Consider the following 55,353-nt stretch of genomic DNA (forward strand, 5'->3'; position numbering starts at 1 on the left):
GGGGGGGCGACCGGCCACTGCCGGTCGCCCCGCGGTTCGGTCATCGCGTATCAGACCCATTCGGGCATCTGGGCGTAGCGGGCGCCGAAGCCGCCGGTCGGGAGGATCTCCTTGACTGCGGTCAGGTCGGCGTCGGTGAGTTGGACGCCGGCCGCGGCGGTGTTCTCCTCGACCCGGGTCCGGCTGCGGGAGCCGGGGATCGGGACGATGTAGTCCTTCTGGTGGAGGAGCCAGGCCAGGGCCAGCTGCGGGACCGTAATTCCCTTACTCCGGGCGAGCTCGCCGAGCCGGTCGACGGCTTCGACGTTCCGCTCGAAGTTGCCGGCCTGCCAACGCGGGTCGACGCGGCGCAGGTCGGTCTCGTCGTACTGATCGGCGGGCTTGGCGGTGCCGGTGATGAACCCGCGGCCCAGCGGCGAGTAGGCGACGAACCCGATGCCGAGTTCTTCCAGGACGGGAAAGAGCTCCTCGACGTCGCGTTCGAACAGGGAGTACTCGGTCTGGAGGACCGAGACGGGCTGGACGGCGTGCGCGCGGCGAATGGTCTCGGGTCCGGCTTCGGAGAGCCCGAAGTGCGTGACCTTCCCGGCGTCGATGAGCTCTTTCACGGTGCCGGCGACGTCCTCGATGGGGACGTCGGGGTCGACGCGGTGCTGGTAGAACACGTCGAGGCGGTCGGTTCCGAGGTAGCGGAGGCTGTTGTCGGCGACCTTGCGGATGTTCTCGGGGCGGCTGTTGAGCCCGAAGCCGTTCTGGAGGTCGGTCATGTCGAAGCCGAACTTGGTGGCGATGGTGATCTCGTCGCGGAAGTCCTTGACGGCCTCGCCGAGCAGGATCTCGTTGGAGCCGGTGCCCCAGCCGTAGAGTTCGGCGGTGTCGAAGAAGTCCACGCCGAGTTCGTGGGCGCGGCGGACGGTCGCGCGGCCTTCGGTCTCGTCGCCGGGGCCGTAGGCCATGGTCAGGCCCATGGTCCCGTAGCCGATCGCGGAGACGTTGAGTCCTTGGGTGCCGAGTGCGCGGTGCTGCATGAGAGTTCCCTTCATCAAACCAAACGGTTCGGTTTGAACCATACGCCGGAGAAGCGCAATCGTCAAACCGTTCGGTTCGGGCAGGTACGCTGGACCGATGCCGCCCGCCTCCAGTCCCGAAGCCACCCGTGACCGCATCCTGGCCGCAGGCCGTGCCGAGTTCGCGCGCTACGGAATCGCCGGCGCCCGCATCGACCGCATAGCGAAAGCGGCGAAGACCAGCAAGGAACGCGTCTACGCCTACTTCGCCAGCAAGGAGGCCCTCTACCGGCTGGTCTCGGCCGAGGAGCTGGCCGCGATCGTGGAGGCGACCGGCCTGGACCCGGCCGACCTGCCCGGCTATGCCGGGCGGGTCCACGACTACTTCGCGGCGCACCCCGAGCGGTACCGGCTCATGCAGTGGGGCCGCCTCGAACTCGACCCCGCCGGAACCGATGCCGACGACCCGGTCCGCGCGACCATGGCCGGCAAGCTCGAACGCCTCCGCCAGGCGCAGCAGGACGGCATCCTCGACCCGTCATGGGACCCGATCGACATCCTGGTCCTGCTCACGCAGATCGCCGCCTCATGGGCAAGCTATCTCGACCTCGCCCCGACCGACCCCGCCGAGCGCGAGCAGTTCCTCCGAGACCGCCGCACCGCCATCGTCACCGCCGTCGAACGACTATTCCCGGCAGCCCACCGCCCCTGACCCACAGCGGTTTCCGCTGTGACCCAAACCAACTGGGACAAGTTCTCTACCTCAGTTGCTCTGCGGCTCGACGTCCTTGATGGAACCCGATGACGGATGACGGGCGGGGCCTGACGGAGGGGGGCTCGCCGGGGCGCGGTCAGACCTGTGCTTGGCCCCCATCGACGAACCAGTCGGCGCCGTTGACGAAGCTGGACGCGTCCGAGGCCAGGAATGTCGCCACGGAGGCGATCTCGTCCGGGCGGCCGATTCTGCCGAGCGGCACCTGCGAGGCGAGCCGGTGGTCCGGGCCCACGGCGCCGATCAGACCCGGGGTCTCGGTCGGGCCGGGGCTCAGCGCGTTCACCCGGAACTTCCGTTCCTGCGCGCTGAGCGCCCAGCTGCGCACCAGGTTTCGCACCGCCGCCTTCGACGCGCCGTAGATTTCCAGGCCCGATTCGGGGCGGCGGGTGCTGGTCGATCCCGTCACGATGATCGAGGCGCCGTCCGACAGCAGGGGCAGGGCTTTCTGCACGGTGAAGATCGTGCCCTTCACGTTGGTACCGAACGTGGCGTCGATGGCGTCCTCGGTGATCTCGCCGAGGCTCTGGGGGATAGCGCCGCCGGCGTTGGCAACGAGCACGTCGAGGCGGCCCGCCTCCTCGCGCACGACCGAGTACAGGTGATCGAGGTCCGTCTGCACCGAAACGTCGGTCCTCACGCCGGTGGCCGCCGGCCCGATCTCGGCGACGGCCGCGTCGAGCGGCTCCTGGCGGCGACCGGCCAGGAACACCCGTGCTCCTTCTGCGGCGAACCGCTTGGCGATGGCGAGTCCAATGCCGCTGTTCGCTCCGGTGATCACCGCTACCTTGCCTGCGAGTTCTTCGGTCATGACACTCTCACTCCTCATTTCTGGACTCGTTCGTCCATAACGCTAGCAGTTGTGGACGAACGAGTCCATTATTGGTAACCTGTGTCTCATGGCGCGGCCTAGGAAGTTCGACGAGCAACGGGTGCTGGACACCGCCCGGGAGCGGTTCTGGTCGGGCGGGTACGCCGCCACGCGAATGGACGACATCGCCGAGGCGACGGGGCTCGGCAAGGGCAGCCTCTATGGCGCGTTCGGTGGAAAGCGGGAACTGTTCCACCGCGTGTTCGACGACTACTGCGGTTCCGTCGTCGATGCGGTGAGCCGGCAGCTGGACGGCAACGACGCGGACGCGTACGCGCGGCTGTCCGCACACGTATACGCGGTGGCGGCGGCGACCGCCGCGGACACCGACCGCCGCGGATGCCTGCTGGCCAAGGGCGCCGCCGAGCTGGCCGAACACGACGAAGCGGTGGCCGAGCGGGCGCGCGCGGCCATCGAAGCGCTACAGGCGCTACTGGAGGACGACATCGCCGCCTGCCAGCGCCATGGCGACATCGGCGCGGACGTGGAGCCGGGAAGACTGGCCGCGCTGGTGCTCGCCGTACTGCGCGGCATCGAAGCGCTGGGCAAGGCCGGAGTGAGCGAGGAGACGCTGACCGACATAGCCCGGACGGCCCTCGCCGTACTGCCCCGCCCCGCTGACTGAGCTTCTTCAGCGCGTACGTTCCACCCTGCGCCGTTTCGACATCGAGCACACTTTCCGGTTCCTCAAGCAGACCCTGGGCTGGACCGTCCCCTAGGTCCGCGATCCCGAGGCCGCCGACCGCTGGACATGGCCGACCGTCGCCACCTGAACCGTGGATGGCTCTTGACGTGAGAGGTCAGAGGCGTTTTCCGAATCGGAGTCCTGTGGCCTTGTAGCCTCGGCCTTCGTAGAACCGATGGGCCTTCGTTCGCTCCGCGCCTGAACTGATGCCCACGCGGGTTGCGCCCTGCTGCTGGGCCCACTGTTCGAAGACGGCGACCAGAGCCGCCCCGGCACCAGAGCCTCGACGCTGCTCATCGACGATCAGGATCATCAGTTGCGCGGCAGGGGCATCGTCCTCGTACGGATGCAGGATGTGGCCTCCGGCAAACCCGATGATGCTCGAGCGATCGTCGGCCTCGAACACCCACGCCTGGTACTCCGAGGTCGCGTTGCGTTCAAGACGAGCCGTGAGCCTGCCAGGTGTAGTGGGGTAGCCGAGTTGTTCGAAGAGGTCTATAAGACTCGGGACGTCACTGGTCCCGGCAACTCGCACTGGCATGCACCGACTGTAGCGAGCCATCGAGGTCCAAGACTCGTTCCAGCTCCGCGATGGTGTGAGGGGCCTGGATGGAACGGGTTGGGGCGCATAGTGAGGCAGGCGCAGGGCTCGTGATCATTGTGGTGCCGAACCCTTCAGGAACTTGAACAAGCCCTGGGGGCGGGGACGGCTGCTCCGTCCCCGCCCGGTCGCTCCGAACTGCGTCAGGCGTTGGTCTTTCCTTGGATGCGGAAGGCGGCGACGCGACTGTTGGTGTAGTCGTTGTGGTAACCGACGTCCACCCCGGGTTGCTGCGCGTCGAAGATCACCCCGTTGCCTGTGTAGAAGGCGACGTGGTCGATGTAGCGATCGTTGCCGGGAACGGTGTTGTAGAAGATCAGGTCACCTCTCTTCAGTTCGGAGAACGGTATTTGTCTGGTGTAGACTTTCCCGATACTTCCCTGGTTGTTCACCGCCCAGTTGTACATGTCGTTCGCGGTCCGAACCGGCCAGTCGGTGAAGTGCCCGATCCGGTTGTAGGAGTTGAAGACCAGTCCCGAGCAGTCGAAGGCATCGGGCCCTTCGGCCCCGAGCCTGTACGGGTCCCCCTCCTGCTGCAACGCGTTCGCGTAGGCGATGCGGGTCCAGTTGAACAGTTTCCTCGCGGCCCTGCACTCGGTTCCCTCGGACTCCGACCCATCCTTGATCTTGAGCTTGATGTGGTTGACGCGACCGACGCCGCTGGGGTTCCATTCGGACACTCCTCCGGTCGTGGAGTTCCCGGCGCCGCCGCCGAACTTGAAGTAGGGCTTGCCCGTGCGGAACTGAAAGGAGGTGTATGTGTAGTCGCTCTGGAAGGCGACGATTCGGAGGACCGGGGAGCGGCCGTTCCTGTCGGTGTCCCAGACCTTCCAGTAGATCCGGGCCTTGTCAGCGCCTCGCCAGGCGATCTGGAGGTGAACCTTGGCCCCGCCGCAGCTCAAGGTCGTCGAGACGCTCGGGTTCGGAAGCGGGGTCGCCGCGTTCGCCGGCGCGGCCATCGATAGGCTCGTGACGAGCAGAGCGGCTATCGCGGTGACCAGCGTCACCAATCGTCTTATCTTCATCTGAGGACCCTCATTTCGGTTCGAACGCAGTAGTTGGAGCCGGTTGCCTGGGGGTATTGACCGGAACGCATACAATCTTGCGGAAAGTCCGCATGGCTTTTGCATGGATTTGGCATGGATCGGGCACGGCTCTGGCATGGTTGATCATCGCGTCGAAGCCCGGCAACTCGGTCCGCCTGCTGGATGGTTTCCAGTTCCTGTTGCGACTGTCCGGAATATTCGCCCTATGGGCTTGATCGATCCGGTCGGAGTCGATGCCGGTCTCGACGGCTCCTGAGGCCATCGGCGCTGGCTGCCATTCGACGCTAGACGGGCGCTCACCGACTGTCTCCAGGAATTCCTTCACAGCAATGACGGGGCATGGGATTTCGTCGACGAGTTGGGCGGAGCCGAGCCGCGCCAAGTCGTTGCGCAGGTGACCGGGGCGATGTCGGCAGTCGTTGACGTCGACGGGCGCATCGATAGTCGTGAAGCGGACGCGGCGGTGGCCGCGGCGGCTTCGGCCGCCGCTCGCGTCGGGGTCGCGGTTGTTGATCAAGAGGTCGTCGAAGCGCTCGCGGCTTGTTCATTCGAGGCGACCGTGGAACTGCGGACGCTGGCGCGGCGCGCGCTCGATCGGGTCTGCGTGCCGGAGGACAACGAGTGGTACGAATTGTGGTGTCAATCGAGCGCCATCGACGAGGTGCTCGAACAGTTGCGCCCGTACCGAAGCATCCTTTCGGGAGCCGACGACGGTAGTGCGGCGTGAGCGCCGCGCTGTGACTGCTGACTTGTTGGGCGTATAGGACCACAGGCTGGAGCGGGTGGGGCGACGGCCAGCTCGATAGCATTCGCGTGTGACAGCTCAAAGCAGGCCATCAGATGAGGTCTTTTCCGCATTCGGCGGTGGGGAGGCGCGGCCCGAGCGGCTCAATGGTGGTCGCGGGCTGACGTGGAAAGCGGGAACCGTGGTCGTGCGCCCGGCCGGTGATCCGGACGAGGCGAACTGGCGGGCAGGAGTGCTGGAGCGTCTCGCGCACACGGAGGAGTTCCGGACTCCGCGGCCGATCAGGGCCGCATCGGGGCGGTGGGTCGTCGATGGATGGGAAGCGCTGGAGTGGGTGCCCGGCACCGCTGACGAGTCGCGCCTCCTCGACGTCGTCAGGGTGGGAACCGCGTTCCATCAGGCGATCTCGGCGTTGGCTCGTCCGGCGTTCATCGACACCACCGACGACCCTTGGTCTCGCGCCGATCGCATCGTATGGGGAGAGGCGCCGATGCCTTCCGATCCGATGCTCGAACGTCTTGCGGCGCAGTTCCGTCTGGTGGAGTCGCCGTCGCAGCTCATCCACGGTGACTTGCTCGGCAATGTCCTCTTCGCCGAAGGCGAGCCGCCGACGATCATCGACTGGGCGCCGTATTGGCGGCCGGTTGGTCTCGGTGCCGCGATCGCTGCGGTGGACGCGGTGTGCTGGCACGGCGCTCCGATCGAGCTGCTGCCCGTGGCGGGGCGGAGCATCGCGGAGTGGGAGCAGTTGTTGTTGCGCGCCTTGGCCTTCCGTATTACGACGCTTCACTTGGTCAACGCATGGGACTCGTCGCAAGCGGATCGTCATGCTCCCGTTGTGGACGCTGTTCTGGCGCTCGACCGGTGACCCTCCGGGATCCCGATCCGGATGCTCACCCCGCATGCCTGGACCGTTGAATTCGGTGTTCTAGAGGTCGAGGAGGAACTTCTCCAGGGCGACAGCGATCGCCGGTCGGTCGGATTCCGGGATGCCGTTGGTGAAGACCAGGTTGCCGTAGCGTTTGACGGCCACGGTGATCTCGGGGCCGTCGTCGATGCGGCGCAGCCAGAGGGCGGTCACGCCGCTGTCTGGCGAGCGGGTGCGCTGGACTTCGATCCTGCCGTGGCCGAAAGGGAAGCTTCCGATTGTGCTCACAGCGGGTGCTCCGCGTGCCACGTCGCCACGTTGGCGGCGATGGTGTGGCGCAGGACGGCGCGCCAGGAGGCGGGCTGGTCGCAGGCGAAGCCGCACCAGACGACGCCGCGCAGGACTCCTCCGGCGTGGTAGATCGAGCCGATGGCCTCTGCCGGGGCCCGGCGGGGGATATGGAGCAGGCAGCCGTCGCCCCCGGTGCTGTCCGCGTACAGCTCGAACGCTTCATCGTCCTCAGTGGTCCATTCTCCGATGAGGTCGAAGCGGTCGGCGAGCGGCTCCGGTTCGGGTTCGGGCGGCTCGCCGTAACTGAACAAGGTCTCCATCGCGCCTCCTGGGTCGGTGTGAGCGGCCTGCCGGTGGGTCAGTGAACGATCGAGAAACCGGCAGGCCGCCATCTGTGGAGGGTGGACGGCGCCCGACGAGGTTAAACGGCAGCCGTGCGTCGTCCGCCTTCGACGCTAGTGGCACGTCAAGCCTCTGAACAGGAGAAACATGGTGCGCGAAAAAGAGTGCGCATAAAAAGGCGCTGAAAATGCGCACCCAGGTTGGAGGTCCAAAATGTCGGAAGATCATGCGACACTCGCTGGATGAGCGATGCGCAACCCACACTGGCTCGAAGAGCGTTCGGTGCACGTATCCGCAGGCTCCGTGAGGAGCGGGGCCTGGTCCACAGGGAGGTGGCGGAGGCCCTCGGATACAAGCGGGACGCTATACGCCGCATGGAGAACGGGGAGCAGGGGATCAAGCTTGTCGTGGCCAAGGGGCTCTGCGAGTTCTTCAGCATCGAGGGGGCGGAGAAGAGCCACCTGTGCGAGCTGGCGGTCAAGAGCAACGAGCGCGGTTGGTGGGAACCGTTCTTCGACACGGTGACCGGAAAGGGTCTTCGGCCGAAGATCCCGCTGTTCCTTGAAACTGAGCAGGCTTCCAAGAGGATTCGAGTGCTGGAGCTCGCGCTGATCCCGGGCCTGGCGCAGACCCGGGAGTACCTTCTCGAACTCGACGCGGCCCAACCTCCGACTGAGGAAGACCTTGCCGAGCCGAAACTCGGGCTCAGGAGCGTTCGACAAGAGCGCCTGTTCAGCCTTCGTCGACCTCCCAAGCTGGAGTTCCTTATCTCGACCGCGGCAATCGACTTCCTTGAGGCGATGCCACGCAAGGTCCGCGACGGCCAGATCGCGAGACTCCGCGAGATCAACGCGATGCCCTTTGCTGATGTCCGGGTACTGACCAGGATAAATGCAGGTGTACTGGGAGCCTTCAATCTCCTCGATCCCAGTGATGGCCTGCCGCCCATCGTGTTCATGGACCACCCGGACGGTTCCCGCTACGTGGAGCAGCCCGCTGTAGTGTCTAGGTTCGAGCAGAATTTCATTTCTGCTCACGACAGGGCAGCAGAACCGCTAGAGGGGTACCTGAGATGACTACCGAGTGGCGCAAGTCCACCCGCTCAAGTAGTGGGTCCAACGGTGATTGCGTTGAGGTTCGCGTTGCGGAGGGCCAGTTCGAGGTGCGTGATTCCAAGCTCGGCGACGACTCGCCGATCCTCCAGATGGACACGGCCGAGTTCTTCTCCCTCCTGCATCCCGCGAAGCGCTGAGGCCCCAGAACGCAACCGCCCCCGGCGATCCGCCGGGGGACTTCTGCTTTCAGCTCAAGCCTTTCTCGGCGGGGCCACCGAGTCTCTGACCACGATGTGGGTGCCCAGCACCACCCGATCCGCGGCGTCGTCCTCGTCCCGGTGGAGGGCCATCCTCACCGCCGTGCGCCCCAGTTCCTCGTGCGGGACGTGCACGGTCGTCAGCGCCGGGGTCAGGTCCGAGGCCAGCGGGATGTCGTCGAAGCCGACCACCGTCATGTCCTCCGGTACTCGCATGCCGAGTTCGCGTAGTGCCCGCAGGACACCGGCCGCCACCATGTCGGTGGCCGCGAAGATCGCGGTCACGTCGTCGCGTTCGGCCAGCAGGTCAAGGGTGAGGGACTTGCCGCTCTCCTTGGTGAACTCGCCCGGGAGAATCAGCGAATCGTCCAGGTCGACCCCGTAGTCCGCGTGGGCCCGCCGGTAACCGGCCACGCGCTCGTCGGTGGTCGACAGCCCCACCGCTCGTCCCACGTACGCGATCGTGCGGTGCCCGGCCGACAGCATGTGCGCCGTCATCGCGTACGCGCCGCCCTCGTTGTCGTACTCGACGTTGATCGCCGGGACGCCCTCGCCCAGTGACGGGCGCCCGCAGAGCACCAGCTGTGAGCCCGACTTGTCCAGGGCACGGGCGAAATAGGTCATCCGCTCGATGTGGTGCACGTTGTCCCTGGCCCCGCCGACGACGATGACGGCCTCGGCGTTCTGCTCGCGCATCAGCTCGACCACCGCCAGTTCCCGCTCGGGGTCGCCGTGGGTGGTGCACAGCAGGCACAGCCGCCCCTCGGAGGACGCCTGCTGCTCCACGCCCCGGGCGATGTAGGCGTAGAACGGTCCGGTCACGTCGTCCACGACGAACGCGACGGTCTTGGTCGTCGCGCCCGCCAGGGCCCGCGCGTGCGCGTTGACCACGTAGTCGAGCTCGCGCATGGCGCGCAGCACCTTGGCGCGGGTGGCGGGTGCGACCGGGTAGTTCCCGGCCAGCACCCGCGAGACGGTGGGGACCGATACGCCGGCGCGAGCGGCCACGTCCCGGATGGTGGGCCGCTTGCCGCCGTCGGATCTCTTGGGCACGAGAGGCCCTCCCTCCACGATCGATCCCCGCCAGCGTAATTCACCGCGACTCGGAGTCACTCACTGAGCACTTCGAACCCCACGGTGAACGAGGCCGGTCCGGCCAGCAGCCGGTGCTCGGGCAGCACGCCCGGTCCGCAAGAGGCCGTGCCCAGGCCCTGAAGGGCGGCGTCGACGTTGACATAGAGCCGGTCGCGCTCGACCAGGTCGGTCGGGTGCTTCGCCGCGTCCAGGTCCTCGCTGGTCCACGGCCGGACCGTGAACGCGAAGTGCGGAGTGCCCAGGATCTTCAGGCTCCGGCCACCACCGGACAGGGACGCCCAGCGCACGTCGGCTCGGCTGCCGTTCTCCTGCGGGTGGACGTACGGGGTCTGGAGCCCGGCCACGTCCGAGGTGTAGCGGCCCACACGGGCGGCCGCGCGCGAGTCCGGGTACGCCTCGCCGGGCCCGAGACCGAACCAGGACACCTGGTCCAGCTCCTTCGGGACCGAGAGCCGCAGCCCGAGCCTCGGGATCGGTCCGACCCAGTCGCCCTCGGTGGTGACCTCGACGGTCACCCAGGCGCGACCGCCCTCGAAGCGCCAGCGGTAGACCGCCTCCATCGCCAGGTCGGTCGCGGCCGGGGCGACGCGGGTGCGCACCACGGTCTGCCCGTTCTCCTCGGACAGGTCGAGCAGCTTGTGCCGCAACCGGTGCAGGCCGGTCTTCCGCCACGGCTCGGCGACCGAGCCGCTCCAGCCGAGCAGGTCGTTGTCGGTCGGGGCGCGCCACAGGTCCAGGCGCGGTCCCTCGATGCCGATGCCGCCCAGGGAGGTGAGCCGCCCGTAGTCGTCGAAGACCGCCTCGGCGGCAGTCGCGGCCGGAGCCTGTCGCGCCACCGGGGTCTCGATCTGCGCCTGGCCCCAGGCGATCTCCAGGCCCGCCTCGGCCCAGTCGGTGTCGGCCGCGAGGTGCACGCTCACGGTCGCCCAGCGCTCGCCGTCGGACCCGGACTCGGCGGCCTTGACCAGTTCCTCCGGCCAGGCGACGAAACGCGACTCACCGGCGGCCAGGACCTGGACGTCCAAGTTTCCGGCGGCGACCGGCTCGCCGCCGTCCTCGACCTTCCAGGTGAAGGCCAGGTGGGCGGTGTCGGCGAAGTCGTAGCCGTTGGCGACCGAGACGGTCCTGCCGTCCGGGTCGATCACGATCTTGACCGGCTCGATGACCTTCTTGTACTCGACCAGTCCCGGCGAGGGGGTCCGGTCGGGGAAGATCAGGCCGTCGGTGATGAAGTTGCCGTCGTGCAGCGGCTCACCGAAGTCGCCGCCGTAGGCGAAGAACGGGCGGCCGTCCTCGGTGCGCTGGGCGACCCCGTGGTCGATCCACTCCCACACGAAACCGCCCTGGCAGCGCGGGTGCTGCTCGAACAGCCGCTGGTACTCGGACAGCCCGCCCGGACCGTTGCCCATGGCGTGCGAGTACTCGCACAGGACGAACGGGATGTTCCGGCGGTGCTCGTCGAGCGCGGGGTCCTCGGTGCGAGCCTCGGTCCGCTGCCCGATCCGGTCGGTCTCGGTGTGATCGGCGTACATGCGCGAGTACACGTCGACATAGCCGGAGTCCCAGTCGCCCTCGTAGTGGATGAGCCGGTCGGGGTCGCGGTCCTTGGCCCACTCGGACATGGCCCGCAGGTTCTCGCCCTTGCCGGACTCGTTGCCCAGGGACCAGATGATGACGCTGGCGTGGTTCTTGTCGCGCTCGACGGTGCGGCGCATCCGGTCGATGTACGCCTCGCGCCACTCTGGCAGGTCGCTGGGGTTGCCCTTCCAGTCGATGTGGACGAACCCGTGGGTCTCCAGGTCGCACTCGTCGATGACCCACATGCCCAGCTCGTCGCACAGGTCCAGGAAGCGCCGGTCGGGCGGGTAGTGGCTGGTGCGGACGGCGTTGACGTTGTGCCGCTTCATGATCTCCAGGTCGCGGCGCATGGTCTCGAGGTCGAGGGTGCGTCCGGTCTCAGGGTGCCACTCGTGCCGGTTGACGCCCCGGAAGAGGACGGCCTTGCCGTTGACCTTGAGCAGGCCGTCCTCGAGTGCCACGGTCCGGAAGCCGATCCGCAGGCTCACCCGCTCGGCGTCGGTGGCGACTTCGGCCTCGTACAGGCGCGGCGTCTCGGCCGTCCACGGCTCGACCTCGGTGCTGATCTCTTCCCCGGCGGCGATGTCGATGCCCAGCTCGGGGACGGTCACTCGGGCCCCGGCGGGGGCCTCGACGCGGAGCGTCCCCCGGCCGGTGCGGTGATCGTATCCGGCGTGCGCGAACACGTCGTCGATGCCGCCTGCGGGCCGGTGCCGCAGGGACACCGAGCGGAAGATCCCCGAGAGCCACCACATGTCCTGGTCCTCCAGGTAGGAGGCGGCCGACCACTGGTGGACGCGGACCGCGAGGGTGTTCTCGCCGGCCTTGATCGCCTCGGTGGCGTCGAACTCGGTCGACAGGCGCGATCCCTTGCCGTCGCCCAGGCGGACTCCGTTGAGCCACACCGCGAAGGCCGAGTCGACCCCTTCGAAGCGCAGCACGGTCCGGCCGGACTCGGGCCACTCGGCCGGGAGGGTGAAGGTCCGCCGGTACTCGCCGGTCGGGTTCTCGTCGGGGACGCGCGGCGCGTCGATCGGGAAGGGGTAGACGGTGTTGGTGTAGGCCGGGGCGCCGTACTTCGGGGTGCCCGGTACGCCCTCCATCTGCCACATCGAGGGGACCGCGAGCGAATCCCAACCGGAGTCGTCCAGGCCCGGCTCCTCGAAGCCTTCGGTGAGGTCGTGCAGCCCGGCCGCGAGCCGGAAGCGCCAGTCGCCGTCGAGGTCGACCGCCGCCGCGTCGGTCACCGGCGCGGATCGGGGCTCGAGGCGCCCGGTGCCGGGACTGACGCTTTCCACATAAGAGTTGTCGGTTCGGCTCATCGCCAGGTTTCCTTCCACGGATTCACTTCGTCGAATCTGCTCGTCGATGCCGGAGGGGGAACTTCGGGGGGACCTTAACTCAACCCTTGATGAAAGGCTACCCGCTTTCCGGAGCGCGGGCCCCGAGCATGCGGAGGCCGGGCGCGATCATGCCTGCTTCCACAGGGTGACCGGGTCGATCCGGTGGACGAGCGGCTCGCCCGCAGTCAGGCGCTCGGCCTCCTCGACGATGTAGAGGCCCATTCGGGCCAGCTCGTTGCCCTGGGAGCCGGCCACGTGCGGGGTGAGGAACGCGTTCGGCAGGTCGAACAGGCGCGAGTCGGCCGGGAGCGGCTCGGGGGTGGTCACGTCCAGGATCGCCGAGATCCGACCGGTCTCCAGCTCGGCGACCAGGGCGTCGGTGTCGACCAGGTTGCCCCGGGCGGTGTTGATCACGACCGCCCCGTCCTTCATCGCGGCCAGTCGCTCGGCGTTGATCAGGTGGCGCGTCTCGGCCAGGTCGGGGGCGTGGACCGAGACGATGTCGGACTCGGTGACCAGGGCGTCCAGCTCGACCGGTCGCGCTCCGAGCTTCTCGGCCTCGGCCCGGTCCAGGTGCGGGTCGGTGATGAGCACCTCCAGATCGAACGGCCGCAGCAGCTCGGCGACCCGGCGGCCGATCCGCGAGGCCCCGATCAGGCCGACCGTGCGCCCGAAGTTGCCCACGCCGGGGTGGACCAGGCCCAGCTCGAACCCGCGCTCGGCCCGGAACCGCTCGCGCAGGCCGAACACGTCCTTGCCTGCCAGCAGGATCGCCGCGAGCGTGTACTCGGCGACCGGCAGCGCGTTGGCCGACACCGCCGAGGAGACCGCCACGCCGCGCTCGTGGACGGCCTCGTCGAGCCATTTGACGCTCCCGGCGGTGTGGAGGATCGCCCGGAGGTTCGGGGCGGCCTCGACGGCGGCGGCGTCGATCCTGGGCGCGCCCCAGCCGGAGACGATGACCTCGGCCTCGGCCAGGCGGGCGGCGGTCTCGGGGTCGGACCAGTCGCGGGCGACCCGGCGCGGGTCGATGTCGAGGGCGGCGGTGAGGCGGCGCAGATACGGCTCGGGGAACAGGCGGGGGAGGTGCTCGGGGTCCAGCGCGAACAGGGCCGGGGGGAGGTCTGACATGGGCGATCCTTCGATAGACCGGATAGATATCGGTTTCTACGGTAATGATCTATCGCGAATTTGTCGAGACCCAGAACCCTGATAACAATTCGACATCCTGGGCTTGCATTGCCGTCACTCGGCGCCTAGTCTCTAGAGACCGGTATCTATCGGTCGAGCCGACCAGGCTCCTGACTGACTGAAGGGACCTTCCTCCGTGACCTCCACCGGTCTCGCCCCGGACGCCGACGTAGGCGCCGACGCGCGCGCCTCGAAGCGCCCGCGCCACTGGACGTACGCGCTCAAATGGAAGGGCGCGGCGTTCACCGCCCCGTTCTTCCTCGGATTCGTCCTGCTGTTCATCATTCCCCTCGGCTACGCGGTCTGGCAGTCGCTCTACCGCGAGCGCGCCGCCGGCTCGCTCGGCTTGTCGGGCACGGTCACCGAGTTCGTCGGGTTCGAGAACTTCGCCGATGTCTTCGAAGACCCCAAGTTCTGGACCGCGATGATCCGGGTCCTGGTCTTCGCGTTCATCCTCGTCCCGGTCATGCTCTCCATCAGCCTGGCGATGGCGCTGCTGCTGGACATGGCCCGCCGGACCGCCGTGCGGTTCTACCGGCTGGGCTTCCTGGTCCCGTACATGGTCCCCGGCATCGTCGCCGCGCTGATGTGGATCTACATCTACAGTCCGCGCTCGGGGCCGATCACCCCCGTATTCGACGGCCTCGGCATCGGCGTCAACTTCTTCGCCTCCGAGATGCTGTGGATCTCGATCGGCAACCTCATCGTCTGGAACACCATCGGGTTCAACATGCTCATCATCTACGCCGGGTTGCTGAGCGTGCCGCGCGAACTGTTCGAGGCCGCCCGCCTCGACGGGGCCGGCGAGTGGCGCATCGCCTGGTCGATCAAGATCCCGCACGTGCGCGGGCCCCTGGCCCTGACCGGAATGCTCGCCATCATCAACCTGGTGCAGATCTTCAACGAACCGGTCCTGTTCAGGCAGGTCTCGCCCGAGACCGTCACCAAGGACTTCACCCCGATCCTGTTCATCTACAACCAGGCGTTCAACGCCAACGACTACAACTACGCCGCCGCGCTCTCGGTGGTACTGGCGCTGGTCGTCGGCGCCGTGTCCTTCGTCTACTACAAGCTCGCGAACAGGCCCGCCTCATGACCGCGACCAAGACAGCAGCACCGAACTCGACCCGCCCGCGCCGCGGACGCCGAAAGCCCCGCGCCGCCGAGGACAGCCCCGGCGGGCACGGCCAGTCCCGCGCCAGCCAGATCTTCGTGCTCACCGGCCTGGCCCTGTTCTTCGTCTACTCGGTCGCCCCCGTCTGGTGGCTCATCGTGGCCGCCACCAAGGACCAGCGCGACCTCTACGCCTCGGCCGGGGTGGAGGGCCTGTGGTTCAAGGACTTCAACTTCGTCGAGAACCTCACGCAGGTGCTGACGTACGACGACGGCATCTTCGCCCGCTGGACGCTGAACACGATCTTCTACTCCGGCACCGGCGCCCTGGTCAGCACCGTGATCGCCCTGGCCGCCGGGTACGGGATCTCCAAGTTCCGGTTCCGGGGCCGCGGCATCGCCATGGGCTTCATCGTCGCGACCTTCCTGGTGCCGGGCATGCTCCTGGCCTTCCCACTGTACCTGCTGTTCAGCAAGCTCGGCCTGGTCGACACCGCCTGGGCGGTCCTGATCCCCTCGTTCATCAACGCCTTCAGCGTCTACCTGGCCAAGGTCTACTGCGACTCGGCAGTCCCCGACGAGCTGATCGACGCCGCCCGCGTCGACGGCGCCGGAGAGCTGCGCGTGTTCGGCCAGATCGTCGTGCGCATCATGAGCTCGGGCGCGGCCACGATCTTCCTGCTGGCCTTCGTCGGCTCCTGGAACAGCTTCTTCCTGCCGCTGATGATGCTGCGCGGCTCGGAGAAGTGGACGCTCGCCCTCGGCCTGTACTCCTGGGCCGGCAAGCGGGTCGAGACCGGCACCGACCTGACCGGCCTGGTGATCATGGGCGCGCTGCTGTCGATCATCCCGCTGGCGGTCTTCATGGTCGCCATGTCGCGGTTCTGGCGCTCCGGCGTCACCCTCGGCAGCCTCAAATAGCGGACGACCCGGATCACTTGAACCGCATGGCCTGCACCATCTTCGTGTAGTCCCCGAAGGCGTCCTCGACCTGGCCGGGGGTCAGCCCGTAGCGGGAGAGCTCGTACTCGTGCTGGCGTCCGATGCCGGGCCGGGCCAGCACGCCGTCGAGGTTCTCGGCGTCCTCGTCGGTCCACTCGGCGCCGATCAGCTCGTAGAGCCGCGGGATCTTATCGTGCGGCTCGGCGTTGAGCCAGGTGTAGGGGACGTCGACGAACGACTCGCGCGGCGCGGCCACGCGCGCGGCCCGTCCCCGATCGATCGCGCCCGCCTGGATCGACAGCCACATCCTGCCGATGGCGTGCAGGTCCGGGCGGCGCACGTGCAGCAGCTGGGTCGCCTCGACCATTGAACACAGCGAGCCGAGCACGGTCACCGGGTCGCGGTGCGTCCACACCACCGTCGCGCCCGGGAACACCTTCAGCAGCTCGGGAATGTGATCGAGATGCATGGGGGACTTGAGGATCCACCGCTTGCGCTCGCGCCCGTACTGGAGCACCTGGAGCGCCTGCCTGAGGTATTCGTAGTCGGGCAGGGCGTCACGCTCGCCGAGCCAGTCGTGGTAGTCGCGCATGAGCACCCGCGCCAAGTGCATGCTGCCGTGCGGCAGCAGGTAGTTGCACTCGTCGGGCTTCTCGGCGGCGAGGGGGTGGATGACCTTGAACGCCGGGGACAGCCGCATGAACGCCCCGACCCGCTGGTTCGCCGTCCGGACGTAGCGGCGCTCGGCGGCCGGGTCGCCGGCGAGGTCGGTGAACATCCACTCCCACAGTTTCGGGCCGCGGTGCCCGGCGGACTTGGCGATGATGTTGTGGCACAGCGTCGTCGCGGTGCGCGGCAGTCCCACGATGAACAGCGGCCGCTCGATCGGCTCGTCGGCGATCGCGGGGTTCTCGGCGATCAGGCGCCTGATGCGCAGGCGGTTCTCCAGGCGGTTGCTCAGGTCCCCGACCACCGACTGCCAGCCCATCGGACTCAGTCCCTCATGGCCGACGAAGCAGTGCATGAGGAACCTGAACTGGTCGACGAACTCGGCGTCGGAGGCGGCGTCGCCGCCGGTGGCCTTCTCGGCGGCGGCGACCATGCGATCGAAGGCGCGGTCGGGGTTGCGCTGCCCGACCGCCGTGGGTTTCAGCAGAACATTGAGGACTGAGGTGGTGATCGACTTGCGGCGCATGGGGGGCTGCTCCTTGAGTCTGCGGTGGATCGCGTCATTTTCGCACAATCACCCTTCTGAGTCCACTCTGCGCACGATCGCCGCGATCAGTCCGGCGGCGGCCGCGCCGCCCACGGCGAGCAGTCCGTACCCGCCCCAGGCCGCCACCGGGCCGCAGGCGATGCCGCCGGTCGCCGCCGCGAGTCCCATGCCGACTTCGCCGGTCCCCTCCCGACGCAGCCGGACCTCGCGCGGCAGCGAAGCGGTCAGCATCGCGCTGCCGGAGACCAGGCCCAGGTTCCAGCCGACGCCGAGCCCGGTCATCGTCACCGCCATCCCGAGCGCCGAGCCGTCCAGGACCGTGGCCGCCAGGCAGGAGGAGGCCATCACCAGCGAGCCCAGGACGGCGGTCCGGGGCGCGCCGATCCGGTCGACCAGCCGGGCGCTGAGCGGCGAGGGAGCGAACATCCCGGCGACGTGGAGGCTGACGACCAGGCCGATGAGAGACAAGGAGGCGTGGAAGTGCCCCATCCGGACCGGCGCCATCGTCATCACCGCGACCATGACCAGGTTCGACAGCGCGAGCACCGCCAGCGCGGGAGCCGCCGAGGAGATGGGGACCGATCCGGCCCGGGGCGTGTCCCGATCCGGTTCCGGTCTCGGGGCGTCGGCCATTCCGGCCCCCAGGATCAGGGCGGTCAGGGCGAATCCGACCACTCCGAAGACGAACGGCCCGATCAGGGCGGCCAGGCCCACCGCCTCGGCGGCGGCTCCGGCGGGCGCGAGCAGGTTCGGTCCTGCCACCGCGCCGACCGTGGTGGCGACCAGCACCGAGGACATGGCTTTGGCGCGGTCGCTCTCGGGCACGAGTTCGGCGGCGGCGTACCGGCAGAGCATGACGACCGCCGTCCCGGAGCCGAGCATCGCGAACCCGGCCAGGATCGGCACCAGGGCGGTCTCGGCCGCCCCGGCCGCGACCAGCGCCGAGCCGATCACCGCAGCGACCGCTCCGGCTGCCATGACGCGGCGGCGCCCGAAGGAGGCCGCGAGGCGCGAAGCGGTCGCGGCCGATATCACCGCGCCCGCCACCAGCGCGGTCTGCGGCAGCCCGGCGGCCGCCTCGGAGCCGCTGACCTGGTGAGCCAGCAGCGCGCCGGCGGCGCCGGTCAGGGATTGGGCGAGCCCGCCGACGGCGGCGCCCAGGCGCACCGCCCGCATCGGGCCGGGGGAGGTGGCACGCTCGGGGGCGAGGCGTGCAGTGGTTTCATTTCGCATGCTTTGAGGCTATGAATCAGCGCGCCGAGTTTGAATGGGCGACGATAGGGTCCTCGCCCCGTTCGCCTTGGGAACGAAAGGAAAAAACCGATGACGACTTTGCGACCGCAGGAATTGGACGAAGTGGACTGGAGCATCCTGGCCGAACTCCAGGCGGACGCCCGCCTGTCGTACAACGAGCTGAGCCGCCGCGTCCACCTCTCGGCCCCGGCCGTCGCCGAGCGGGTCCGGCGGCTCGAGGAGTCGGGGGTGATCGCCGGCTACGAGGCGCGCGTCGACCCGGCGCTGGCCGGGCAACCGCTCCTGGCGTTCATCGAGCTGCGCTGCAAACTCGGCGCCTGCCTGCTCAAGACCACCGGAGCCGAGGACCTCCCCGAGATCGCCGAGGTCCACAAGCTCAGCGGTGAGCACTGCACGATGCTCAAAGTGCGGTCGGCCTCGCTCGTGCACCTCGAAGGGCTCATCGAGCGGCTCGGCGAGCACGGCGAGATGCGCACCCACATCGTCCTGTCCACGCAGTACGAGCACCGCCCGGTCGGCCCGATGGTCCCGGACCGGGCGGTCACCGACGCCGAGCGCTGGTCGAGCCGGTAATTACTCGACCGGCCGGAGCATCGCCGAGAGAACGACCGTGTCCTCCGGGTAGTTCTCGGCGATGTAGTCCTCGAGCGCGACCGGGACCAGGACCGTGTCGATGTAGACCACGCCCAGCTCCGGGTCCTGCCGGCTCGCGAAGACCGTCTCCGGGAACCGCTCGGTCAGGTCTTTGGAGATCTCCTCCATGTCGGCCTTGCTCAGCGGCTCGGCCGGCTCGGTGACCTCGGGCTCGTCCTGGTCGCGGTACTCGCTCGGATCGACCTCGGAGGCCGGGACCGGGTCCTCGGTCAGCACGAACGCCTCGCCGTCGAAAGTGCCGGTCACGACGTAGTCGCCCCAGCTCGTTCCCTGCGACGACTCGTGCTCGACCGCCTCCCAGTCCCAGCCGGTGACGTCCAGGCCCCCGCCCTGCGGCGGGTAGGACTGCGCGATCGCTCCGGCCAGCTGCGGGCCGTGGTCGGGGGTCTCGATGACCGTCAGCAGGCCCTCGTAGACCCGCTCCTCATCGGCCCCGGTCCCGGCATCGGAGTCAGTGGGGCTCTCGCCGCCGTTCCCTGCATCCGGTTCGCCCGCGCCGCACGCGGCGAGGGCCATCAGCGCCGCCGCCGAGGCGAGGCGCAAAAGCATCGATTCGGTACCCATGCCACGTTCGACGCGGGCGGACGATTTTCGGTTCCCTCCTGTCGCTCCCCGGTGTTAGGTTTCATCCCGGCGCCCACCCGAGCGCCACTCGAATCGATGGAGTCCTCCCCGATGAGCAAAGCGATCAACGGCCGCGCGATGGCGGCGGCCGGTGTGACGGTCCTGCTGTGGGCCTCGGCGTTCGTGTCGATCCGCGACGCCGGAAAGTACTTCGAACCCGGCCCCCTCACGCTCGGGCGGGCCGCGGTCGCCGCGGTCGTCCTGCTGGCGGTCTTGGCCCTGCGCCGCGAGGGCCTGCCGCAGCGGCGAGCCTGGCCGGGCATCCTGACGGCCGGAGTGCTGTGGTTCGGCCTCTACATGGCCGCCCTCAACTGGGGCGAGCAACTGGTCGACGCGGGCACGGCCGCGCTGGTGGTCAACGTCGGGCCGATCCTGATGGCCCTGCTCGGCGGCTGGCTGCTGAAGGAGGGCTTCGCGCCCCGCCTGTTCGTGGGCATCGCCGTCTCCTTCGCCGGAGTCGCCGTGGTCAGCCTGTCGACCTCCCAAGCGGGCGGCGTCTCGGTGCTGGGCGTGCTGCTGTGCCTGTTCTCGGCGGTCGCCTACGCCGTCAGCGTCGTCGTGCAGAAGCCGACCCTCAAGTACGCCTCCTCGCTCCAGTTCACCGCCTTCGGCAACGCCATCGCCGCGGTGCTGTTCCTCCCGTTCGCCCCGGCCCTGTTCACCGAGCTCGACGCCGCCGGGCCCGTCCCCGGACTCCATGTGCTGTACCTGGGCCTGTTCCCGACCGCGTTGGCGTTCTTGACCTGGGGATACGCCCTGAAGTTCACCACCGCCGGCAAGATGGGCGCGACCACGTACGCGGTCCCGGCCATCGTGGTGGCCATGTCGTGGCTGCTGCTCGGGGAGGTCCCCGGCTGGCTGACCCTCGGCGGCGGCGCGCTGTGCCTGCTGGGCGTGGCGATCTCGCGCTCGCGCCCGCGTTCGGGACCCGGGACTAGCGAGCCAGAGCCTCGGCCAGCCGCGTCAGCCGCTCCCGCCAAGCCGACTTCGCGGTAGCGCCCTCCTCGGCCGAGGCCAGGCCGGGGATCTCGACCTGCACGGCGGTCTTGCCGCCGCCCTTGTCCGAGAGATTGACCAGCACGCGGGTGCCGTCCGAGGCGTCGAAGCGCACCGACTTCGGCGGCGAGGCCGAGCGCTGGGACAGCTCCAGGGCGCCGAGCCACTCGCGCTGGCGGTCGGGGTCGGCGACCCATTCGAAGGCGGTCCCGATCGCGACCGGGACGGTCTTGGAGGCGTTGGCCGAGAACGTGCCGTCGGCCCGCTGACCGGGTTCGCGCAGGCCGCGCTCCTGCTCGAAGCCGACGGTGATCGACTGGGCCCACCATCCGTCGACGCCGAACTCCTTGACCAGCAGGTGCGCGATGGCGGCGTGATCGAGCGAGGCGGCGTCGCGTTCGTCGAGGATCGCCAGCCACGTCTTCCAGTCCGCGCCGGTGCCCTCGATGAGCGCCTGGTCGGACATGCTCGCCCGCCTCCGCGCAGGAGTCTCACTCATTTCCTCAGCCTAAGCGATGGGGCATGAGTGCTTGTTCCGCTTTCGTGAATATTCGCCAATATTCGGCTCGGATGCGTATATGGTTCCGCCCGTCGACCAAGATTCGGAACGGAGCCTGTATGCGAACCACTCGACTCCATGCCCCAGTCCATGCCGCTCTCACCGCCGCCGTCCTCATGACGACCCTGACCGCCTCGACCGCCCCGGCTGCCGCCGAATCGCCGCTCCACTACGTCGCGCTCGGGGACTCCTACTCGTCCGGCACCGGCATCGGCGACTACTCCGACCAGGGCTGCCGGCGTTCGGATCGGGCCTTCCCGCAGCTGCTGGCCGCCGAGATCGGCGCGGAGCTGGACTTCGCCGCCTGCTCGGGCGCGCGGGCCGCCGACGTCGAGTCCGGCCAGGCCGGCCGCCTCGGCGCGGACACGGACCTGGTCACGATCACCCTCGGCGGCAACGACATCGACTGGGCCCGGGCGATCCGCGCCTGCGTCACCCCGTTCACCGGCTGCATCGACGACATCGAGGAGGCCGAGCGGCGGGCCGAGAACGAGCTGCCGGGGAAGCTCGCGGCCGCCTACGGCGCCGTGGCCGAGCGCGCCCCGGACGCCTCGGTGTACGTCCTGGGCTACCCGCGCCTGTTCAACGCCGAGGACGAGTGCGACGCCTTCGGCCAGATCAGCATCGGCGAGCAGAAGCGCATGAACCGCACCGCCGACGTGCTCGCCGGGATCACGGAGGAGGCTGCCCGCGCGCAGGGATTCACCTATGTGGACGTGCGCAGCGCCTTCGACGGGCACGCCGTGTGCGACCCGGCGCCGTGGATCAACGGCCTGCGCCACCCGATCGGGGACTCCTACCACCCGAACGCCCGAGGCCACTCCGAGGGCTATCTGCCCGAGATCGCCGCGCTGATCTGAACCCCGCGGGCGTCGGGCGCCCCATTGAGAACGAAATATGTAAATTTGCCGACTTGAATCTTCTCACAAGTTACCCATCGGTAGACAATGTGGGTCACAGCAACGCCGACCCGCGAAGGAGCCCCGCATGCGCAAACTCCGAAGAACCGCACTGGCATTGGTCGCCGCGACCACCGCCGTCCTGCTCCCTATCTCCGCCGAGGCGACCGGAACGGACATCATCGAGTATGCGGCCCTTGGGGACTCGTACTCATCGGGCTCCGGCGCGGGCCCGTACACCGACTTCATCTGCCAACGCTCGGACAACGCCCATCCGGTCCTGCTGGCCGCCGAGCTCGACGCCAACCTGACCTTCGCCGCCTGCGGCGGCGCGACCACCGAAGACGTCCTCGAAGAGCAGATCGACGCCCTCGACCAGGACACTGACCTGGTCACCATCGGCGTCGGCGGCAACGACATCGGCTGGACCGACGCCATCCTCGCGTGCATAATCCCGCTCCACAACTGCACAGCGGACATCGCCGAGGCCGAGCGGAAGGTCGTCGAGGAACTCCCGGCCAAACTGGATGCGGTCTACGCCGCGATCGCCGCGGCCGCGCCGTCCGCCGAGGTCTACGTCACCGGCTACCCGCGGCTGTTCGCCGCCCAGGACTCCTGCGACGCCCTGGGGCTGATCAGCATCGACGAGCAGGCGCGCATGAACGACGGAGCCGACCTGCTCGCCGAGACCATCGAGGGCGTCGCCCTTGACCACGGATTCACCTTCGTGGACATGCGAGACGCCTTCGAGAGCCACGCGATCTGCGACGACGAACCGTGGATCCACGGCTTCACGATCCTCGAGGTGCCCTACCACCCCAACGTGGACGGACACCTGCACGGCTACTACCCGACCCTGTCGGCGGCCCTGTGACCGCTCAGGCCTGCAACGCCAAGGCGAGCGGGTGGACCGCGGTCGCGCCCGCTCGCCGCAGCAACCCGGCCGCCACCGTCATCGACCAGCCGCTGTCGCGCACGTCGTCGACCAGCAGCACGCTCGAGGCCGGAACCGCGAAATCCACGGTGAACGCCCCGAGCACCTGCCGCAGCCGCTGGGCGCTGTTGGCCCGCCGCGGCCCCGGCTCCGCGCCGGGAACCCGGCCCAGCGGCCCGAGATAGTCCATGCGGCCCAACTTCGCGATCCGCTCGGCGAACCCGTCCACCAGCAGCGGCCGCGACAGTGAACCCATCGAGACCACCGAGCCGGGCCGCTCGGCCCAGTCCCAGGCCGCCAGCACCTTCACCACCGCGGCGAACACGTCGTCGGGCACCTCGCGGTCGACCCCGTCGCCGAGCAGATCCCGCAGCGCCGTGCCCCAGCCGATGTCCGACAGCCGCGCCAGCGCCCGCCCGCTCTCGGCGCTCTCCTCGGCCGGGATGCGACCCTTGAGATCGATCCCGATCGCCTGCAAGCCCGTCGGCCACATGCGTTTGGCCTCGAAGGCGACCCCCGGGCGCGACAGCGCCGCCGCGGCGGACTCGACCTCGGCCGCCGACACGGCCGCCTCCTCCCGCTCGCCGGTGCAGTTGTCGCAGCGCCCGCACGGCGCCGCCTCCGGGTCGTCCAGCTCGCCGCGCAGGAACTGGAGCCGGCACTCCCCGGTGGCCTCGTAGGCCAGCATCCGCCGCTGCTCGTGCTCCCTGGCGGCCGCGACCTTCGCGTAACGCTCGGCGTCGTATGACCAGTCCCGCCCGGTGGCCTCCCACCCGCCCTTGACGCGGCGGACCGCGCCGTCCACGTCGAGGACCTTCAGCATCATCTCCAGGCGGGTGCGCCGCAGGTCCACCCGCGTCTCCAGCGCCGCCGTCGACAACGGACGACCGGCCTCGGCCAGCACCTCCAGCGTCTGCCGCACCGCAGGCTCGGCCGGGAACGACAGCGAACCGAAGTACTCCCAGATCGCCCGGTCCTCGGCCCCCGGCAGCAGGACCACCTCCGCGCGATCCCGGGCCCGGCCCGCGCGACCGATCTGCTGGTAGTAGGCCACCGGCGACGAGGGCGCTCCCAAATGGACCACGAAACCCAGGTCCGGCTTGTCGAAGCCCATCCCGAGCGCGCTGGTCGCCACCAGCGCCTTCAACTCGTTGCCGAGCAGGGCCTCCTCGCGCGCGAGCCGGTCGGCGCCCTCGGTCCGGCCGGTGTACGACGCCACCCGGTGGCCGCGCTCGGACAGGTACTCGGCGACCTCCTCGGCGGCGGCCACGGTCAGCGTGTAGACGATCCCCGACCCCGGCAGGCTCCGCAGCCGCTCGTCCAGCCAGGCCATGCGGTGCGCGTTGTCCGGCAGCCCCACCACCGACAGCCGCAGCGACTCCCGGTCCAGGCTCCCGCGCAGCACCAACGTCTCCGAATTCTTTCGGTCGAGCTGCTCGGCCACGTCCGCGCTCACCCTCGCGTTCGCCGTGGCCGTGGTCGCCAAGACCGGCACCGAGTCCGGCAGGCCGCCGATGAAGGTGGCGATGCGCCGGTAATCGGGCCGGAAGTCGTGCCCCCAGTCGGAGATGCAGTGCGCCTCGTCGACCACGAGCATCCCGCACCCGGCCGCCAGCCGCGGCAGCTGATGGTCGCGGAAGGCCGGGTTGTTCAACCGCTCGGGACTGATCAGCAGCACATCGACCTCGTCGGCGGCGATCGCCTCGGTGATGGCCTCCCAGTCCTCCAGGTTCGCCGAGTTGATCGTGCGGGCCCGCACGCCCGCGCGCTCGGCGGCCTCGATCTGGTTGCGCATCAGCGCCAGCAGCGGCGAGACGATCACCGTCGGCCCCGCCCCGCGCCGCCGCAGCAGCGCCGTGGAGGCGAAATAGACCGCCGACTTCCCGAACCCGGTGCGCTGGACCAGCAGCACCCGCCGACCCGTGCCGTCGCACAGCGCCTCGATCGAACGCCACTGGTCCTCCCGCAACCGCGCGTCCGGACCCGCCAGCGCCCGCAGCAGCTCCTCGGCCTCGTCCCTGGATACCTGTTCGGTGATGCTCCCCGCCATGGGCACTGTTCTACCCCGCCGGACCGACAGGACGCGAACGGGCCCGGAAATTCCCGAACCGGCGGGTCTGGACCGGTCGGCCCCGATCGGTCTAGGCTCGGCTGGCATGACTATCGAAGTGCCTTGGAAGTCCGGGACCTGGACCACCCTGCCGGCCGCTGCCGTGGAGGAGGACGGCCGCCTGATGGTGACCGCGGTCGAGGGCAGCGACGCCTGGCGCCGCACCGCCTACGGTTTCGTCCACGACAACGAGCACGCGCTCCTGGAGGAGTGGAATCGCGAACGGGCCGTCGAAATCGGCCTCAAGGCCGAGTTCACCCGGGAGTTCGACCAGGCGGGGCTGTTCATCCGCGTCGACGCCGAGCGCTGGATCAAGACCGGTCTGGAGTTCGCCGACGGCGTCCTCAACCTGGGCGCGGTCGTCACCGACGGCGACTCCGACTGGTCGAACGCGCCGGTGCCCGAATGGGCCGGCCGCGAGGTCACCATGCGGGTCTCCCGGATCAACGACGCGGTCGCCATCCGCGCCAGGGTCGACGACGAACCGTGGCACCTGGTGCGTCTGGCCCCGTTCGACCCGGCGGTCAGCGCGCAGGCCGGGCCGTTCTGCTGCGCCCCCACCCGCGCCGGACTGACGGTCACCTTCACCTCCTGGCGGCTGACCGAACCGGACGAGTCGATCCACTGACTCAGTCGAGCTCCAGGGCCAGCAGCTTCAGGTCGTAGACGAACATGCGCCGGCCCTGGTCGGCCGCGCCCTTCGCGTTCACCTTCACGCCGTCGGCGCGCAGCAGATCGGGCACGTCCTCGCCGCTCCTGCCGTCCGACCAGCGGAAACCTTCGGAGACGACGCCGCGTGCGGTCAGCACCCGGTAGGCGTTCGGCACGCCGCCGTCGCGCATGAACGCCCCCACCTGCCGGGGCCCGGTGCCGATCAGCTCGGCCAGGTCGCCGTAGGAGGTCCAGGTCCCCTCGGGCAGCGCGGCGACCAGCCGCCGCACCAGCTCCCAGTCTTGCTCAGTGGCCATGCGCGCAGCCTATCGGCAGGCGCCGACGGGCGGTCTCCGCCACTGCCGGGCTCGCTGCGCGCTACGGGACCGTCTCCTGGTGTTAACGTCGGAGACGACAGGGGAGCCGAACGGCTGAGAGTGCGGAACCGACCGCAGACCCTCGAACCTGATCCGGTTAGCACCGGCGTAGGAAGTCTTCGTGTGCCGCTGTCGCGCCGTGTCCGAACGAACCGAAAGGCAACGCCCATGCCTGCCAACGACAGCCCCACCGCGACCGCCTTCACCCGCTGGCGCACCCTCGACATCGTCACCTGCGCGGTCCTGGCCGTCGCGTTCGGCGTGGTCTTCTGGGCCTGGAACTTCGTGTGGACCGGCCTCGAACCGGCCCTGGCCTTCCTCCTGCCGCTCAAAGGCATCCTCTACGGCGTCTGGCTCATCCCGGCCGTGCTCGCGCCGCTGATCGTCCGCAAGGCCGGCGCCGGAGTCTTCACCGAGGCCCTGGCCGCCGTCGTCTCGGCCCTGATGGGCTCGTTCTGGGGCGTCCTGGTGATCTACCAGGGCCTCGTCCAGGGCCTCGGCGGCGAGCTGGTGTTCGCCGCCGGACGCTACCGCCGCTTCGGCACCGGCATCGCCGCGGCGGCCGGGGCGACGGCCTGCTGCGCCGCCACCGTCTGGGACCTGTTCGCCTACTACCAGAACCTCGACTTCTGGGCCTTCCAGCTCCCGTACGTCGCCTTCGCGATGGTCTCCGGCGCCGTCATCGCCGGACTCGGCTCGAAGGCCCTGGTCGCGGCCATGCTGCCGACCGGCGTCCTCGACTCGTTCCCGGCCGGGCGCGAGCGGACCCGGATCTGAACCCGCCGTGATCTCGGTCGAGTTCAGCGACTTCGGCTGGCGGCACGCCGGGCGGCGCGCTCCGGCCGTCTCCGGTGTCGACCTGCGCATCGAACCCGGCGAACGGGTCCTCCTGCTCGGCCCCTCGGGGTCGGGCAAGTCGACGCTGCTGGCCGCGCTCGCCGGGCTGCTCTCCACCGACTCCGGGGAGAGCAGCGGCCGGGTCCTGCTCGACGGCACCGACGCCGCCGCCCGACGCGGCCGGGTCGGCATCCTCTTCCAGGATCCCGAGACGCAGCTGGTCATGGCCCGCAGCGGCGACGACGTCGCCTTCGGTCTGGAGAACCAGGCCGTGCCCGCCGAGGAGATCTGGCCGCGAGTGCGCGAGGCCCTGGCCGCCGTGGGCTTCCCCTACCCGCTCTCCCATCCCACGCACGCGCTCTCCGGCGGCGAGCAGCAGCGTCTGGCTCTGGCCGGGGTCCTCGCGCGCCGCCCCGACCTGATCCTGCTGGACGAGCCGACGGCGAACGTCGACCCCGAAGGCGCCGAAGCGATCCGGGAGAGCATCAGGAAGTCCCTGGCCGAGACCTCGGCGACCATGATCGTCGTGGAGCACCGGGTCGCCGACATCCTCGACCTGATCGACCGCGTCGTCGCCCTCGGCCCCGGCGGCGAACCGGTCGCCGACGGGCCTCCCGAGGCGGTCTTCGCCGAGCACGGCCGCTCCCTCGCCGAACAGGGGGTCTGGGTGCCCGGTGCCCCGGTCCCGGACCGGCGAGGCGGCGGAGCCGGCCCCTCGCGGCTGCGGGGCGAACAGCTTACCCAGACCTACCCCGGGGCCGCCCGGCCCGCCCTGTCCGGGGTCGACTTCGACCTGCGCGAAGGCGAGCTGCTGGCCGTCACCGGCCCCAACGGCTCCGGCAAGTCCACACTGTGCCTGCTGGCGGGCGGGCTGATGAAACCCACGGGAGGCAGGACGAGCGTCCCGGGGGAGGCCCGGCCGCTGCACCGGCTCCCGGCCCGCCGCCTGACCACCCGGGTCGGCTCGGTCTTCCAGGACACCGAGCACCAGTTCGTGACCGGCACCGTCCGAAGCGAACTGGCATTCGCCCCCAAGGCCGCCGGGTGGGCCCGGCCCCGGATCGACGCGCGCGTCGACGAACTGCTCGAACGGCTCCGCCTCGACAGGCTGGCCGAGGCCAATCCGCACACGCTCTCCGGCGGCGAGGCCCGCCGCCTGTCGGTGGCGAGCGCGCTGGCGGCGGCCCCCGGGGTGCTGCTGCTGGACGAGCCGACCTTCGGGCAGGACCGGCGCACCTGGGGCGAACTGGTCGACCTGACCGCGAACATCCGCGACGAGGGCACGGCCGTCCTCGCCGTCACCCACGACCGGGACTTCGCCGCGGCCCTGGCCGACCGCGAGCTGGTGCTGCGCCGGGGCGAAGTGGACCGGGAGGTCGGCCGATGCTGACGCTCGCACCGGTCAGCGACGAGCGGGCGCCGATCGCCCGGGCCAACCCGATCGCGAAGGTTGCCGCCGCCGCGCTCGTCTCGACGACGGCGCTGCTGGCGGGGGACTGGCTCACGCCGCTGCTCCTGCTGGCGGCGCTGGCCGCGATCGTCCCATTCACGGGAATCCGGCCCGGGCCGCTGGCCCACCGGCTCAAGTGGCTGTGGCTCGCGGCCGGGACCGTGACGGCGGTGAACACGCTGTTCGCCGCCGAGAAGACGGGGACGACCCTGCTCTCCGCCGGGCCCCTTCAGATCGCGAGCGACCCGCTGATAGACGGTGCGGCGCTGGGGCTGCGGGTGTGCGTGGCCGCCACCGCCGGCGTCCTCGGATTCGCCACCACCGACCCGACCGACCTGGCCGACGCGCTGACCCAGCAGCTGCGCACCTCGCCCCGGTTCACCATCGGCTCCCTGGCGGCCCTTCGCATGCTCCCGCTCCTGGGCGCCGAATGGCGGCAGATCACCACCGCCCGCCGGGCCCGCGGCATGGAAGGGGGCCGCAACCCGATCCGCCGGGCCCGGCTGTTCGCCTCCACGATGTTCACGCTCCTGGTGGGCGCCCTGCGCCGCGCGGGCCGCCTGGCGATGGCCATGGACGCCAGGGGCTTCGACTCCGCCGTGCCGCGCACCCACGCCAGGACCCAGCGCATGCGCCGCGCCGACTGGCTGATCCTGGCCGCCGCCGCGGCCGTGTCGATCGCGGCGGTGGCGCTGAGCGTCGCGTACGGCACTTTCAAAGTATTGGTGTCAACTTAGCTCCGCTGTGAACGACGGAGCTTGTAGGTGGTGTCTGCGGCTGGCTGCCGCAGGCGCCCCTACGTCCACCATCATCCGGCTTCGGGTGATGGAGGGACGCGTGACTGGCGCCCCGCTGCCCACGCGGTCTCGCCGCGAGCGGCGATGTTGCGGGAAGCATTCCGGTCGGCATGGGCAACGACCCCGCACGACCGGCACCGGAATACGGCCTGATTCGGCCGGTTCCGCTTATCGACATGGTGGCAGTAGGAGCATTCCTGGCTGGTGTAAGCCGGATCGACGAACACGACCGGCACCCCTGCACGTTTGGCCTTGTAGGCGATGAACGCCGCCAGTTGCGCGAACGGCCAGGAATGGATTGCGGCCCGTTGGGGCTTGCGGAGCCGTACCCGCTCACGGAGACCCTTGAGCTCTTCAAGGGCGATCCCGTGCCCGGTGCGTTCAGCCTCGGCCACAATCCGCTTCGATACTCTGTGGTTGACATCCTTGGTCCGGCGCTGCTCCTTGCGGCGCCGGATCTTCAACAGCCGCTTCGCGGCCTTGGTGCCCTTGGCCTGCAGCTTCGCGCGCAGCTCGGCCTCCCGCTTGCGCTGGCGGTTGCGGCCCCGGCTGGAGCGGACCCTCCCGTCCGAAGTGGTCGCGATGTTCACGATCCCCAGATCCACCCCGAGCCAACCCGACGGTTGGTCGTTCATGGCCGCTTCGGGGACCTCGCAGGTCGCGGCCAGGTAGAATTCCCCGTCGCGGCAGACCAGGTCGGTTTCACCCTTGCGAAAGTCGCGCAGCACCTTGAAATGCTCGGCCGAGCCGACGATGGGGATGCCCTTAACCCGGCCCTCGACCGTCCAGATCGAGACCGTGCCCGAGTCAAGGTCCCAGGACAGGCACCGGTCATCGAAAGGTTGGGCTGCATCGGGCCGGAAGGCGATCGGCTTCGCGGTGGCCTTGGCCCGCCGCCGAGAACCGGGCTTCCCGAGGTGCCCGGCCCGACCGTTGGCGTGCAGGGTCGTGTAGGCATCGCGGACTTTCTTGATGACATGCTGGGCGGCTTGCGATCCCAGTCCGCGTTCACGCAGTTCACGGTAGGTGTGCGCCCGCAGCGCGTACTCGCGCGGCACCCCGCGGGCGAAACACACCGCTGAGACCAGGTTCGCGGCCTCGTTGGCCGCCGCCAGGGTCGCACCCAACGCCCGCGCCACCTCCGGGGCGGATACGAGCTTGACCGTGACGGTGACCTTCACGCCCGCAACCCTAGAGCCAGGGTCCGACAATCCAGAGCGTCCCGAAACCTGCCCCGTTATGATCCAGCACACAAACCACCATGGCGCCCGACGGATTTGGACCGTCCCGGCGAGTCTGGGACAGTCTCTATGGGACCCGGGTTCCTCCCAGGGTTAGAGTCCCGGGGCTCCTCCGAATCAACGCTGAAGCGGCTCAGAGTTCGATCAAGATCCGGTCGGCTCGCCGCCCAGTCGGCGATCGAGTGCGTCGAGGATGATGTCGAGGCCGCGGTCGAACTCCGCGGCGAACGAGTAGTCGCCTCCGGTGATGAGCTCCCGCGCGAGCCAGGCCAGGTCGGGGTACCCCTCGAGCGCGGCCGTCATCTCGGCCGCGAAGTCGGAGGCGCCGGAGTCGGCCTCGAACGGCAGGTTCCGCTCGGTGAGCGCGAACCCGTACACGTACGCGTCGATCATCGAGAACGCCCGCGAGGCGAGCACCGCCGAGAATCCGCCGCGCCGCAGGCATCCGATGACGGCGTCGTGGTGCCGCAGCAGCGCGGGCCCGGGGTTCGCGCGCGATTCGATCAGCGTGAGCGCCCACGGGTGCCGCGAGAGGACTTCGCGCGCCGAGACCGCCCGCCGCCGCATGCCCTCGCGCCACGGCGCGTCCCGGTCCGGGAGCTCGATCCCGGTGAAGATCCAGTCGGCGAGCCCGTCGAGCAGGGCCTCCTTGCCGGCCACGTGGTGATAGAGCGACATGGCCTCGACGCCGAGCTCGCGGCCGACGGTGCGCATGCTGAGCGCCGGTAGCCCGCCGCGGTCGGCGACCGCCGCCGCCGCCTCGATGACTCTTGCCCCGGTCAGCGGTTCGCGCTGGTTCATGCATCCCCCTTGCGATCTTACGAGTGTAAGGATACTATTCCCCAAAGAGGCTTACACCTGTAAGGGGAATCTGATGAGAGCCGCATTCGTCGATCGGTACGGGCCGCCGGAACGGATCACCATCACCGAGACGCCGCCGCCCGAGCCGCGCAAGGGAGAAGCGCTGGTCCGCGTCGAGGCCGCCGCGGTCACCGCCGGCGACGCCCGCATGCGCGCCGGACGCTTCCCGAAGGGGTTCGGCGCGCTGGCGCGACTCGGGATCGGCCTCCGCGGCCCCCGGGCCCGCACCCTGGGCGGAACGCTCTCCGGCCGGGTCGAGAAGGTCGCGCCGGACGTCACGCGCCTGGCCCCGGGAGACCAGGTCGCGGGCATGACCGGTGCGCGAATGGGCTCGCACGCCGAATACGTCGCGGTCCCGGCCGCCGCGCTCGTGTACAAACCCACGGAGGTGAGCCACGCCGACGCCGCCGCGGTTCTCTTCGGCGGCACCACCGCACTCCACTTCCTCCGCGACCGGGCCGAGGTGGCGCCCGGCGACACCGTCCTGGTCAACGGCGCCTCCGGCGCGGTCGGGACGAGCGCGGTGCAGCTCGCCCGCCACTTCGGAGCGAAGGTCACGGCGGTGACCAGCGCGCGGAACCGGAGCCTCGTGGCCGACCTGGGCGCCGGGCGGGTGATCGACTACGCGGAGACCCCGGTAGCGCGGCTGGAGGAGCGGTTCGACATCGTCTTCGACGCGGTCGGGAACATCACCCGCGCCGAGGGGCTGCGCCTGCTCAACCCGTCCGGATCGCTGATCCTGGCGGTCGCGGGACTGCTCGACACCGTACTCGCCCGCGGACCGGTGCTCGCGGGCCCGGCCCCCGAACGGGCCGAGGACTTCGCGTTCCTGCTCGAACTCGCCGCGAGCGGCGACCTCGACCCGGTGGCCGAGGTCGTCGGCGGACTCGAAGCCCTGCGCGAGGCCCACCGGCGCATCGACACCGGGCGCAAGGTCGGCAACCTCGTGATCGCGCCCGGAATGGACGGCACGCCATGACCGTCGAACGCGAACGAGTCGTGCTCGCGGGCGGCTGGACCAGCCTGATGCTCATCTACCTGCTCGGCGACGTGCTCCGGGTCTTCGCCGGCCATTTCGAGCCCGGCCGGATGGGCGGCGAGCCGGTGCCCGAGTGGATGTGGACCCTCGCCGCCGGGATCATGATGGTGCCGATCGCGATGATCATGACCTCGCTCCTGGCGGCGGCCCGGCCCCTGAGCTGGATCACCATGGGCACCTCGGCGGCCCTCGCCGCGTTCAACCTCTCCGGCCTGCCCTACCAGGGTTTTTTCGACGACATGCTGATCGTCCTGAGCGTCGGCATGAACGCGCTGATCGCCTGGCTCGCCTGGTCCTGGAAAACCGGTGCCGCGTCAGCGTGAGTCGTCCCGGGCCTTGTTCTTGGTGAAGATGTCGGCGAGGACCCTGAGCGCCATGACCGAGCCGATCAGGAGCAGCGTCAGGCCGATGAACGGATAGAGCCCCAGGTCCTCGCTGATGTCGGGTCCGGTGTCGATGCCGATGAGGATCACCGACATCAGGCCCGAGGCGGCGGCCAGGATGGTCAGCAGGGCCTGGTGCAGCCAAGCGGTGACGGTCCTGCGGTCCTCGGAACGGGAGAACAGCCGCAGGTTCGCGGTCAGTCGCCCGGCCTCGGCCGCGGCCGCCAGCCGGTCGAGGCGGCGCGGCAACTTGCGCAGCACCGGCAGCAGGTCGGCGGCCTCCTCGGTCAGCATGTCCCTGACCGCGGTCGGGCGCATGTGGTGCTCGGCGTACGCCTCGCCCGCGCGGCGGGCGTGCGCCACCAGGTCGAAGCGGGGATCGATCGCCGTCAGGCATCCTTCCAACGTGGCCAGGGCCCGGAAGACCGCCGCGAGCTCGGGCGGGATCGCGATGCGGTACTTGGCGATGATGCGGAACAGCTCGGTGAACATGCGGATGTCCGGGGACGAACCGGCCATGAGATGGCGCGCCATGAACGAGCCGAGCGCCCGCTCGAACGCGACCTGGTCGAGCTCGTCGGGGCGGGTCGAGACGCCGATGAGGGCGTCGGCGAGCGCGGGGCCGTCCTGGCGGTCGACGGCCATGAGGATCGCCTGGAGCGAGGTACGCAGCTCGCGGTCGAGCCGGCCCACCGAGCCGTAGTCGATCAGTCCGAGCTTGCCGTCCTCGAGCAGCAGCAGGTTGCCCGGGTGCGGGTCGGCGTGGAAGATCCCGTCGATCATGATCTCGTCGAGCATCTCCCGCAGGAGCGCGGCCGCGATGGGCCCCGGCTCCAGACCGCGCTCGGCCAGGACCGGACCGGCCGAGGAGAGCGGGACGCCCGTGAAGCGCTCCATGACCAGCACGCCGTCGTCGGACAGGTCCGGGTGGGGCCGGGGGATGCGGACCGCGGAGCGGCGCCGGTCGTGCGCGGCCGCGACCTGAGCGAGATTGCGGGCCTCGACGGTGAAGTCGACCTCCTCGCGCAGTGCGGCCGCGAACCCGGCCGCCAAACCGAGGACGTCCATCGAACGCCCCCAGGCGGTGCGCCTGTCGATCAGGCGGGCCAGGCGCTGAATGATGTCCAGGTCCCGCTCGATGGCCTCGGCCGCGCCCGGGCGGCGGATCTTCACCACGACCGCCTCCCCGCCGTGCAGGACAGCACTGTGGACTTGAGCGACCGAGGCCGCGGCCATCGGCTCCGGGTCGAACTCGGCGAACACCTCTTCGAGCGGCGCGCCGACCGCCTCCTCGACGAGAGCGGCGGCCGTCGTCCCGGAGATCGGGGCGGCCTGGTCCTGCAGTTTCGCCAGCTCGGCGATGTACGCGGACGGCAGCAGGTCCCGCCTGGTGGAGAGGATCTGACCCAGCTTGACGAACGTGATCCCCGCGTCGTCGAGCGAACGGCGGAGCGAGCGGGCCATCTCGGCGTCCTGGCCGATCTGCCGCCGCCCCCGCAGCAGCCCGATCAGGCCGTGCCTGGAGGCGACGGCGAGGATCTGAAGGTACCGGCGGGAGCGCCGGACCCTCGTGCGCAGCCCCTTGAACCAGCTCCTGACCGGAGGGACCGTGCCGGTCGGAACGACCGCCTCCCAGATCACCAGCAGAATCATCGCGATCACCGGCGCGCACACCACCGCGAAGGCCAGCAGCGCGATGGAACCGGGCAGTTCCTCAGGATTCGGCGCGCGGTCTCCGTACGGCTCGAACATCACCGGGATGAGACCGTGCTGGACGATCGTCTGGCCGATCATGCTCACCACGAGCAGCCGCCACAACGTGTAGTGGACATCGAGAAGTCTGGCCGTCACGTACGCGACGATGGAGGAGTTGACGACGAGACCGAGCACGTAGATGAGCAGAAAAGTCAAGAACTCGGGCCCTCCAGATCACACCGACATCCGATTCCGCCACAGGCTACTTCACCAGGGCGCGCCAGGAGCGGATCGCCGGACGCGCCATGCCTCTTCGCCGGTTCGGTTCTTTTCAGAGACTAGGCTTCGATGGCGGTGCGGAGGGCGGCGACTAGCGGGTCTTCGCTCGGGGTGTTCAGGTCGGCCAGGAAGACCGCGGCCAGGCGGGCGTCCGGGGACAGTTCGGAGTGCCGCGCTTGCCAGGCCCACAGGTTGGGGTGCTGATAGGCGTCGCAGGCTTCGGCCGGGGCGAGCAGATCGATCGCCTTCGCCAGGTCGTCGCGGGTCATGCGGTGGGAGCCGGTCTCGCCCCGGCATTCGCACACCGTCGCCAGCACCACCGCGGGCAGGGCGTGGTCACGGGTGTTCACGCGGAAGAAGTCGATCCTGCTGTTCTCGTCGATCTCCCCGAGCCCGAAGGCGGCCGGGGTCCGCCAGCCGGGGATGGCCGCCTCGAATCGCAGGCGGGCGTTACGGATGTCGTCTACGGTTTCCCAGCGTTCGGTCATGGCCCGATCCAAGCAGCCACGCCGCAGCATGGCAAGAGGGTTTGGGCGGCCCCGGTCTCAGATCGGGGCCGCCGTCGGGTGCCTCTATACGGCGGCGGTCTCCTCTTCTTCCATCGCCGGCTTAGAGAACTGGGCGGCGTACAGCCTGGCGTAGGCGCCGTCCGATTTCAGCAGCGCCTCATGGCTTCCCTGCTCGACCACGCTTCCGTCCTCCATCACCACGATCACGTCGGCGTCGCGGATCGTGGAGAGCCGGTGGGCGATCACGAAGCTCGTGCGGCCCTGCCGCAGCGCGACCATGCCCTGCTGGACCAGCATCTCGGTGCGGGTGTCGACCGAGCTGGTGGCCTCGTCCAGGATGAGGACCGACGGGTCGATCAGGAAGGCCCGCGCGATCGTGATCAGCTGGCGCTCACCGGCGCTGAGGCCGCCCTCGTCGGTGTCGACCACGGTTTCGTAGCCGTCCGGGAGGGTGCGGATGAAGTGGTCGGCGTGGGCCGCCGAGGCCGCGGCCACCACGTCGTCGCGGGTGGCCTCCGGCCGCCCGTAGGCGATGTTCTCGGCGATCGTGCCGCCGAACAGCCACGTGTCCTGCAGGACCATGCCGATCCGCTGCCGCAGCCGGGCCCGCTCGACCTCCGAGATGTCGTGGCCGTCGACCGTGATCCGCCCGGCGTCCAGGTCGTAGAAGCGCATCAGCAGGTTGACCAGAGTGGTCTTGCCCGCACCGGTCGGGCCGACGATCGCGACCGTCTGGCCCGGTTCGGCCTCCAGCCACAGGTGCTCGATCAGCGGCTCGTCCGGCAGATAGCGGAAGGAGACGTCCTCGAAGGACACCCGACCCTCGACCGTGTCCAGCCTGCCCGGGACGGATTCTGGATCAGGGCTCTGCTCTTCGGCGTCGAGCAGGTCGAAGATCCGCTCGGCCGAGGCCACGGCCGACTGGATCTGGCTGGACATGGCGGCCATCTGGTTGACCGGCCCCGAGAACTGCATCGTGTACTGGATGAACGCCTGGATCTCGCCGATCGAGATCGCCCCGGCCGCGACCCGCAGACCGCCGATCACGGCCACCAGCACGTACGTGACCGAACCGAGGAAGCCGAGCACCGGCGCGATGAGCCCGGACAGGAACTGCGCACTCCGGCTGGATTCGTACAGCTCCTCGTTGTGGCCCTTGAAGGTCTCGATCGATTCGCCTTGGCGGCCGAAGACGGTCACCAACTGGTGCCCGGTGATCATCTCCTCGACGTGGCCGTTGGTGCCGCCGGTGGCCGCCCACTGCCGGGCGAATCTCGGCTGGGCGCGCTTGCCGATGAACTTCGCGCCCCACACCGTCAGCGGGATCGTCGCCAGGACCACCAGGGTCAGCAGCGGCGAGATCGTGAGCATCATGATCGGCACGCCCAGGAACATCAGCAGGCTGAACAGGACCCGCTGCAAGACCTGCTGGGCGGTCTGGGTCAGGTTGTCGATGTCGTTGGTGACCGTCGACATCACCTCGCCCCTCGACCGGGAGTCGAAGTAGCGCAACGGAAGCGCCGACACCTTCGTGTCGGCCGTCTCGCGCAGCTCGTAGGCCATGCGCTGCGCCAGACCGGCGATGGTGCGGCCCATGCTCACCGTCAGCAGCCACGAACCCGCCGACAGCGCGGCGCCGAGCCCCAGCAGGCGTGCCAGAGCGCCGTAGTCGACCCCGCCCTCCTGGACGCCGTCGATCACTCGGTCGGTCGCCGCGCCCAGGATCGTCGGAATGACGAGCATCGAGGACGCGCTGAGCAGCGCGAACAGCACGATTCCGGCCATGCGCAGCCGGTCGGTGCGCAGCATGCGCACGATCCGCATGATGGTGCCGCGGAAGTCCGCGGGCTTGGCGTTCGCCGGGTCGCGTCCCGGCCCCATGAAGCTCACATCGCCTCCTGAAGGGACAGCTGGGAGTCGACGATCTCGGCGTACACCGGGTTGTCCCTCACCAGTTCTTCGTGTGTGCCGGCGCCGACCACGCGCCCGGCGTCGAGGACGACGATCCGGTCGGCCTCGCGGACGGTCGAGACCCGCTGGGCCACGATCACCTGGGCGGCGTCGGCGATCTCGGAGGCCAGCGCACGCCGCAGGGCGGCGTCGGTGGCGGTGTCCAGGGCCGAGAAGGAGTCGTCGAACAGGTAGATCCTGGGGCGCGCCACCAGGGTCCGGGCGATGGCCAGGCGCTGCCGCTGGCCGCCCGAGACGGTCGTCCCGCCCTGGCCCACGGCCGTCTCCAGGCCATCGGGCATGGAGCGGACGAAGTCGGCCGCCTGCACGATCTCCAGGGCCCGCCACAGCTCGGTGTCGCTCGCGTCCGGGTCTCCGTAGCGCAGATTCGAGCCCACGGTGCCCGAGAACAGGTGCGCGCGCTGGGGGACCAGACCGACGGTGCGGGCGATGAGCGCCCGGTCCATGTCGCGCACGTCCACCCCGTCGATCGTGACCGCCCCGCCGTCCACGTCGAACAGGCGCGGGATCAGGTTGAGCAGCGTCGTCTTCCCCGCTCCGGTCGAGCCGATGACGGCCGTGGTCCGGCCCGGACCGGCGATGAGGTCGACGCCGCGCAGCACCGGCTCCTCGGCCCCGTCGTAGCGGAAGGTCACGTCCCTGACCTCCAGCTCGCCGCCCCCTGGCAGCTCGGTGACCGCGTCCGCCCGGATCGCTACGCTCGGCTCGGCGTCCAGGACCTCCCGGATGCGACCGGCGGCGACCTTGGCGCGCGGGGCCATCATGAACACGCCCATGGACATCATGACGGCCATGAGGATCTGGGAGACGTAGCTCAGGTAGGCGATGAGGGAGCCGACCTGCATGGTGCCGTCCTCGATGCGCCCGGCCGCGAGCCAGACCACCGCGATCGAGGTCAGGTTCGAGATCGCCATGGCGGTGGCGCCGAAGAACGCCTGGATGCGGCCGACCCGCAGCGACACGTTCATGAGGTCGCCGTTGGCCTCGCCGAAGCGGTGCCGCTCGTGGCGGTCGCGCACGAACGCCCTGATGACCCGGATGCCGGTGATGTGCTCGCGCATGACCCGGTTGACCCCGTCGATGCGCTCCTGCATTGCCTTGGCCGAGGGGATCATCGCGCGGATGATGAACAGCATCGCCACGACCGTGATCGGGATCGCCACCAGGAGCGTGGCCGACAGCGGCACGTCCTGCCCGAGCGCGAGGGCGAGCCCGCCGATGCCCATGACCGGGGCCATGAGCAGCATCGTGAGGGTCATGATCAGCAGCAGCGCGATCTGCTGGACGTCGTTGGTGGTGCGGGTGATCAGCGACGGCGCTCCGAAGCGGTCGACCTCCCGCTGTGAGAAGGACTGGACGCGCTCGAAGATCGCTCCGCGCAGATCGCGGGCCAGGGCCGTGGCCACCTTGGCTCCGAAGTACACCGCGGCCCCGGCCGCGGTGATCTGGATCAGTGTCACGCCGAGCATGAAGCCGCCGTGGCGGAGCACGTAGCCGGTGTCGCCGCGGACCACGCCGTGGTCGACCAGGTCGGCGTTGAGCGTGGGCAGATAGAGCATCGCCACGGTCTGCACCATCTGGAACAGCACCGTCAGCCCGAGGCCGCGGCGGTGGGGCCGGAGGAACTCGCGCAGCAGCGCGATCAATCCTCCGGAGGGTGATTCGGTTTCCTGCATGCGGTCAATCTTAGCCATAAAATTGACCAGGTACAAATTTTTATCTAGTACAAATTTGGATCTGGTACACTGAAAGTGTGAACGAAGAGCTCGGCCTGCGCGAACGGAAGAAGCGCGAAACCTGGCACCTGTTGATGACCACCGCCCTCGACATGTTCGAGGAGAGGGGATTCGACAACGTCTCGGTCGCCGAGGTCGCCGACAAGGCGGGAGTGTCCAAGGCCACGGTCTTCAACTACTTCGACACCAAGGAGGACCTGGTCGTCGCCGGGGCCAAGGCCCACATCCACGAGCCCGCCGACCTGGTACGCGACCGCACGCCGGGCGAGACCCCGCACTCGGTGATGCGCGACTACTTCCTGCGCGGGCTCAAGGAGCGAGAGCCGATGTCCGGCCTCAGCGACCACCCGATGGTGCTCCAGGTCCAGCGGATCCTCCGCGAGAATCCCGCGCTCGGACTGCGGGCCATGGAGTACCGCCGCCAGAGCGCGTCGCTCCTGGCCGAGGTACTCATCGAGGAGGGCAGCTCCGAGATGACCGCGCACCTGGTCGCGAGCCAGCTCCTGCACGTCCAGCACATCTTGGCCCAGGGCAACATCCGCCGGGTCTGGGCCGGGGAGCCGCTCGACGAGATCTATCCCGACGCCGTCGCCTCCGCGATGCACGCCTTCCAGATCCTGGCGAACGGCATCGGAGACTTCATGCGCCGCGAGCCGGACGGCACGATCGACGTCGCCTTCCACCACGAGCGCTTCAGCGCCCGGGAGCAGGCCGAGCGCGCGCTGCGCGAAGCCGCGGTGCGCGAAGCCGAGGACGGCATCCTCGAGAAACTCGCGGACCCCGAGCGCCTGGCCTCGCACCGCTCGTCCGATGTCAGTGGGGGAGACGGGCACTAGACTGGCCGCCATGCCATCGCTCGACCATCTCGTCCTCGCCACGCCCGATCTGGCGTCGACCACCGCCCACATCGCCCGCCTGACCGGCACCGAGCCGGTGCCCGGAGGCGCGCACCCGGGCCTGGGCACCAGGAACCACCTGCTCGGCCTCGGCCAAGGCGCCTACCTCGAAATAGTCGGACCGGACCCGGACCAGCCGGAACCTGACCGGCCGCGCCCGTTCGGCATCGACGAGCTGAGCGAGGCCCGCCTCGTCACCTGGGCCGTCCAGGTGCGCGACATCGACGCGGTCGTGTCCGCCGCACGCCAGGCCGGGCACGACACCGGTGAGCCGTGGGAGATGTCCCGCCGGACTCCGGACGGCGGCACGCTCGACTGGCGGCTCACCCTCGATCGCGATCGCGGCCACACCGGACTGGTGCCGTTCCTGATCGACTGGGGCGAGACCGCCCACCCCTCGGCCGACCTGCCCGAGGTCCCGCTCATCAGCCTGGAGGCCACCAGCCCCGAGCCCGAGCCCGTCGAGGGCGCGCTGAAGGCCATCGGAGCGAACCTCCAGATCAAGCCCGGGCTCCGCACCTCGCTGTCGGCCACGGTCCTCGGTCAGACCGAGCTGGTCGTCCTCTCCTGAGACGGCTATGCGGGCCGTGATGCCTTGAGAGAGAACATCAGCGGCACACGCGGCTGCCCCTTCGGGGCGCGGAAGAGGCCGTCCTCGCCCTGCTCCAGGGTCGCGTAGCGGTGGAACATGGTCACGTCGTGCTCGTGGAGGAACTCGATGCGCAACCCGGTCGCCGCGAGCGAGCTGACGATGTCGCCGAGGGTGTGCATCCGCTCGAAACTGAGGTTCTGGGCCGTCTCGGCACGCCAGTCCACATAGCTGCCGGGCTCGTCGGTGACGACCGGGCGGTCGTCGAAGTAATCGGTCTCGATCCTGGTCCCGTCGTCCCCGTCGAGGACGTGGGTGATCGGATGGAACTCCGCGAGGTAGAGGAACCCGCCGGGCGCCACCAGTGAGGCGGCGGTGGCGGCCCAGCGCTCGATGTCCGGCAACCAGTCCAGGACGCCGATACCGGTGTAGACGATGTCGTAGTCCCGGTCCGGCAGGGCCGCGGCCGCCTCGTAGACGTCGGACACGACGAACTCGGCGCGGTCGGGCCCGAATCCGATATCGGCGGCCAGGCCGCGGGCGACCTTGATGGCCGGCTCGGAGAAGTCCAGCCCGACCACCTTAGCCGCGCCCCGTCGGGCCCACGACAGCGTGTCCTGCCCCATATGGCACTGCAGGTGCAGCAAGCGCTTCCCAGTTACGTCGCCGACCTCTTCGGCCTCGAATTCGCGGATCTCGTCGCGGCCCTTGCGGAAACCGTCGTGGTCGTAGGCGTCGCTGGCGGCGTGGAGGGGAACCCGCTCGTCCCACATCGCGCGGTTGGCCTCGCGCCATTCGTTCCAGTCGTGTGCGTCGGTCTGCATTCCGACATCCTCACAGCGGAGGCCAACTGCGGCAATCCGTTTAACGGCGGCGGTAGGTCACCTCGGTGGCCTCGGGCCACTTCGCGCCCTGGCCGGGTATCGGCTGCGGATCGGGATTGCGCAGTTCGAAGTCGTAGCGCTGGAGCAGCCTGGCCAGCACCACCGTCATCTCCAGGTACGCGAACCGCATCCCCAGGCAGCGGTGCAGACCGCCGCCGAAGCCGATGAGGCGGCGCAGCTGACGGGGATCCTCGACGTACCGGTCGGGACGGAAGGAGTCGGGATCGGGGAACTCCTCTTCGAGCCGGTGCGTCATCGCCGGTGAGATCATGACCAGCGTCCCGGCCGGGATCTCCCGGCCGTCGACCTCGAACGGCTCGACCGCGCTGCGCACGTTCATCGGCGCGACCGGGTGCAGCCGCTCCGACTCGTGCAGGCAGCGATCCAGGTGCGCGAGCTTGCGGACGTCCTTGGCGGCCATGGTCTCGGGGACCGCACCGAATCCCTCTCGGGCCCGATCGAGCTCCTCGGGATGCTGCAGCAGGTCGATCAGGCCCCAGGAGATCTGCCCGGTGGTCGTCTCGTGCCCGGCCCACACCAGCATGATGATCAGGTGCAGGAGGATGTCGTCGGGCACCGGCTCGCCGTCCTCGTACGCGGCCTCCACGAAGTAGTCGAGGAAGTCCTCGCCGTCGCCGGGGTTCGCCCGCCGCTTGTCGACGATCTCCTGGAGTCGCCGCCGGATCCGCTTGCCCGCCGCGCGGCTGCGCAGGAGGTGCGGAGCCGGCAGCCATCCGGGCGTGACGAAGTCCGCTCCCTCCGAGAAGCGGCGGAACTCGCCGAACCAGTCGGTGGTGGTCTCGGCGAAGCGCTCACCCAGGAAGGAGCGCGCGGCCACCCGCATGATCAGCGGGCCGAAGTCCTCGGGAATGGACAGCTTGCCCGCCTCGCCCATGCCGTCCATGAAGGAGCGGACCTCGTGCTCCATGACCTCCACGTACGTGTCGAGCTGGCGGCCCTGGAATCGCGGCAGGACCACGTCGCGTTGGCGCTTGTAGTCGTCGTAGGGGGCGAAGAAGTAGAAGTCGGGGCTGAACATCCGCAGGAAGAACGGATAGGCGGTGCGGATCGACAGCTTGCGGTCGGTCTCGGAGTAGGTGAGCTTGTTGTTCTCGGTGCCCAGCAGGACCACGGTGTCCTTGAGCGGGAGGCGGAGCCGGAACATCGAGCCGTGCTCGGCGTGGCCGCGCCGGAACAGCCCGAGGGGGTCCCGCGTGAGCTCGGCGGCGTGGCCGACCACGGGACGCGCTCCTGAGACGGTGGGAATCAGGGTGCTGCTATTCATCTGTCACCTCAAAGGGTCGCTTTGGTCCTCGTCGATGCGATCTGCCGGTGGGGATCAACTCGGCCAATAGCTAGTCGGCTGGTGGGTTGCCAACTGTGTGCGAATCGTAACCTTCGCCGGGAGGGTCGCGCAACCACCGAGGCCGGAACGTCGGTGGCGGGTCGTACTGTCGAGACCGCAGAGAGGAGCCGGAGTGGCTGAGAATGTGATCGTGGGGGCCGACGGCGTGGCCAGGTGCCCGTGGGGTGCCGAGCCGGAGATCTACCGGGAGTACCACGACCTGGAGTGGGGCCGCGCAGTGCGCGGCGACGACGCGCTGTTCGAGCGGATCAGCTTGGAGGCGTTCCAGTCGGGACTGTCGTGGCTGACCATCCTGCGCAAGCGGGAGGCGTTCCGGAAAGCCTTCGACGGCTTCTCGGTGGCCAAGGTCGCCGCCTTCACCGAGGCCGATGTCGAGCGCCTGCTCGGCGACGCCGGGATCGTCCGCAACCGGGCCAAGATCGAAGCGGCGATCGGCAACGCGCGGGTCGTGCTCGAACTCGACGGCGGACTGACGGACCTGGTCTGGTCCTTCGCCCCCGAGCCGCGACCACGGCCGAAGTCGATCGACGAGGTCCCAGCGGTGACACCGGAGTCGACGGCGATGGCCAAGGCGCTCAAGAAGCGCGGCTTCCGGTTCTTCGGCCCCACCACGGCCTACGCGATGATGCAGGCGGTCGGCCTGGTCGACGACCACCTGGCCGACTGCCACGTGAAGCGCTAGCGATCCCTGACCGTTGACTCGCGGATGACCAGCCGACACGGCAGCGTCCGCACCCCGCGGTCGTGCTCGTCGTCGATCGCGTCGAACAGGGCTCGGGCGGCGGCGCGCCCCAGCTCCTCCAGATTGGGGTCCACACTGGTCAACTGGGGCCGGGAGCCGGTCGTCAGCACCTCCCAGTTGTCGAAGCCCAGGACCGCCACGTCCTCGGGAACCGTCCGGCCGTGTTCGCGCAGCGTGTCCAGGACGCCGCGGGCGACCTGGTCGTTGCCGCACACCACCGCGTCGACCTCGGGATGTCGGTCGATCAGCATTGCGGCCGCCGCCCTGCCCCAGCTTTCGGTCCACGAACCGTAGGCGACCTCGCCGACCGGCTCCAGGCCCGCCTCGGTCAGTGCCTCCGTCGCGCCGACGTCGCGGTCGCGGGCGGCGCTGTAGTGCCGGTCGCCGCTGATGTGCGCGATCCTGGTGCGCCCGCAGGCGACCAGGTGCTCGATGGCCATACGGCCGGCGCCGACGTTGTCGGGCACGATCGACTGGTCCTCGGGATCCTCGGAAGGGGCGTAGGCGTAGACGACCGGCACGTCCACCCGATCTGCCAGCTTGGGGCGGGGGTCCGTGCTGGAACCGACCACGATCAGGCCATCGACCCGGCGGCTGACCAGCGCCTGCACATGGTGGCGCTCCCGGATCGCATCTCCACGCGCGTCGCAGAGGAACACCGAGACCTGCCCGGCGCCGAAGGCGTCCTCGGCGCCCATCAGGATCGGAAGACTGAACCGGCCTGAGAGGTCGGTGGTGAGCAGACCGACCGTGCCGCTGCGTCCGGCCAGCAGGCCCCGGGCGAGCGAGTTGGGGGAGAACTGGAGCTGCGCGGCGGCCTCGAACACTCGTTCGCGGGTCTGCGAATGCACATGGTTTCGGCCGTTGAGCGCCTTGGAGGCGGTGGAGACCGAGACGCCCGCCAGTTTGGCGACGTCTGACAACGTGGCGGTACGGGCGCCGCGTGAGCCGGTCGGTCTGGTCATGGCGTCCTCCTTCGGTCCCGGTCGTCCTTCGTTGCAGGTAGTGACGGATCGACTGTAGCCGATCTTCGGAAAACCCGCCCAACCGGCTTTCGTGGCGGACCGAGCGTCGAGTTGTGGACTCCCGTGAGTCTGCATTGACATCGGTCCATGAATGGCCGTAGCATGTCCTGCATGATGGACCGAAAACCTTTTCGGTAGTTTTCGGTTCGCGATCCCACCCTTCCGAATGACCAGCAAATCCCTCGGAGGCACGCCATGGCGCACCGTCGACCGTCATCGAACCCCTCGACCACCGGAGGAACACCCCGCATGAACCTGCCGATCTCCCGCCGAACCGCGCTCCGCCTGGGAATCCTGGCCGGGGCCGCTCCGGCCTTCTCCGCAATCGCCGCCACCGGGACCGGGCCCCGCCTCGCGTCGGCGCAGCAGACCATCGGCTATCCCGTGTTCGGTGGTGGTGACGCCGTTCCGTCCGAGCCGGTCGCGTACGTCGTGGACGGGATGATGGAGTCGATGTTCGAGGCCGAGTCCGGTGGCACTGATTTCTGGATAGACCGGTTGCTGGCCCGCGAGGGCGCTGATCCGGCGGGGGACTGGTTGATGTCCCGCGGCCGGGCCCTGTTGATGCGGGTCCACGACCCGGAGGTGATCGGGTTCGGCGGCCAGTCGGCCTACTACGACCCGACGTTCGACCGGTTCAGCAACCGCGACGGCTTCGCGATCACGCTGGGCGACCTGACCTTCAGCGAGGACACCAGTCGGCGGCGGCAGTGCCCGAGCCACTGGAGGAGTGTCCACACCGGCGGCGGGGACTTGTCGGTCACCGTCCAGAAATTCATCACCCACAACAACGTCGCGGTCGCGAACGTAACCGTGACCAACCACGGCGGCGCCGCGACGACGGTCCCGGTCACCGTGGCCTCGGATTTCGCGTGGCAGGCCGACGGCGACGAGCTGACCGGGGTCCTGGACATGCAGAACTCGCGCGGCCAGCGCCTGACGACGGTCTTCCCGCGCCTGTCCGGCACCGGCCTGACCCCGGTGGACGGGAGCCTGACCGGGGAGATCTCGCTCGGCGCGGGGGAGTCGGTCACGGTCAAGGTCCAGTTGGGGATGGTCACCGACGAGATCGCGGAGTCGCGCGGCGAGTACGACCGGGTGCGCCAGTCCGGGCCCGAGACGGCGTTCGCTGATCATGTGCGGGCGTATAACCGGTGGTGGGCCGAGAACCTGCCCTATTTCGATCTGCCGGACGGGGCGTTGAAGAAGTTCGTGTACTACCGGTGGTGGCTGATGCGGTTCAACCACCTGGACGCCGATATCCCGGGCAATGATTTCCAGTTCCCGACCTCGATCGAGGGCGTCACCGGCTACAACAACGCGATCGCGTTGACCGTGCCGATGTTCATCGACGACCTGAAATACCTGCGGGACCCGGTGTACGCCTTCGGCCCCTGGGTCTCCACCGGGGAGTCTTCGGCCGGGGGCCGGTTCATGGACAATCCCGGGGATCCTGAGAACTGGTCGAACTCCTACACCCAGTACATCGCCGAGGCGGCGTGGCGGTCCTACCAGGTCCACGGCGGCCAGACCCCGATCGCGGGCAATCTGGCCCGCTACGCCGAAGGCGACGTCAAAGGCCAGCTCGCCACCTTCGACACCGACGGCAACCGGCTGATCGAGTACGATTGGGGCGCGATGACCGGCAACGACGCCGACGCGGTCTCCTTCCACTGGCGCTCGGACAACCTCGACCGGGCCGAGTCGGCCTACCAGTACTCCGGGGCCCTCGCTGCGGCCGCAGCCTACGACCTGCTCGGCGACAGCGCGAAGGCGACCGAAATGCGCGATATCGCCGACGCCATCGCGGCAGCGATCACCGGTGTGCTGTGGAACCCGGACCGGGCCCTGTTCGAGCACGTCCACGTCGACTCCGGCGACCATGTGCCGTGGAAGGAGATCAACAACTACTACCCGTTCAGCGTCGGCGCGGTGCCCAACGAGGCCCCATACACCGAGGCGCTGCGGCTGTTCGCCGATCCGGCCGAGTACCCGCTGTTCCCGTTCTACACGGCCAACCAGGTCGACAAGCAGGCAGCAGCCGAGCAGGGGAACCCGGGGTCGAACAACTTCTCCCAGATCAACTCCACCGTCCAGTTCCGGCTGTTCTCATCGGTGCTGCGCCGCTACGACACCGACGCGGTCGGGCCTGAGGACTACAAGAAGCTGCTGTATTGGAACGCCTGGGCGCATTTCATCGACGGCGATGTGGCCTGGCCGGACGCGAACGAGTTCTGGGCCGACTGGAACCCGAGCACCGGCCGGATCGATTACCGGTCGTGGATCCACCACACGATCCTGGGCTCCGGCATTTGGACGATCGTCGAGGACGCCATGGGCCTGCGGCCCCGCTCGGATCGGAAGGTCGAGCTGTGGCCGATCGATATCGGTTGGGATCACTTCAGCGTGGCCGGGCTCCGCTACCGGGACTCCGACCTCTCGATCACCTGGGTCGCCCCCGGCACCGACAACCCGTACCCGGATGTCCCCGAAGGCTATTCGGTGTTCATCAACGGCGACCACGCCTTCACTCTCGACAGCCTCGCACCAGCCGTGTTCGACCCGCGCAACGGGAAAGTCGAGCTGACCGGAGGCACCGGGGAGGTCCTCTACAGCCACCCCATACCGAAACTGTCGGCCCCCGAACAGGTCGAGCACACCGGCCGAGTCGTCGACATCTTCGCCAAGGCCGGGGTCGACCTGCTCTCCGACGCCGAGAACGTCGCCTTGGGCGCGTCCGTCGCGGCCTCCCACACCGCCGAAGGCAGCAGCGCCGACGCCGCGGTCAACGGCACCACCATCAACGAACCGTTCTGGAGCGCCGCCGGGTCCGGCAACTCCACCGACTGGTTCGAGATCGATCTCGGCCGCAAGAAGTGGGTCGACGAGGTCCGGCTCTACTTCTACCGCGACCGCCTGGACGGCGGCCACCTGGAGCCCGCCTCCTACCGCGTTCAGTACGACGACAGAGGCGACTGGGTCGACGTTCCCGGGCCGACCAAGACCCCGGCGATCCCGCGCGCCAACTACAACCGCGTCCAGTTCGCGAAGGTCCGGACCGACCGGCTGCGCGTGATCCTGCGCCACCAGTCCGGATACACCACCGGCCTGAAGGAGTTCCAAGCCTTCCGCACCAAGGACACTCCCTCTCCGGCCGACAACGTCGCACCCTATGTCGTGGCCCGACACGACTCGTCGTTCAGCAGCCCGCTTCAGGCGCGGCCGACCGGGACGGTCAAGGACGACGCGCTCCCGCTCGACGGCGAACTGACCAGCACCTGGCGCGCGGTCGACGGCCCCGGCTCGGTCGTGTTCGAGGATGCCGCCGCGGCCACCACCGTCGCCACCTTCACCGAACCCGGCGAGTACATCCTCGAACTGACCGCCACGGACGGTGAACTCGAATCGGCCTCCACGGTCGCCCTGACCGTCGCCGAGCCCGACGACCGCGCCAACGTCGCCCCCTCGGCCGAGCCGACCGCCTCTTACACCTCCTCGTGGGAGAACGTCACCGCCGTCAACGACGGCATCGAGCCGTCCACCTCCAACGACGGCGCCAACCCCCGCTGGGGCACCTGGCCCGAGGAAGGCGAGCAGTGGGTCCAGCTCACCTGGGACGACCCGGTGCGCGTCGCCGAGTCCGACATGTACTTCTTCGACGACGGCGGCGGAGTCAGGGTCCCCGCCTCCTGGCGGATCCAGTACCTGGACGGCGAGAACTGGACCGACGTGAACGCCAGCGGCACCTACGGAACCGCTCCCGACCAGTACAACAGCGTCGCCTTCACCGCCGTCACCACCACCGCGCTCCGCGCCGTGCTCCAAAGCGGCGAGGCCAGCGTCGGCATCCTCGAATGGAAGGTCTTCGCCGAGGTCCCCGAGACCGTCCGCCACGTCCACCAGCCGACCGAGGCCGGGACCGTCCCAGAACTGCCCGCAACCGTCACCGGCGTCTACGCCGACGGCTCCCGGGCCGAGCTCGCGGTCGTCTGGGAGGAGATCGCCGAGGACGACGTCTCCGAACCGGCCACCACCATCGAAGTGAGCGGCCTGGTCACCGGGCTCGCGCTCGCCGCGAGCGCCACCGTCCACGTCCGACTCACCGACGAAGTCGAGGTCACCGCCATCGAGACCGAGGAGGTCACCACCGTCGCCGGGACCGCCCCGCAATTGCCCGGCACCGTCACCGCCGTCTTCAACGACGGCTCGAAGGACAACGTCACCACCGCGGTCGCCTGGGCCGACATCGACCCGGCCGAATACGCCGAACCCGGCGAATTCACCGTCGCCGGCTCGGTCGAGGGCACCTCCCTCGAAGCCGAGGCCGCCGTGACCGTCATCGAATCCGAGTCAACTACCGCCGGTTGATGCCGGTGGTTTGTCGCTCGTGCCCGCCGCTGGCTGCGGCGTATCGGCGACAATAGGCTGGTTGACAACAGCCCAGGTCATGCGTGCGCGGTCTCGGACGTTGACCGCGGCTACCTGGTCGGCGGCTCCAGCGAGTCCGCAGCCGCCACAGGCGAAACCATCTCGATCGGGTCTATTGGCTTTCGTGGCGTGCCCGCAGAGCGGGCACCGTCGCGAGGTGTTGCGGGCATCCACGACCACAACCGGGACTCCGGCGAGTTTCGCCTTATAGGCGATGAACGCCTGGAGCTTAACCTGCACGACCTGCTTGCCCATGCCTGCAACGATAGAAGTCGGGTATGACAACAACACCGCGACACTCGAAGGTGGGACTCGTGCTCGCTGGGGCAATGCCCCGAACACTCCAGGCGTTGACCGCGATCGGTGTGCAGGCTCAATGCAACCAATGTGGAGGCATCTGCGTCGCCGGCCGCTGCCCACTGTACTGGCACCGGCCGTCAGGCTGAGTCGATACCGCCCTGACCATAGATTTCTGGCGCCAGGGGTGCGTTGAGGCGATCGAGACGAAAATGATGCGGGTGGCCTGGTTGACAGCGAGTGATCTACGTCTTATGGTTTCCGAAAACCTTTTCTGATTTTTCGGATTGGATGTCCCCGACAACCGCAGTCAGCATCAACCCCTCTGCGTCAAAGGAGACGAGACAGTGACACGAAGCCCTTCAACCGGACCGCGGCGACACCTCGCCGCGGTCGCGGCCGGTTGCGCCGCACTACTACTCCTGGCCAGCGCATGCGGCGGTGACGGCGGCGGCTCGGACGTCGACGCGAACGTCGAAGGCGTCGACGACGGCACCACCCTGACGATGTGGACCCGCGCGGCCACCGAGGCGCAGTCCCAGGCCCTGGTCGACGAGTACAACGCCACTCACGAGAACCAGGTGGAGCTCACCGTCATCCCCACCGACGACTACCAGACCCGCGTCGGCACCGCGGCCGGGAACCAGGAGCTGCCGGACATGCTCTCCATGGACGTGGTCTTCGCGCCCCGCTTCACCCACGCCGGAGCCTTCGCGGACCTCACCGAGTACATCGACGCGCTCGACTTCGCCGACGACCTGGCGCCCTCGCACATCGAGGTCGCCACCGTCGACGACCGCAAGTACATGGTGCCGCACACGCTCGACCTGTCGGTCCTCTTCTACAACAAGGACCTCTACCGCGAGGCCGGGCTCGATCCCGAGCAGCCCCCGACCACACTCGCGGAATTCGCCGAGCACGCCCGCGCCGTGGGCGAGCTCGGCGACGACACCTACGGCACCTTCTTCGGCGGCAACTGCGGCGGCTGCTACGTCTTCACCTGGTGGCCGAGCCTGTGGGCCGAGGGCGCCGAGGTCATGAACGAGGACGGCACCGAGTCGCTCCTGGCCTCCCCGGAGGCCCAGGAGGTGTACCAGACCTGGAAGGGCCTGGTCGACGACGGCGCCGTCGCCCCCGGCTACGAAGAGGAGACCGGAACCACCTGGGTCTCCTACTTCCCCGAGGGCAACATCGGCGTGATGCCGATGCCCTCGACCATGCTCGGGCTCATGCCCGAGGACATGGACATCGGCGTCGCCCCCATCCCCGGCCTGACCGGCGGCGAGTCCACCTTCGTCGGCGGCGACAGCATCGGCATCAGTTCCAACTCCGAGAACCGCAACCAGGCATGGGACTTCATCCGCTGGACCCTCGAGGACGAGACCCAGATCCAGGTCCTGGCCCAGAACGCCGACGTCATGGCCCGCCCGGACCTGGCCGAGAACGAGTACACGCAGGACGACCCGCGCGCGGTGCTGATGAACCAGCTCGTCGAGGTCGGCCGGACCCCGTACTCGCTGAACTTCGGTCAGACCTTCAACGACCCGCAGGGGCCCTGGCTCCCGCTCGTCCGTGAGGCGGTATTCGGTTCCGGGGACGGACTCGAAGATCTCAATCAGGCCATAACCGACTCACTCGGCAGTTGACCGAACCGTCGCGGATGCGGGCCCGCCGGCCCGCATCCGCCTCGCCCGCGGGCCGGCTTCGACGATGCCGATCCACGGCTCGCGAGCCTCGCAGAGAGCGCTTGCGGGCCATAGACATGTGAGGTGCCAATGACCAAGCAGACCGAGCGCCCGGAGGCGCTCGCTCCGCCCCGGTCCCCGGTCAGGAAGCGCTGGTGGCAGCGGCGCTCGGCCAAGGGAGCGCTCTATGCCCTGCCGGTCGCGGTGTTCGTGGCCGTGTTCTTCATCGCCCCGCTGTTCCTGGTCGGCCGGATGTCGGCCGCGGACTGGCAGCTGCTGACCGGCGACCAGGGAATCAACTTCCCCGAGAACTACCAGTCGATCAACGACAACCCGCTGTTCTGGCCCGCGGTCGGCTTCACCCTGAAGTACACCGGCATCGTCGTGGCCGTCCTGCTCGCGCTGTCGCTGCTGATGGCCCTGCTGGTCCAGGAGAAGCGCCGCGGCGTCGGATTCATCCGCACCGCCTACTTCCTGCCGACCACACTCGGGCTGGCCTCGGCCTCGCTGCTGTTCTGGGGCTTCTACAGCCCCCAGATCGGGCCGATCGACCAGATCCTGCAGGCGCTGGGCCTGACCGACGAACCGATCTCGTGGCTGGGCAGCCCCAACATGGCCCTGTTCTCCACAGTGGTGCTCATCGTGTGGCGCTTCGCCGGCTTCTTCATGATCATCCTGCTGGTCGGGCTCCAGTCCATCCCAGGCGAGGTCTACGAGGCCGCCCGCCAGGACGGGGCGAACCGCTGGCAGGCCTTCGTGCACATCACGCTGCCGCTGCTGCGGCCCTCGCTCGGGCTGGTGCTCATTCTCAGCGTCACCGGCTCCCTCCTGGCCTTCGACCAGTTCTTCATCCTCACCAAGGGCGGGCCCGACAACAGCACCGTCACGGTGGTGCAGCTGGTCTACCGCGAGGCGTTCCAGCGCTTCGACCTCGGTGCCGCGGCAGCCGTATCCGTGCTGATCCTGCTGGCACTGCTGATCCTCAACATCGCGCAGTTCCGCGCGCTCAGGAAGGCGGACTGATGCAACGGACGAACGCACTCGGCCGGACCTCCTACTACGTTCTGGCCGGAGGACTGGCGATCCTGTTCCTGGTCCCGCTGATCTGGACCGGCTACGCCTCGGTGGCCCCGCAGGGCGCCACCGCCCAGCAGGACGGGTTCGGCTTCGGCAACTACCAGACCCTCATGGACTACAACGCCGGACTGCCCCGCTACCTGTGGAACAGCACCCTCGTCTCGGGCTTGACCGTGCTGTTCACGCTGGTGCTGTCCATGCTGGGCGGCTACGCGTTCGCCAGGTTCAAGTTCTGGGGCAAGGACACCCTGTTCCTGGTGACCATCGCGATCCTCATGGTGCCCTACAGCACCCTGCTGATCCCGCTCTACATCATGCTCGGCGACCTCGGCCTGCGCAACTCACTGCTGGGCCTGGCGATGGTGCTGACGCTCTACCAACTGCCGTTCGCGGTGTTCATGATGCGGATCTCCTTCGAGGCCATCCCGAAGGAGATCGAGGAGTCGGCGATGGTCGACGGCTGCGGCAGCTTCCGCGTCCTCACCCGCATCATGGTCTTCGGTGTCGCGCCCGGATTGATCACGGTCGGCTTGTTCTCGTTCCTGGCCGCTTGGAACGACTTCATCGCGCCCCTCATCCTCATCAGCGACGCCGAGAGCGCGCCGCTGCCGTTGGCAATCGCCACCCTGCGCCAGCAGTCGATGGGCTCCATCGACTTCGGCGCCACCCAGGCCGGCGTCGTCGTGATGGCCCTGCCGTGCCTGATCCTATTCGTTGCGCTGCAACGCCACTATGTCCGAGGATTCATGTCAGGAGCGATCAAAGGATGACTCAACAACTGCCCGTGGCGCCTTCGGGAGGGACCCTGCGCCCTCTGGGCATCGACGAGGTCCGCATCACCGGCGGGTACTGGGGCGACCGCCAGCGGGTCAACGCCGAGGCCACCATCGGGCACTGCCTGCACTGGCTGGAGGAGCTGGGCTGGGTGGCCAACTTCGACCGCGTCGCCGAGGGCGGACCGTTCGAGCGGGCCGGCCGAGAGTTCTCCGACTCGGAGATCTACAAGCTCGCCGAGGCCATGGCCTGGGAGATCGGACGGAGCGGCTCGGTCGAACTGGAGAAGGAGTTCGCGGCGCTGACCGAGCGGATCGGCGCGGCGCAGCGGCCCGACGGGTACCTGAACACCATGTTCGACAACCCCGGCCAGCGGCCGCGGTACTCGGACCTCGAATGGGGCCACGAGCTGTACTGCTACGGGCACCTGATCCAGGCGGCGGTCGCGCGGCTGCGCACCCGCGGCGAGGACGCCTTCGTCAGGATCGCCCGCAGGGTCGCCGACCACGTGTGCGAGACCTTCGGGCCCGGGGGGATCGAGAGCATCTGCGGCCACGCCGAGATCGAGGTGGCGCTGGCCGAACTCGCCCGTGCCACCGGCGAGCGGCGCTACCTGGACCAGGCGAAGCTGTTCATCGACCGGCACGGCGAGCACAAGCTCGGCAAGGGCGGGTTCGGCGGCGTCTACTACCAGGACGACGTGCCGATCCGCCGGGCCGAAGTCCTGCGCGGACACGCGGTGCGGGCCCTGTACCTGTCGGCCGGGGCCGTCGATGTCGCCGTGGACACCGACGACTCCGAACTCCTCGAGGCGATCCGCGGGCAGTGGGACCGGACCGTGGCCCGCCGCACGCACATCACCGGCGGCATGGGCTCCCAGTACGAGGACGAGGCGTTCGGCGGCGACTGGGCGCTGCCGCCCGACCGGGCCTACTCCGAGTCGTGTGCCGGGATCGCGGCGGTCATGACCGCCTGGCGGCTGCTGCTGGCCACCGGCGAGAGCCACTACGCCGACATGATCGAGCGGATCACCTGGAACGTCCTGGCCGGGGCGGTGGCCCCGGACGGGAAGTCGTTCTTCTACGCCAACCCGCTCCACCAGCGGACCGCCGACGAGCCCCCGCCCGAGGGCGAGCTGTCGCACCGGGATCGCGGCGGCCAGCGCGCGGCCTGGTTCGACGTCTCGTGCTGCCCGACGAACCTGGCCCGCACCTTCGCCTCGATCGCCGCCTACGTCGCCACCGCCGACGACACCGGCCTCCAGATCCACCAGTACACGCCCGGACGCATCGCCACCGAGCTGCCCGGCGGGCCGATCGAGGTCGCCGTCGAGACCGATTACCCCGACGGCGGTTCGATCACCGTCCGCGTCGACCGCAGCGAAGGCGGACGTTGGACCCTGGGCCTACGGGTCCCGGCCTGGGCCGAGGGCGCCCGCCTCACCGGACCCGACGGCGCGAGTCGCGAGGTCGGCCCCGGCCGCGCCGAGATCGCCCACGACTTCGCCGCAGGCGACACCGTCCGCCTGGACCTGCCGATCGCGCCCAGGTGGACCGTTCCGGACCCGCGGATCGACGCCGTCCGCGACTGCGCCGCCGTCGAACGCGGTCCGCTGGTGTTGTGCGCCGAGTCGGTGGACCTCCCGGTCGGCGCCGACCTCGCGGGCCTGACCGTCGACACCGGACGGTTGCCGATCGGAGCGGATGGCAAGGTCACCGTCGCCGCCCGCCTCCACCAGCGCGTGGACGAATGGCCCTACGGGGCGAGCCCGGCGCCCGACAAGGACGTCACCGAGGCCGAACTGGACCTGATCCCGTTCCACCTGCGCGCCACGCGCGGCCCGGCCGCGATGCGGGTCTGGCTGCCCGCCGACTGACGGCCGCACCGGAGGAGCGACGCCCCTCCGGTGCGCCTCAGACTCACTCGTCGTGCGGGCGGTCGGCGGCGAACGGATCGAGCAGGCCGGGGGCGGCCTCGGCGGCGAATCGGACGATCTCGTCCTGGTCGGCGTCGACGATCGCATAGTGACCCTGACCGGCCGCCGAAGTGGCGTCCAGGGTCATCAGGCCCAGCCGCCGCTGGAACAGCGACTGGCTCATCCGCCAGCCGATGATGCCCGAGCGGTCGAGGTACACCGTGGACCTGCGCAGACTGCCGCGCCGGGTGACCAGGTACCGGCCGTCGAGGCCGTGGCCGAGCGAGGCGTAGGAGTCGAAGGCGATCCGGACCGAGGCGACGGCCAGCAGGGCGGCGACGGCGATGGCGAGGGTGCTCAGGAAGGTCGGCATCGACCACAGTAGATGGGCGGCGGCGACCGCGACGGCCAGGGCCAGAATGAACACCGCGGCCCTCCTGAGGCGCCGTCCGAGAGCCGCCTTGGGGTGGGGGAGCAGGTCGACGCTCGTCGGACCGATCACCGCGTCGGCCGCGGCGGTTATCACCGCGCGCGGAGCCGACGGTACGAGCGTGCTCACGTCGGAGCCGCCCTGCTCGGACTTGAGTCCGATGGCGACGACGTCGAGCCGCGCCGCCCCGGCCGAGCGGATGCCGAGCGGCTCGACGATCTCGACGCCGCGGATGCGCTGCTCCTCCAGGCTCAACGAGCGGTTGACCAGCAGCCCGCGCCGCACCCGCAGCGTGCCGCCGGGCTCGCGGTCCAGCCGGTGGTTCCACCAGGCCTCGGCCTGGAACGCGAGGCTGCCGACGACGCCGACCA

The 55,353-nt window shown here is 69.2% G+C and carries 52 protein-coding genes and 1 riboswitch (1 of these 53 only partly in view); of the genes, 26 read left to right on the forward strand and 26 right to left on the reverse strand.

Annotation, left to right across the window (positions count from 1 at the left end; all coding sequences use genetic code 11):
• Positions 1 to 50: 50 nt before the first annotated feature.
• Complete coding sequence (locus tag JFB92_RS05360) at positions 51 to 1,028, reverse strand: aldo/keto reductase (protein WP_199035628.1); 978 nt, start codon at positions 1,026 to 1,028, stop codon at positions 51 to 53.
• Positions 1,029 to 1,125: 97 nt separating this feature from the next.
• Here JFB92_RS05360 and JFB92_RS05365 point away from each other — a divergent pair, with 97 nt between their 5' ends.
• Positions 1,126 to 1,719, forward strand: coding sequence for a TetR/AcrR family transcriptional regulator (locus JFB92_RS05365; RefSeq protein ID WP_199035629.1), 594 nt, complete (start codon positions 1,126 to 1,128; stop codon positions 1,717 to 1,719).
• A 139-nt stretch (positions 1,720 to 1,858) separates the two neighbouring features.
• Here JFB92_RS05365 and JFB92_RS05370 read toward each other — a convergent pair whose 3' ends face one another.
• Positions 1,859 to 2,590 (reverse strand): SDR family NAD(P)-dependent oxidoreductase, encoded by a 732-nt coding sequence (locus tag JFB92_RS05370; RefSeq protein ID WP_199035630.1) that lies wholly within the window; start codon positions 2,588 to 2,590, stop codon positions 1,859 to 1,861.
• Between the two features lie 88 nt (positions 2,591 to 2,678).
• On the opposite strand from JFB92_RS05370, the gene JFB92_RS05375 reads away from it, so the two are divergent.
• Positions 2,679 to 3,275: a TetR/AcrR family transcriptional regulator gene (locus tag JFB92_RS05375; protein WP_199035632.1), complete on the forward strand. Its 597-nt coding sequence runs from the start codon at positions 2,679 to 2,681 to the stop codon at positions 3,273 to 3,275.
• Between the two features lie 175 nt (positions 3,276 to 3,450).
• Here JFB92_RS05375 and JFB92_RS05380 read toward each other — a convergent pair whose 3' ends face one another.
• Positions 3,451 to 3,834 (reverse strand): GNAT family N-acetyltransferase, encoded by a 384-nt coding sequence (locus JFB92_RS05380; protein ID WP_372451579.1) that lies wholly within the window; start codon positions 3,832 to 3,834, stop codon positions 3,451 to 3,453.
• 245 nt (positions 3,835 to 4,079) lie between these two features.
• Positions 4,080 to 4,961, reverse strand: coding sequence for a C40 family peptidase (locus tag JFB92_RS05385; RefSeq protein ID WP_199035636.1), 882 nt, complete (start codon positions 4,959 to 4,961; stop codon positions 4,080 to 4,082).
• Positions 4,962 to 5,253: 292 nt separating this feature from the next.
• Between JFB92_RS05385 and JFB92_RS05390 the strand changes: the two genes are divergently transcribed.
• Together JFB92_RS05390 and JFB92_RS05395 are read left to right on the forward strand one after the other, a co-directional pair.
• Positions 5,254 to 5,709, forward strand: a complete 456-nt coding sequence (locus JFB92_RS05390) for a DUF4259 domain-containing protein (protein ID WP_269847813.1) — start codon at positions 5,254 to 5,256, stop codon at positions 5,707 to 5,709.
• A gap of 88 nt (positions 5,710 to 5,797) precedes the next feature.
• Positions 5,798 to 6,595: a hypothetical protein gene (locus JFB92_RS05395; RefSeq protein WP_199035640.1), complete on the forward strand. Its 798-nt coding sequence runs from the start codon at positions 5,798 to 5,800 to the stop codon at positions 6,593 to 6,595.
• Positions 6,596 to 6,655: 60 nt separating this feature from the next.
• Here the strand turns inward: JFB92_RS05395 and JFB92_RS05400 are convergent, their stop codons facing one another.
• A complete protein-coding gene (locus tag JFB92_RS05400; protein ID WP_199035642.1) occupies positions 6,656 to 6,883 on the reverse strand; it encodes a hypothetical protein in 228 nt (75 codons plus the stop codon).
• Entirely contained in the window at positions 6,880 to 7,206 is a 327-nt protein-coding gene (locus JFB92_RS05405; protein ID WP_199035644.1) for a hypothetical protein, read from the reverse strand. Before JFB92_RS05405 ends, JFB92_RS05400 begins: the two co-directional genes overlap by 4 nt.
• A gap of 264 nt (positions 7,207 to 7,470) precedes the next feature.
• Here JFB92_RS05405 and JFB92_RS05410 point away from each other — a divergent pair, with 264 nt between their 5' ends.
• Both JFB92_RS05410 and JFB92_RS05415 read left to right on the forward strand, forming a co-directional pair.
• A complete protein-coding gene (locus tag JFB92_RS05410) occupies positions 7,471 to 8,304 on the forward strand; it encodes a helix-turn-helix domain-containing protein (RefSeq protein ID WP_199035646.1) in 834 nt (277 codons plus the stop codon).
• Positions 8,301 to 8,480: a DUF397 domain-containing protein gene (locus JFB92_RS05415; RefSeq protein WP_199035648.1), complete on the forward strand. Its 180-nt coding sequence runs from the start codon at positions 8,301 to 8,303 to the stop codon at positions 8,478 to 8,480. The genes JFB92_RS05410 and JFB92_RS05415 overlap by 4 nt, the downstream gene beginning before the upstream one ends.
• 54 nt (positions 8,481 to 8,534) lie before the next feature.
• Here JFB92_RS05415 and JFB92_RS05420 read toward each other — a convergent pair whose 3' ends face one another.
• From JFB92_RS05420 to JFB92_RS05430, 3 genes are all read right to left on the reverse strand, one after another.
• Positions 8,535 to 9,593 (reverse strand): LacI family DNA-binding transcriptional regulator, encoded by a 1,059-nt coding sequence (locus JFB92_RS05420; protein ID WP_199035650.1) that lies wholly within the window; start codon positions 9,591 to 9,593, stop codon positions 8,535 to 8,537.
• Between the two features lie 56 nt (positions 9,594 to 9,649).
• A complete protein-coding gene (locus tag JFB92_RS05425) occupies positions 9,650 to 12,535 on the reverse strand; it encodes a glycoside hydrolase family 2 TIM barrel-domain containing protein (RefSeq protein ID WP_199035652.1) in 2,886 nt (961 codons plus the stop codon).
• A gap of 147 nt (positions 12,536 to 12,682) precedes the next feature.
• Positions 12,683 to 13,687: a hydroxyacid dehydrogenase gene (locus tag JFB92_RS05430; RefSeq protein ID WP_199035654.1), complete on the reverse strand. Its 1,005-nt coding sequence runs from the start codon at positions 13,685 to 13,687 to the stop codon at positions 12,683 to 12,685.
• Positions 13,688 to 13,883: 196 nt separating this feature from the next.
• Between JFB92_RS05430 and JFB92_RS26465 the strand changes: the two genes are divergently transcribed.
• A complete protein-coding gene (locus JFB92_RS26465) occupies positions 13,884 to 14,843 on the forward strand; it encodes a carbohydrate ABC transporter permease (RefSeq protein WP_199035656.1) in 960 nt (319 codons plus the stop codon).
• Positions 14,840 to 15,781, forward strand: a complete 942-nt coding sequence (locus JFB92_RS05440; RefSeq protein ID WP_199035658.1) for a carbohydrate ABC transporter permease — start codon at positions 14,840 to 14,842, stop codon at positions 15,779 to 15,781. The genes JFB92_RS26465 and JFB92_RS05440 overlap by 4 nt, the downstream gene beginning before the upstream one ends.
• A gap of 13 nt (positions 15,782 to 15,794) precedes the next feature.
• On the opposite strand, the gene JFB92_RS05445 is transcribed toward JFB92_RS05440, so the two are convergent.
• The gene (locus tag JFB92_RS05445) at positions 15,795 to 16,997 is read right to left on the reverse strand and encodes a sulfotransferase family protein (RefSeq protein WP_199035660.1); all 1,203 of its coding nucleotides are present in this window, start codon (positions 16,995 to 16,997) and stop codon (positions 15,795 to 15,797) included.
• 48 nt (positions 16,998 to 17,045) lie between these two features.
• The gene (locus JFB92_RS05450; RefSeq protein WP_199035662.1) at positions 17,046 to 18,251 is read right to left on the reverse strand and encodes an MFS transporter; all 1,206 of its coding nucleotides are present in this window, start codon (positions 18,249 to 18,251) and stop codon (positions 17,046 to 17,048) included.
• 90 nt (positions 18,252 to 18,341) lie between these two features.
• Here JFB92_RS05450 and JFB92_RS05455 point away from each other — a divergent pair, with 90 nt between their 5' ends.
• Positions 18,342 to 18,845 carry an Lrp/AsnC family transcriptional regulator gene (locus JFB92_RS05455; protein ID WP_199035664.1) on the forward strand — a complete coding sequence of 168 codons (504 nt, stop codon included), beginning with the start codon at positions 18,342 to 18,344 and terminating at the stop codon, positions 18,843 to 18,845.
• Here JFB92_RS05455 and JFB92_RS05460 read toward each other — a convergent pair whose 3' ends face one another.
• Positions 18,846 to 19,475, reverse strand: a complete 630-nt coding sequence (locus JFB92_RS05460; protein ID WP_199035666.1) for a hypothetical protein — start codon at positions 19,473 to 19,475, stop codon at positions 18,846 to 18,848.
• A 126-nt stretch (positions 19,476 to 19,601) separates the two neighbouring features.
• Between JFB92_RS05460 and JFB92_RS05465 the strand changes: the two genes are divergently transcribed.
• The gene (locus tag JFB92_RS05465) at positions 19,602 to 20,546 is read left to right on the forward strand and encodes a DMT family transporter (RefSeq protein WP_233162398.1); all 945 of its coding nucleotides are present in this window, start codon (positions 19,602 to 19,604) and stop codon (positions 20,544 to 20,546) included.
• Here the strand turns inward: JFB92_RS05465 and JFB92_RS05470 are convergent.
• On the reverse strand, positions 20,485 to 21,045 hold the full coding sequence (locus tag JFB92_RS05470) for a hypothetical protein (protein WP_199035669.1): 561 nt from the start codon (positions 21,043 to 21,045) through the stop codon (positions 20,485 to 20,487). The two genes, JFB92_RS05465 and JFB92_RS05470, sit on opposite strands and share 62 nt — an antisense overlap.
• Positions 21,046 to 21,164: 119 nt before the next feature.
• Here JFB92_RS05470 and JFB92_RS05475 point away from each other — a divergent pair, with 119 nt between their 5' ends.
• Both JFB92_RS05475 and JFB92_RS05480 read left to right on the forward strand, forming a co-directional pair.
• The gene (locus JFB92_RS05475) at positions 21,165 to 21,965 is read left to right on the forward strand and encodes an SGNH/GDSL hydrolase family protein (RefSeq protein WP_199035671.1); all 801 of its coding nucleotides are present in this window, start codon (positions 21,165 to 21,167) and stop codon (positions 21,963 to 21,965) included.
• 127 nt (positions 21,966 to 22,092) lie between these two features.
• The gene (locus JFB92_RS05480) at positions 22,093 to 22,878 is read left to right on the forward strand and encodes an SGNH/GDSL hydrolase family protein (protein WP_199035673.1); all 786 of its coding nucleotides are present in this window, start codon (positions 22,093 to 22,095) and stop codon (positions 22,876 to 22,878) included.
• Between the two features lie 4 nt (positions 22,879 to 22,882).
• Here the strand turns inward: JFB92_RS05480 and JFB92_RS05485 are convergent, their stop codons facing one another.
• Positions 22,883 to 24,988, reverse strand: coding sequence for a RecQ family ATP-dependent DNA helicase (locus JFB92_RS05485; RefSeq protein WP_199035675.1), 2,106 nt, complete (start codon positions 24,986 to 24,988; stop codon positions 22,883 to 22,885).
• Between the two features lie 106 nt (positions 24,989 to 25,094).
• On the opposite strand from JFB92_RS05485, the gene JFB92_RS05490 reads away from it, so the two are divergent.
• The gene (locus tag JFB92_RS05490) at positions 25,095 to 25,676 is read left to right on the forward strand and encodes a DUF1349 domain-containing protein (RefSeq protein WP_199035676.1); all 582 of its coding nucleotides are present in this window, start codon (positions 25,095 to 25,097) and stop codon (positions 25,674 to 25,676) included.
• A 1-nt stretch (position 25,677) separates the two neighbouring features.
• Here JFB92_RS05490 and JFB92_RS05495 read toward each other — a convergent pair whose 3' ends face one another.
• On the reverse strand, positions 25,678 to 26,016 hold the full coding sequence (locus JFB92_RS05495) for an MGMT family protein (RefSeq protein WP_199035677.1): 339 nt from the start codon (positions 26,014 to 26,016) through the stop codon (positions 25,678 to 25,680).
• A gap of 89 nt (positions 26,017 to 26,105) precedes the next feature.
• Positions 26,106 to 26,208: riboswitch (TPP riboswitch) on the forward strand.
• A 36-nt stretch (positions 26,209 to 26,244) separates the two neighbouring features.
• Here JFB92_RS05495 and JFB92_RS05500 point away from each other — a divergent pair.
• The 3 genes from JFB92_RS05500 to JFB92_RS05510 are packed head-to-tail and all read left to right on the forward strand — an operon-like array spanning position 26,245 to position 29,100.
• On the forward strand, positions 26,245 to 26,853 hold the full coding sequence (locus JFB92_RS05500) for an ECF transporter S component (protein WP_199035678.1): 609 nt from the start codon (positions 26,245 to 26,247) through the stop codon (positions 26,851 to 26,853).
• A 7-nt stretch (positions 26,854 to 26,860) separates the two neighbouring features.
• Positions 26,861 to 28,303 (forward strand): ABC transporter ATP-binding protein, encoded by a 1,443-nt coding sequence (locus JFB92_RS05505; RefSeq protein WP_199035683.1) that lies wholly within the window; start codon positions 26,861 to 26,863, stop codon positions 28,301 to 28,303.
• Positions 28,297 to 29,100 (forward strand): energy-coupling factor transporter transmembrane component T family protein, encoded by an 804-nt coding sequence (locus JFB92_RS05510; protein WP_199035685.1) that lies wholly within the window; start codon positions 28,297 to 28,299, stop codon positions 29,098 to 29,100. Before JFB92_RS05505 ends, JFB92_RS05510 begins: the two co-directional genes overlap by 7 nt.
• A gap of 71 nt (positions 29,101 to 29,171) precedes the next feature.
• On the opposite strand, the gene JFB92_RS05515 is transcribed toward JFB92_RS05510, so the two are convergent.
• A complete protein-coding gene (locus JFB92_RS05515; protein ID WP_199035687.1) occupies positions 29,172 to 30,341 on the reverse strand; it encodes an RNA-guided endonuclease InsQ/TnpB family protein in 1,170 nt (389 codons plus the stop codon).
• Positions 30,342 to 30,545: 204 nt separating this feature from the next.
• Positions 30,546 to 31,202 (reverse strand): TetR/AcrR family transcriptional regulator C-terminal domain-containing protein, encoded by a 657-nt coding sequence (locus JFB92_RS05520; protein WP_199035688.1) that lies wholly within the window; start codon positions 31,200 to 31,202, stop codon positions 30,546 to 30,548.
• Between the two features lie 73 nt (positions 31,203 to 31,275).
• Between JFB92_RS05520 and JFB92_RS05525 the strand changes: the two genes are divergently transcribed.
• Positions 31,276 to 32,241, forward strand: a complete 966-nt coding sequence (locus JFB92_RS05525) for an NAD(P)-dependent alcohol dehydrogenase (protein ID WP_199035690.1) — start codon at positions 31,276 to 31,278, stop codon at positions 32,239 to 32,241.
• Entirely contained in the window at positions 32,238 to 32,624 is a 387-nt protein-coding gene (locus JFB92_RS05530) for a hypothetical protein (protein ID WP_199035692.1), read from the forward strand. Before JFB92_RS05525 ends, JFB92_RS05530 begins: the two co-directional genes overlap by 4 nt.
• Here the strand turns inward: JFB92_RS05530 and JFB92_RS05535 are convergent.
• From JFB92_RS05535 to JFB92_RS05550, 4 genes are all read right to left on the reverse strand, one after another.
• Complete coding sequence (locus JFB92_RS05535; protein WP_199035694.1) at positions 32,616 to 34,595, reverse strand: ABC1 kinase family protein; 1,980 nt, start codon at positions 34,593 to 34,595, stop codon at positions 32,616 to 32,618. The two genes, JFB92_RS05530 and JFB92_RS05535, sit on opposite strands and share 9 nt — an antisense overlap.
• A 122-nt stretch (positions 34,596 to 34,717) precedes the next feature.
• Entirely contained in the window at positions 34,718 to 35,146 is a 429-nt protein-coding gene (locus JFB92_RS05540; protein WP_199035696.1) for a hypothetical protein, read from the reverse strand.
• 84 nt (positions 35,147 to 35,230) lie between these two features.
• The gene (locus JFB92_RS05545) at positions 35,231 to 37,048 is read right to left on the reverse strand and encodes an ABC transporter ATP-binding protein (protein ID WP_199035902.1); all 1,818 of its coding nucleotides are present in this window, start codon (positions 37,046 to 37,048) and stop codon (positions 35,231 to 35,233) included.
• Between the two features lie 5 nt (positions 37,049 to 37,053).
• Positions 37,054 to 38,814, reverse strand: a complete 1,761-nt coding sequence (locus tag JFB92_RS05550) for an ABC transporter ATP-binding protein (protein WP_199035698.1) — start codon at positions 38,812 to 38,814, stop codon at positions 37,054 to 37,056.
• A 77-nt stretch (positions 38,815 to 38,891) separates the two neighbouring features.
• On the opposite strand from JFB92_RS05550, the gene JFB92_RS05555 reads away from it, so the two are divergent.
• Together JFB92_RS05555 and JFB92_RS05560 are read left to right on the forward strand one after the other, a co-directional pair.
• On the forward strand, positions 38,892 to 39,710 hold the full coding sequence (locus JFB92_RS05555) for a TetR/AcrR family transcriptional regulator (RefSeq protein WP_199035700.1): 819 nt from the start codon (positions 38,892 to 38,894) through the stop codon (positions 39,708 to 39,710).
• A gap of 10 nt (positions 39,711 to 39,720) precedes the next feature.
• On the forward strand, positions 39,721 to 40,341 hold the full coding sequence (locus JFB92_RS05560) for a VOC family protein (RefSeq protein WP_199035702.1): 621 nt from the start codon (positions 39,721 to 39,723) through the stop codon (positions 40,339 to 40,341).
• 5 nt (positions 40,342 to 40,346) lie between these two features.
• Here JFB92_RS05560 and JFB92_RS05565 read toward each other — a convergent pair whose 3' ends face one another.
• Positions 40,347 to 41,183 carry a class I SAM-dependent methyltransferase gene (locus tag JFB92_RS05565; protein WP_199035704.1) on the reverse strand — a complete coding sequence of 279 codons (837 nt, stop codon included), beginning with the start codon at positions 41,181 to 41,183 and terminating at the stop codon, positions 40,347 to 40,349.
• 40 nt (positions 41,184 to 41,223) lie between these two features.
• Positions 41,224 to 42,528, reverse strand: a complete 1,305-nt coding sequence (locus tag JFB92_RS05570; protein WP_199035706.1) for a cytochrome P450 — start codon at positions 42,526 to 42,528, stop codon at positions 41,224 to 41,226.
• Between the two features lie 193 nt (positions 42,529 to 42,721).
• On the opposite strand from JFB92_RS05570, the gene JFB92_RS05575 reads away from it, so the two are divergent.
• The gene (locus tag JFB92_RS05575) at positions 42,722 to 43,291 is read left to right on the forward strand and encodes a DNA-3-methyladenine glycosylase I (protein WP_307789028.1); all 570 of its coding nucleotides are present in this window, start codon (positions 42,722 to 42,724) and stop codon (positions 43,289 to 43,291) included.
• Here the strand turns inward: JFB92_RS05575 and JFB92_RS05580 are convergent.
• A complete protein-coding gene (locus tag JFB92_RS05580; protein WP_199035708.1) occupies positions 43,288 to 44,316 on the reverse strand; it encodes a LacI family DNA-binding transcriptional regulator in 1,029 nt (342 codons plus the stop codon). The two genes, JFB92_RS05575 and JFB92_RS05580, sit on opposite strands and share 4 nt — an antisense overlap.
• A 309-nt stretch (positions 44,317 to 44,625) precedes the next feature.
• Between JFB92_RS05580 and JFB92_RS26030 the strand changes: the two genes are divergently transcribed.
• A complete protein-coding gene (locus JFB92_RS26030) occupies positions 44,626 to 48,744 on the forward strand; it encodes an Ig-like domain-containing protein (protein ID WP_199035710.1) in 4,119 nt (1,372 codons plus the stop codon).
• Here JFB92_RS26030 and JFB92_RS05590 read toward each other — a convergent pair.
• On the reverse strand, positions 48,727 to 49,059 hold the full coding sequence (locus tag JFB92_RS05590) for a zinc ribbon domain-containing protein (protein ID WP_199035712.1): 333 nt from the start codon (positions 49,057 to 49,059) through the stop codon (positions 48,727 to 48,729). The genes JFB92_RS26030 and JFB92_RS05590 overlap by 18 nt on opposite strands.
• A gap of 389 nt (positions 49,060 to 49,448) precedes the next feature.
• Between JFB92_RS05590 and JFB92_RS05595 the strand changes: the two genes are divergently transcribed.
• The 4 genes from JFB92_RS05595 to JFB92_RS05610 all read left to right on the forward strand — a co-directional run bounded on the left by JFB92_RS05595 (position 49,449) and on the right by JFB92_RS05610 (position 54,513).
• A complete protein-coding gene (locus JFB92_RS05595; RefSeq protein WP_199035714.1) occupies positions 49,449 to 50,747 on the forward strand; it encodes an ABC transporter substrate-binding protein in 1,299 nt (432 codons plus the stop codon).
• A 129-nt stretch (positions 50,748 to 50,876) separates the two neighbouring features.
• The gene (locus JFB92_RS05600; protein WP_199035716.1) at positions 50,877 to 51,809 is read left to right on the forward strand and encodes a carbohydrate ABC transporter permease; all 933 of its coding nucleotides are present in this window, start codon (positions 50,877 to 50,879) and stop codon (positions 51,807 to 51,809) included.
• Positions 51,809 to 52,633, forward strand: coding sequence for a carbohydrate ABC transporter permease (locus JFB92_RS05605; RefSeq protein ID WP_199035718.1), 825 nt, complete (start codon positions 51,809 to 51,811; stop codon positions 52,631 to 52,633). Before JFB92_RS05600 ends, JFB92_RS05605 begins: the two co-directional genes overlap by 1 nt.
• Positions 52,630 to 54,513 (forward strand): glycoside hydrolase family 127 protein, encoded by a 1,884-nt coding sequence (locus JFB92_RS05610; protein WP_199035720.1) that lies wholly within the window; start codon positions 52,630 to 52,632, stop codon positions 54,511 to 54,513. Before JFB92_RS05605 ends, JFB92_RS05610 begins: the two co-directional genes overlap by 4 nt.
• Before the next feature lie 43 nt (positions 54,514 to 54,556).
• On the opposite strand, the gene JFB92_RS05615 is transcribed toward JFB92_RS05610, so the two are convergent.
• On the reverse strand, positions 54,557 to 55,353 hold the 3' portion of the coding sequence (locus JFB92_RS05615) for a PH domain-containing protein (protein ID WP_199035727.1). The gene runs 739 nt beyond the window's last position; only the last 797 of its 1,536 coding nucleotides appear in the window; the start codon falls outside the window, past its right edge; it ends in the stop codon at positions 54,557 to 54,559.

This window comes from Glycomyces salinus (assembly GCF_016428645.1).
GTDB lineage: Bacteria > Actinomycetota > Actinomycetes > Mycobacteriales > Micromonosporaceae > Glycomyces > Glycomyces salinus.

What these genes read in the sequence shown, in the direction of transcription:
- JFB92_RS05360 (WP_199035628.1), bottom strand. Translation starts at nt 1,028, where the DNA reads ATGCAGCACCGCGCACTCGGCACCCAAGGACTCAACGTCTCCGCGATC.
- JFB92_RS05365 (WP_199035629.1), top strand. Translation starts at nt 1,126, where the DNA reads ATGCCGCCCGCCTCCAGTCCCGAAGCCACCCGTGACCGCATCCTGGCC.
- JFB92_RS05370 (WP_199035630.1), bottom strand. Translation starts at nt 2,590, where the DNA reads ATGACCGAAGAACTCGCAGGCAAGGTAGCGGTGATCACCGGAGCGAAC.
- JFB92_RS05375 (WP_199035632.1), top strand. Translation starts at nt 2,679, where the DNA reads ATGGCGCGGCCTAGGAAGTTCGACGAGCAACGGGTGCTGGACACCGCC.
- JFB92_RS05385 (WP_199035636.1), bottom strand. Translation starts at nt 4,961, where the DNA reads ATGAAGATAAGACGATTGGTGACGCTGGTCACCGCGATAGCCGCTCTG.
- JFB92_RS05405 (WP_199035644.1), bottom strand. Translation starts at nt 7,206, where the DNA reads ATGGAGACCTTGTTCAGTTACGGCGAGCCGCCCGAACCCGAACCGGAG.
- JFB92_RS05410 (WP_199035646.1), top strand. Translation starts at nt 7,471, where the DNA reads ATGAGCGATGCGCAACCCACACTGGCTCGAAGAGCGTTCGGTGCACGT.
- JFB92_RS05415 (WP_199035648.1), top strand. Translation starts at nt 8,301, where the DNA reads ATGACTACCGAGTGGCGCAAGTCCACCCGCTCAAGTAGTGGGTCCAAC.
- JFB92_RS05425 (WP_199035652.1), bottom strand. Translation starts at nt 12,535, where the DNA reads ATGAGCCGAACCGACAACTCTTATGTGGAAAGCGTCAGTCCCGGCACC.
- JFB92_RS05430 (WP_199035654.1), bottom strand. Translation starts at nt 13,687, where the DNA reads ATGTCAGACCTCCCCCCGGCCCTGTTCGCGCTGGACCCCGAGCACCTC.
- JFB92_RS05440 (WP_199035658.1), top strand. Translation starts at nt 14,840, where the DNA reads ATGACCGCGACCAAGACAGCAGCACCGAACTCGACCCGCCCGCGCCGC.
- JFB92_RS05445 (WP_199035660.1), bottom strand. Translation starts at nt 16,997, where the DNA reads ATGCGCCGCAAGTCGATCACCACCTCAGTCCTCAATGTTCTGCTGAAA.
- JFB92_RS05450 (WP_199035662.1), bottom strand. Translation starts at nt 18,251, where the DNA reads ATGCGAAATGAAACCACTGCACGCCTCGCCCCCGAGCGTGCCACCTCC.
- JFB92_RS05455 (WP_199035664.1), top strand. Translation starts at nt 18,342, where the DNA reads ATGACGACTTTGCGACCGCAGGAATTGGACGAAGTGGACTGGAGCATC.
- JFB92_RS05460 (WP_199035666.1), bottom strand. Translation starts at nt 19,475, where the DNA reads ATGCTTTTGCGCCTCGCCTCGGCGGCGGCGCTGATGGCCCTCGCCGCG.
- JFB92_RS05465 (WP_233162398.1), top strand. Translation starts at nt 19,602, where the DNA reads ATGAGCAAAGCGATCAACGGCCGCGCGATGGCGGCGGCCGGTGTGACG.
- JFB92_RS05470 (WP_199035669.1), bottom strand. Translation starts at nt 21,045, where the DNA reads ATGAGTGAGACTCCTGCGCGGAGGCGGGCGAGCATGTCCGACCAGGCG.
- JFB92_RS05475 (WP_199035671.1), top strand. Translation starts at nt 21,165, where the DNA reads ATGCGAACCACTCGACTCCATGCCCCAGTCCATGCCGCTCTCACCGCC.
- JFB92_RS05480 (WP_199035673.1), top strand. Translation starts at nt 22,093, where the DNA reads ATGCGCAAACTCCGAAGAACCGCACTGGCATTGGTCGCCGCGACCACC.
- JFB92_RS05485 (WP_199035675.1), bottom strand. Translation starts at nt 24,988, where the DNA reads ATGGCGGGGAGCATCACCGAACAGGTATCCAGGGACGAGGCCGAGGAG.
- JFB92_RS05490 (WP_199035676.1), top strand. Translation starts at nt 25,095, where the DNA reads ATGACTATCGAAGTGCCTTGGAAGTCCGGGACCTGGACCACCCTGCCG.
- JFB92_RS05495 (WP_199035677.1), bottom strand. Translation starts at nt 26,016, where the DNA reads ATGGCCACTGAGCAAGACTGGGAGCTGGTGCGGCGGCTGGTCGCCGCG.
- JFB92_RS05500 (WP_199035678.1), top strand. Translation starts at nt 26,245, where the DNA reads ATGCCTGCCAACGACAGCCCCACCGCGACCGCCTTCACCCGCTGGCGC.
- JFB92_RS05510 (WP_199035685.1), top strand. Translation starts at nt 28,297, where the DNA reads ATGCTGACGCTCGCACCGGTCAGCGACGAGCGGGCGCCGATCGCCCGG.
- JFB92_RS05520 (WP_199035688.1), bottom strand. Translation starts at nt 31,202, where the DNA reads ATGAACCAGCGCGAACCGCTGACCGGGGCAAGAGTCATCGAGGCGGCG.
- JFB92_RS05525 (WP_199035690.1), top strand. Translation starts at nt 31,276, where the DNA reads ATGAGAGCCGCATTCGTCGATCGGTACGGGCCGCCGGAACGGATCACC.
- JFB92_RS05530 (WP_199035692.1), top strand. Translation starts at nt 32,238, where the DNA reads ATGACCGTCGAACGCGAACGAGTCGTGCTCGCGGGCGGCTGGACCAGC.
- JFB92_RS05540 (WP_199035696.1), bottom strand. Translation starts at nt 35,146, where the DNA reads ATGACCGAACGCTGGGAAACCGTAGACGACATCCGTAACGCCCGCCTG.
- JFB92_RS05545 (WP_199035902.1), bottom strand. Translation starts at nt 37,048, where the DNA reads ATGGGGCCGGGACGCGACCCGGCGAACGCCAAGCCCGCGGACTTCCGC.
- JFB92_RS05550 (WP_199035698.1), bottom strand. Translation starts at nt 38,814, where the DNA reads ATGCAGGAAACCGAATCACCCTCCGGAGGATTGATCGCGCTGCTGCGC.
- JFB92_RS05560 (WP_199035702.1), top strand. Translation starts at nt 39,721, where the DNA reads ATGCCATCGCTCGACCATCTCGTCCTCGCCACGCCCGATCTGGCGTCG.
- JFB92_RS05565 (WP_199035704.1), bottom strand. Translation starts at nt 41,183, where the DNA reads ATGCAGACCGACGCACACGACTGGAACGAATGGCGCGAGGCCAACCGC.
- JFB92_RS05570 (WP_199035706.1), bottom strand. Translation starts at nt 42,528, where the DNA reads ATGAATAGCAGCACCCTGATTCCCACCGTCTCAGGAGCGCGTCCCGTG.
- JFB92_RS05580 (WP_199035708.1), bottom strand. Translation starts at nt 44,316, where the DNA reads ATGACCAGACCGACCGGCTCACGCGGCGCCCGTACCGCCACGTTGTCA.
- JFB92_RS26030 (WP_199035710.1), top strand. Translation starts at nt 44,626, where the DNA reads ATGAACCTGCCGATCTCCCGCCGAACCGCGCTCCGCCTGGGAATCCTG.
- JFB92_RS05590 (WP_199035712.1), bottom strand. Translation starts at nt 49,059, where the DNA reads ATGGGCAAGCAGGTCGTGCAGGTTAAGCTCCAGGCGTTCATCGCCTAT.
- JFB92_RS05600 (WP_199035716.1), top strand. Translation starts at nt 50,877, where the DNA reads ATGACCAAGCAGACCGAGCGCCCGGAGGCGCTCGCTCCGCCCCGGTCC.
- JFB92_RS05605 (WP_199035718.1), top strand. Translation starts at nt 51,809, where the DNA reads ATGCAACGGACGAACGCACTCGGCCGGACCTCCTACTACGTTCTGGCC.
- JFB92_RS05610 (WP_199035720.1), top strand. Translation starts at nt 52,630, where the DNA reads ATGACTCAACAACTGCCCGTGGCGCCTTCGGGAGGGACCCTGCGCCCT.